This is a genomic window from Pseudomonas sp. CJQ_9 (genome assembly GCF_043106615.1).
Classification (GTDB): domain Bacteria; phylum Pseudomonadota; class Gammaproteobacteria; order Pseudomonadales; family Pseudomonadaceae; genus Aquipseudomonas; species Aquipseudomonas juntendi.
In genome coordinates this window covers 1-56,183 of record NZ_JBICMS010000053.1, presented here as the reverse complement: position 1 = coordinate 56,183, position 56,183 = coordinate 1, and the positions used below count along the sequence as shown (strand labels likewise).

General features: G+C 64.0%; 51 protein-coding genes (1 of these 51 running past the window's edge). 31 read left to right on the top strand and 20 right to left on the bottom strand.

Annotated elements, in window-relative coordinates:
* The 5 genes from ACF8SD_RS09165 to ACF8SD_RS09145 form a co-directional block, all read left to right on the top strand.
* A protein-coding gene (locus ACF8SD_RS09165; RefSeq protein WP_173890192.1) for a PaaI family thioesterase crosses the window boundary here: on the top strand, positions 1–9 show its final stretch. 489 nt of this gene lie to the left of the window's left edge; 9 of the gene's 498 nt are visible here — the last part of the coding sequence; the start codon falls outside the window, past its left edge; it ends in the stop codon at positions 7–9.
* A gap of 228 nt (positions 10–237) precedes the next feature.
* Complete coding sequence (locus tag ACF8SD_RS09160) at positions 238–720, top strand: formate dehydrogenase subunit gamma (RefSeq protein WP_173890190.1); 483 nt, start codon at positions 238–240, stop codon at positions 718–720.
* Complete coding sequence (locus ACF8SD_RS09155) at positions 714–2,273, top strand: NADH-quinone oxidoreductase subunit NuoF (RefSeq protein WP_173890188.1); 1,560 nt, start codon at positions 714–716, stop codon at positions 2,271–2,273. Before ACF8SD_RS09160 ends, ACF8SD_RS09155 begins: the two co-directional genes overlap by 7 nt.
* Positions 2,270–5,140, top strand: coding sequence for a formate dehydrogenase subunit alpha (fdhF, locus tag ACF8SD_RS09150; RefSeq protein ID WP_173890186.1), 2,871 nt, complete (start codon positions 2,270–2,272; stop codon positions 5,138–5,140). Before ACF8SD_RS09155 ends, fdhF begins: the two co-directional genes overlap by 4 nt.
* A complete protein-coding gene (locus tag ACF8SD_RS09145) occupies positions 5,137–5,340 on the top strand; it encodes a formate dehydrogenase subunit delta (protein ID WP_009684206.1) in 204 nt (67 codons plus the stop codon). Before fdhF ends, ACF8SD_RS09145 begins: the two co-directional genes overlap by 4 nt.
* A 53-nt stretch (positions 5,341–5,393) precedes the next feature.
* On the opposite strand, the gene ACF8SD_RS09140 is transcribed toward ACF8SD_RS09145, so the two are convergent.
* On the bottom strand, positions 5,394–6,257 hold the full coding sequence (locus tag ACF8SD_RS09140; RefSeq protein WP_173890184.1) for a universal stress protein: 864 nt from the start codon (positions 6,255–6,257) through the stop codon (positions 5,394–5,396).
* A gap of 154 nt (positions 6,258–6,411) precedes the next feature.
* Here ACF8SD_RS09140 and ACF8SD_RS09135 point away from each other — a divergent pair, with 154 nt between their 5' ends.
* Positions 6,412–7,029 (top strand): tRNA-(ms[2]io[6]A)-hydroxylase, encoded by a 618-nt coding sequence (locus ACF8SD_RS09135; protein WP_173890182.1) that lies wholly within the window; start codon positions 6,412–6,414, stop codon positions 7,027–7,029.
* Between the two features lie 26 nt (positions 7,030–7,055).
* Here ACF8SD_RS09135 and ACF8SD_RS09130 read toward each other — a convergent pair whose 3' ends face one another.
* Positions 7,056–7,376, bottom strand: a complete 321-nt coding sequence (locus ACF8SD_RS09130) for a YqjD family protein (protein ID WP_392484282.1) — start codon at positions 7,374–7,376, stop codon at positions 7,056–7,058.
* A gap of 122 nt (positions 7,377–7,498) precedes the next feature.
* Between ACF8SD_RS09130 and ACF8SD_RS09125 the strand changes: the two genes are divergently transcribed.
* Positions 7,499–7,762 carry a hypothetical protein gene (locus ACF8SD_RS09125; RefSeq protein WP_009684201.1) on the top strand — a complete coding sequence of 88 codons (264 nt, stop codon included), beginning with the start codon at positions 7,499–7,501 and terminating at the stop codon, positions 7,760–7,762.
* An 11-nt stretch (positions 7,763–7,773) separates the two neighbouring features.
* Here the strand turns inward: ACF8SD_RS09125 and ACF8SD_RS09120 are convergent, their stop codons facing one another.
* Positions 7,774–8,256 carry an LEA type 2 family protein gene (locus ACF8SD_RS09120; RefSeq protein WP_392484281.1) on the bottom strand — a complete coding sequence of 161 codons (483 nt, stop codon included), beginning with the start codon at positions 8,254–8,256 and terminating at the stop codon, positions 7,774–7,776.
* A gap of 134 nt (positions 8,257–8,390) precedes the next feature.
* On the opposite strand from ACF8SD_RS09120, the gene ACF8SD_RS09115 reads away from it, so the two are divergent.
* Together ACF8SD_RS09115 and ACF8SD_RS09110 are read left to right on the top strand one after the other, a co-directional pair.
* Entirely contained in the window at positions 8,391–9,515 is a 1,125-nt protein-coding gene (locus tag ACF8SD_RS09115) for a sigma-70 family RNA polymerase sigma factor (RefSeq protein ID WP_173890174.1), read from the top strand.
* A gap of 124 nt (positions 9,516–9,639) precedes the next feature.
* A complete protein-coding gene (locus ACF8SD_RS09110) occupies positions 9,640–12,066 on the top strand; it encodes a TonB-dependent receptor (protein ID WP_392484286.1) in 2,427 nt (808 codons plus the stop codon).
* A gap of 121 nt (positions 12,067–12,187) precedes the next feature.
* Here the strand turns inward: ACF8SD_RS09110 and ACF8SD_RS09105 are convergent, their stop codons facing one another.
* On the bottom strand, positions 12,188–13,078 hold the full coding sequence (locus ACF8SD_RS09105; RefSeq protein ID WP_173890172.1) for a LysR family transcriptional regulator: 891 nt from the start codon (positions 13,076–13,078) through the stop codon (positions 12,188–12,190).
* Between the two features lie 102 nt (positions 13,079–13,180).
* Here ACF8SD_RS09105 and ACF8SD_RS09100 point away from each other — a divergent pair, with 102 nt between their 5' ends.
* The 5 genes from ACF8SD_RS09100 (at position 13,181) to zapE (ending at position 18,024) form a co-directional block, all read left to right on the top strand.
* Positions 13,181–14,260 carry an extracellular solute-binding protein gene (locus ACF8SD_RS09100; protein WP_173890170.1) on the top strand — a complete coding sequence of 360 codons (1,080 nt, stop codon included), beginning with the start codon at positions 13,181–13,183 and terminating at the stop codon, positions 14,258–14,260.
* 24 nt (positions 14,261–14,284) lie between these two features.
* Entirely contained in the window at positions 14,285–15,250 is a 966-nt protein-coding gene (gene speB, locus ACF8SD_RS09095; protein WP_392484280.1) for an agmatinase, read from the top strand.
* Between the two features lie 142 nt (positions 15,251–15,392).
* Complete coding sequence (locus ACF8SD_RS09090; protein ID WP_173890166.1) at positions 15,393–15,710, top strand: hypothetical protein; 318 nt, start codon at positions 15,393–15,395, stop codon at positions 15,708–15,710.
* A gap of 22 nt (positions 15,711–15,732) precedes the next feature.
* Positions 15,733–16,884, top strand: coding sequence for a PQQ-dependent sugar dehydrogenase (locus ACF8SD_RS09085; RefSeq protein WP_173890165.1), 1,152 nt, complete (start codon positions 15,733–15,735; stop codon positions 16,882–16,884).
* 33 nt (positions 16,885–16,917) lie between these two features.
* On the top strand, positions 16,918–18,024 hold the full coding sequence (gene zapE, locus ACF8SD_RS09080) for a cell division protein ZapE (RefSeq protein WP_392484279.1): 1,107 nt from the start codon (positions 16,918–16,920) through the stop codon (positions 18,022–18,024).
* A gap of 23 nt (positions 18,025–18,047) precedes the next feature.
* Here zapE and ACF8SD_RS09075 read toward each other — a convergent pair whose 3' ends face one another.
* The 4 genes from ACF8SD_RS09075 to yegQ all read right to left on the bottom strand — a co-directional run bounded on the left by ACF8SD_RS09075 (position 18,048) and on the right by yegQ (position 21,366).
* Positions 18,048–19,046, bottom strand: a complete 999-nt coding sequence (locus tag ACF8SD_RS09075) for an alpha/beta fold hydrolase (protein WP_173890162.1) — start codon at positions 19,044–19,046, stop codon at positions 18,048–18,050.
* A 74-nt stretch (positions 19,047–19,120) separates the two neighbouring features.
* A complete protein-coding gene (locus ACF8SD_RS09070; RefSeq protein ID WP_173890161.1) occupies positions 19,121–19,558 on the bottom strand; it encodes a YqaA family protein in 438 nt (145 codons plus the stop codon).
* Entirely contained in the window at positions 19,558–19,986 is a 429-nt protein-coding gene (locus ACF8SD_RS09065; RefSeq protein WP_392484278.1) for a DUF411 domain-containing protein, read from the bottom strand. Before ACF8SD_RS09065 ends, ACF8SD_RS09070 begins: the two co-directional genes overlap by 1 nt.
* 45 nt (positions 19,987–20,031) lie before the next feature.
* Entirely contained in the window at positions 20,032–21,366 is a 1,335-nt protein-coding gene (yegQ, locus tag ACF8SD_RS09060; protein WP_392484277.1) for a tRNA 5-hydroxyuridine modification protein YegQ, read from the bottom strand.
* A gap of 135 nt (positions 21,367–21,501) precedes the next feature.
* Between yegQ and ACF8SD_RS09055 the strand changes: the two genes are divergently transcribed.
* The 13 genes from ACF8SD_RS09055 (at position 21,502) to ACF8SD_RS08995 (ending at position 40,631) form a co-directional block, all read left to right on the top strand.
* Positions 21,502–22,566 carry an AI-2E family transporter gene (locus tag ACF8SD_RS09055; RefSeq protein WP_173890155.1) on the top strand — a complete coding sequence of 355 codons (1,065 nt, stop codon included), beginning with the start codon at positions 21,502–21,504 and terminating at the stop codon, positions 22,564–22,566.
* 92 nt (positions 22,567–22,658) lie between these two features.
* Entirely contained in the window at positions 22,659–23,681 is a 1,023-nt protein-coding gene (locus tag ACF8SD_RS09050) for an AraC family transcriptional regulator (RefSeq protein ID WP_392484276.1), read from the top strand.
* 67 nt (positions 23,682–23,748) lie between these two features.
* Positions 23,749–28,248 (top strand): NEL-type E3 ubiquitin ligase domain-containing protein, encoded by a 4,500-nt coding sequence (locus tag ACF8SD_RS09045; RefSeq protein WP_392484275.1) that lies wholly within the window; start codon positions 23,749–23,751, stop codon positions 28,246–28,248.
* A gap of 99 nt (positions 28,249–28,347) precedes the next feature.
* Positions 28,348–32,841 carry an NEL-type E3 ubiquitin ligase domain-containing protein gene (locus ACF8SD_RS09040; RefSeq protein WP_173890149.1) on the top strand — a complete coding sequence of 1,498 codons (4,494 nt, stop codon included), beginning with the start codon at positions 28,348–28,350 and terminating at the stop codon, positions 32,839–32,841.
* Positions 32,842–32,998: 157 nt separating this feature from the next.
* Positions 32,999–34,645 carry an acyl-CoA synthetase gene (locus ACF8SD_RS09035; RefSeq protein WP_392484274.1) on the top strand — a complete coding sequence of 549 codons (1,647 nt, stop codon included), beginning with the start codon at positions 32,999–33,001 and terminating at the stop codon, positions 34,643–34,645.
* Between the two features lie 14 nt (positions 34,646–34,659).
* Positions 34,660–35,427, top strand: coding sequence for an SDR family NAD(P)-dependent oxidoreductase (locus ACF8SD_RS09030; RefSeq protein ID WP_173890146.1), 768 nt, complete (start codon positions 34,660–34,662; stop codon positions 35,425–35,427).
* Between the two features lie 11 nt (positions 35,428–35,438).
* Complete coding sequence (locus ACF8SD_RS09025; RefSeq protein ID WP_392484273.1) at positions 35,439–36,632, top strand: acetyl-CoA C-acyltransferase; 1,194 nt, start codon at positions 35,439–35,441, stop codon at positions 36,630–36,632.
* Between the two features lie 8 nt (positions 36,633–36,640).
* On the top strand, positions 36,641–37,768 hold the full coding sequence (locus ACF8SD_RS09020; protein ID WP_392484272.1) for an acyl-CoA dehydrogenase: 1,128 nt from the start codon (positions 36,641–36,643) through the stop codon (positions 37,766–37,768).
* 13 nt (positions 37,769–37,781) lie between these two features.
* Entirely contained in the window at positions 37,782–38,555 is a 774-nt protein-coding gene (locus ACF8SD_RS09015) for an enoyl-CoA hydratase (protein WP_054911760.1), read from the top strand.
* Positions 38,556–38,837: 282 nt separating this feature from the next.
* Entirely contained in the window at positions 38,838–39,242 is a 405-nt protein-coding gene (locus ACF8SD_RS09010) for a TraR/DksA family transcriptional regulator (RefSeq protein WP_003250099.1), read from the top strand.
* A gap of 178 nt (positions 39,243–39,420) precedes the next feature.
* Positions 39,421–39,615, top strand: coding sequence for a hypothetical protein (locus tag ACF8SD_RS09005; protein ID WP_173890140.1), 195 nt, complete (start codon positions 39,421–39,423; stop codon positions 39,613–39,615).
* A gap of 336 nt (positions 39,616–39,951) precedes the next feature.
* Positions 39,952–40,422 (top strand): hypothetical protein, encoded by a 471-nt coding sequence (locus tag ACF8SD_RS09000; RefSeq protein WP_033744322.1) that lies wholly within the window; start codon positions 39,952–39,954, stop codon positions 40,420–40,422.
* Positions 40,419–40,631 carry a hypothetical protein gene (locus ACF8SD_RS08995; RefSeq protein ID WP_173890138.1) on the top strand — a complete coding sequence of 71 codons (213 nt, stop codon included), beginning with the start codon at positions 40,419–40,421 and terminating at the stop codon, positions 40,629–40,631. The genes ACF8SD_RS09000 and ACF8SD_RS08995 overlap by 4 nt, the downstream gene beginning before the upstream one ends.
* Positions 40,632–40,643: 12 nt before the next feature.
* On the opposite strand, the gene ACF8SD_RS08990 is transcribed toward ACF8SD_RS08995, so the two are convergent.
* From ACF8SD_RS08990 to ACF8SD_RS08960, 7 genes are all read right to left on the bottom strand, one after another.
* Complete coding sequence (locus ACF8SD_RS08990; RefSeq protein WP_173890136.1) at positions 40,644–41,009, bottom strand: Na+/H+ antiporter subunit G; 366 nt, start codon at positions 41,007–41,009, stop codon at positions 40,644–40,646.
* Positions 41,006–41,284, bottom strand: a complete 279-nt coding sequence (locus ACF8SD_RS08985) for a K+/H+ antiporter subunit F (protein ID WP_009684170.1) — start codon at positions 41,282–41,284, stop codon at positions 41,006–41,008. The genes ACF8SD_RS08990 and ACF8SD_RS08985 overlap by 4 nt, the downstream gene beginning before the upstream one ends.
* Positions 41,281–41,769, bottom strand: a complete 489-nt coding sequence (locus ACF8SD_RS08980; protein WP_173890134.1) for a Na+/H+ antiporter subunit E — start codon at positions 41,767–41,769, stop codon at positions 41,281–41,283. Before ACF8SD_RS08980 ends, ACF8SD_RS08985 begins: the two co-directional genes overlap by 4 nt.
* Entirely contained in the window at positions 41,766–43,445 is a 1,680-nt protein-coding gene (locus ACF8SD_RS08975; protein ID WP_173890132.1) for a monovalent cation/H+ antiporter subunit D, read from the bottom strand. Before ACF8SD_RS08975 ends, ACF8SD_RS08980 begins: the two co-directional genes overlap by 4 nt.
* On the bottom strand, positions 43,442–43,786 hold the full coding sequence (locus ACF8SD_RS08970; protein WP_003250128.1) for a Na+/H+ antiporter subunit C: 345 nt from the start codon (positions 43,784–43,786) through the stop codon (positions 43,442–43,444). Before ACF8SD_RS08970 ends, ACF8SD_RS08975 begins: the two co-directional genes overlap by 4 nt.
* A complete protein-coding gene (locus tag ACF8SD_RS08965; RefSeq protein WP_029885260.1) occupies positions 43,786–46,701 on the bottom strand; it encodes a monovalent cation/H+ antiporter subunit A in 2,916 nt (971 codons plus the stop codon). The genes ACF8SD_RS08970 and ACF8SD_RS08965 overlap by 1 nt, the downstream gene beginning before the upstream one ends.
* Positions 46,702–46,850: 149 nt before the next feature.
* Positions 46,851–47,801: a DMT family transporter gene (locus tag ACF8SD_RS08960; RefSeq protein WP_173890130.1), complete on the bottom strand. Its 951-nt coding sequence runs from the start codon at positions 47,799–47,801 to the stop codon at positions 46,851–46,853.
* A gap of 84 nt (positions 47,802–47,885) precedes the next feature.
* On the opposite strand from ACF8SD_RS08960, the gene ACF8SD_RS08955 reads away from it, so the two are divergent.
* Entirely contained in the window at positions 47,886–48,449 is a 564-nt protein-coding gene (locus ACF8SD_RS08955) for a helix-turn-helix domain-containing protein (protein ID WP_173890128.1), read from the top strand.
* Between the two features lie 77 nt (positions 48,450–48,526).
* On the opposite strand, the gene ACF8SD_RS08950 is transcribed toward ACF8SD_RS08955, so the two are convergent.
* Complete coding sequence (locus ACF8SD_RS08950) at positions 48,527–49,081, bottom strand: cysteine hydrolase family protein (RefSeq protein WP_173890126.1); 555 nt, start codon at positions 49,079–49,081, stop codon at positions 48,527–48,529.
* An 82-nt stretch (positions 49,082–49,163) separates the two neighbouring features.
* Here ACF8SD_RS08950 and ACF8SD_RS08945 point away from each other — a divergent pair, with 82 nt between their 5' ends.
* Both ACF8SD_RS08945 and ACF8SD_RS08940 read left to right on the top strand, forming a co-directional pair.
* Positions 49,164–50,147 (top strand): GlxA family transcriptional regulator, encoded by a 984-nt coding sequence (locus ACF8SD_RS08945; RefSeq protein ID WP_392484285.1) that lies wholly within the window; start codon positions 49,164–49,166, stop codon positions 50,145–50,147.
* A 90-nt stretch (positions 50,148–50,237) separates the two neighbouring features.
* Positions 50,238–50,618: an antibiotic biosynthesis monooxygenase gene (locus tag ACF8SD_RS08940; protein ID WP_173890124.1), complete on the top strand. Its 381-nt coding sequence runs from the start codon at positions 50,238–50,240 to the stop codon at positions 50,616–50,618.
* Here ACF8SD_RS08940 and ACF8SD_RS08935 read toward each other — a convergent pair.
* Together ACF8SD_RS08935 and ACF8SD_RS08930 are read right to left on the bottom strand one after the other, a co-directional pair.
* Entirely contained in the window at positions 50,597–51,367 is a 771-nt protein-coding gene (locus ACF8SD_RS08935; protein ID WP_392484267.1) for an alpha/beta hydrolase family protein, read from the bottom strand. The two genes, ACF8SD_RS08940 and ACF8SD_RS08935, sit on opposite strands and share 22 nt — an antisense overlap.
* Complete coding sequence (locus tag ACF8SD_RS08930) at positions 51,351–52,463, bottom strand: DUF3182 family protein (RefSeq protein ID WP_392484265.1); 1,113 nt, start codon at positions 52,461–52,463, stop codon at positions 51,351–51,353. The genes ACF8SD_RS08935 and ACF8SD_RS08930 overlap by 17 nt, the downstream gene beginning before the upstream one ends.
* A gap of 186 nt (positions 52,464–52,649) precedes the next feature.
* Between ACF8SD_RS08930 and ACF8SD_RS08925 the strand changes: the two genes are divergently transcribed.
* On the top strand, positions 52,650–54,458 hold the full coding sequence (locus ACF8SD_RS08925) for an aminopeptidase P family protein (protein ID WP_392484264.1): 1,809 nt from the start codon (positions 52,650–52,652) through the stop codon (positions 54,456–54,458).
* Positions 54,459–54,497: 39 nt separating this feature from the next.
* On the opposite strand, the gene ACF8SD_RS08920 is transcribed toward ACF8SD_RS08925, so the two are convergent.
* Together ACF8SD_RS08920 and rhtA are read right to left on the bottom strand one after the other, a co-directional pair.
* Complete coding sequence (locus ACF8SD_RS08920; protein WP_173890116.1) at positions 54,498–54,779, bottom strand: hypothetical protein; 282 nt, start codon at positions 54,777–54,779, stop codon at positions 54,498–54,500.
* 189 nt (positions 54,780–54,968) lie between these two features.
* Positions 54,969–55,856 (bottom strand): threonine/homoserine exporter RhtA, encoded by an 888-nt coding sequence (rhtA, locus tag ACF8SD_RS08915; RefSeq protein ID WP_173890114.1) that lies wholly within the window; start codon positions 55,854–55,856, stop codon positions 54,969–54,971.
* Between the last annotated feature and the right edge of the window lie 327 nt (positions 55,857–56,183).

Here is a 56,183-nt window from a genome sequence, read left to right as displayed (position 1 = left end):
CAGGGCTGACCAGCGTCGGTTTCAGGATGCGCCTGGTCGCTCGTACGCAACCCTTCGGCGGCATAAGTGCCATGCTTGCAGGATGCCGTCGGACCAGCGCACGCAGATGCGCGGCCGTCAGCGAGGAGGCCGCCGCCATCGCGCAACCGTGACGTTGCCGGCGTGCCGCAGCAGAACACGCTGGATACCTGCCATTACAAGAAAACAGGCAGGGTCCGTGATGCCGAGGTCCGCTGTATGCCTGATGAATTGCTCCAACTGCCCGTTATCCAGCGCATTCTGGCGCGCGACAAAGACACCCCGGGCGCCCTGTTGCCGATGCTGCATGCTATCCAGCATGACCTGGGCTACATCCCCGATGCCGCCGTTCCCGAACTGGCCCATGCCCTCAACCTCAGCCTGGCCGAGGTGCGTGGGGTAATCAGTTTCTATCATGATTTCCGCACTGCGCCGCCGGCACGCCATACCTTGCGCCTGTGCCGCGCCGAGTCGTGCCAGAGCCGTGGCGCCGAAGCACTCGCGGCGCAGCTGCGTGAACAGCTGGCACTCGACGACCATGGCACCAGCGCAGACGGCGCCATCAGCCTGCGCCCGGTGTACTGCCTGGGCGCCTGCGCCTGCTCTCCCGCGTTGGAACTCGACGGCCAGGTGCACGCACGGCTCACCCCCGAGCGCTTGCGCGCCTTGGTCAATGCCTGCCAGGAGGATGCAGCATGCTGACGCTGTTCATTGCCTGTGATTCGGTCGCCCGCGCCGTGGGCGCCGACCAGGTCGCCGAGGCCTTCCAGCGCGAAGCCGAGCGGCGCCAGTTGCCGCTGGAAATCCAGCGCACCAGCTCGCGTGGGCTGTACTGGCTGGAGCCGCTGGTCGAGTGCGACAGTGCGCAAGGCCGCCTCGGCTTTGGCCCGGTTACCGCACAAGACGTGCCGGCGCTGCTCGATGCCCTGGCCGGTGAGCCCGCCGAGCACCCGCTGGCGCTTGGGCCGGTCGAGGCCATCCCCTACCTCAAGACCCAGCAACGGCTGCTGTTTGCCCGCGCCGGCATTACCCGCCCGTTGTCGCTGGACGACTACCGGGCGCACGGCGGTTTCGCCGGCCTTGAAGCCGCGGTAGCGCTGGACGGCGCCGAAGTGGTCGCTGCCGTGCTGGACTCCGGCTTGCGCGGCCGCGGGGGGGCGGCCTTCCCGGCGGGTATCAAGTGGCGCACCGTGCGGGACGCTGGCGCAGGCCAGAAGTACGTGGTGTGCAATGCCGACGAGGGCGACTCCGGCACCTTTGCCGACCGCATGCTGATGGAGGGCGACCCGTTCCTGCTGATCGAAGGCATGATCATTGCCGGCCTCGCCGTGGGCGCCGACATGGGCTACATCTACGTGCGCTCGGAATACCCCGACGCCATCCGTGTGCTCGAGCAGGCGTTTGCCGTCGCCCGCGCGGCCGGTTACCTGGGGGCCAACGTGGCCGGTAGCGGCCGGGCCTTCGAGCTGCAGGTACGGGTGGGGGCCGGCGCCTACATCTGTGGTGAAGAAACCGCACTGCTCGAATCGATCGAGGGCAAGCGCGGCATCGTCCGCGCCAAGCCGCCACTGCCCGCGCTGCAAGGCCTGTTCGGCTTGCCGACATTGGTGCACAACGTGCTCACCCTGGCCTCGGTGCCGATCATCCTGGCCAAGGGCGCGGCGTTCTACCGAGACTTCGGCATGGGCCGCTCACTGGGGACCATGCCGTTCCAGCTGGCCGGCAATGTGCGCCACGGTGGCCTGGTGGAGCGGGCTTTTGGCCTGACCCTGCGCGAGCTGGTAGAGGGCTACGGGGGCGGCACGGCCAGTGGCCGGCCGCTGAAAGCTGCGCAGGTCGGGGGCCCGCTTGGCGCCTGGGTGCCGCCCAGCCACTTCGACACGCCGCTGGACTATGAAGCCTTCGCCGCCATGGGCGCGATGCTCGGCCATGGCGGTGTGGTGGTCGCCGACGACACCCTGAACATGGCCAGCATGGCGCGTTTTGCCTTGCAGTTCTGCGCCGAGGAGTCGTGCGGCAAGTGCACCCCGTGCCGCATCGGCTCGACACGGGGCATGGAGGTGGTCGACCGCTTGATCGCCAGCAGCGAGACGGGCGAGCGCCATGACCACGCCCTGTTGCTGCGCGACCTGTGCGACACCATGCAGTACGGTTCGCTGTGCGCCATGGGTGGCATGACCGCCTACCCGGTCGCCAGCGCCCTCAAGTACTTCCCCGCCGATTTCGGGCTGACCACCACGGAGGCCGCACAGTGATCAACTTCTTCGACCCGCAAACCGACCTGGGCACCCCGGCTCGCGACAGCGACGTGCAGGTCAGCCTGAGCATCGATGGCCGTGCCATCAGCGTGCCGGCCGGCACCTCGGTGATGCGCGCCGCGGCCATGCTCGGCACCAGCATCCCCAAACTGTGTGCCACCGACAGCCTTGAAGCCTTTGGCTCGTGCCGCATGTGCATGGTGGAAATCGAAGGCATGCGCGGCTACCCGGCGTCGTGCACCACGCCGGTCAGCGAAGGCATGGTGGTGCGCACCGAAACCCCGCGCCTGGCCGGCTTGCGCCGCAACGTGATGGAGCTGTATATCTCCGACCACCCGCTGGACTGCCTGACCTGTTCGGCCAACGGCAACTGCGAACTGCAAACCGTGGCTGGCCAGGTTGGCCTGCGCGAGGTGCGCTACGGCTACGAAGGCGCCAACCACCTGGCGGAGAAAAAGGACGTTTCCAACCCGTATTTCGACTATGAACCGAGCAAGTGCATTGTCTGCAGCCGCTGCGTGCGCGCCTGCGAGGACATCCAGGGCACCTTCGCCCTGACCATCACCGGGCGTGGTTTCGAGTCGCGGGTGGCGGCGGCCGGCGGGGACAATTTCCTGGCTTCGGAGTGCGTGTCGTGCGGCGCCTGTGTGCAGGCCTGCCCAACGGCGACCCTGACCGAAAAAAGCCTGGTGCAACTGGGCCAGCCCGAGCGTTCGGTGGTCACCACCTGTGCCTACTGCGGTGTGGGCTGCTCGTTCCGCGCAGAAATGAAAGGGGACCAGCTGGTGCGCATGGTCCCGGACAAGAACGGCGGCGCCAACCATGGCCACGCCTGTGTCAAAGGGCGTTTCGCCTGGGGCTACGCGACCCACCCGGACCGCATCACCAAACCGATGATCCGCAAGCGCCTGGAGGACCCGTGGCAAGAGGTCAGCTGGGACGAGGCGGTGAACTACGCCGCCAGCGAATTGCGCCGTATCCAGCTCAAGTATGGGCGTGACTCCATTGGCGGCATTACCTCCAGCCGCTGCACCAACGAAGAGGCGTACCTGGTGCAGAAGCTGGTGCGTACGGCGTTCGGCAACAACAACGTCGACACCTGTGCGCGGGTCTGCCATTCACCGACCGGTTATGGCCTGAAGCAGACCCTCGGCGAGTCGGCAGGTACGCAAAGCTTCGACTCGGTGATGCAGGCCGACGTGATACTGGTGATCGGTGCCAACCCTACCGACGCCCACCCGGTGTTCGGCTCGCAGCTAAAGCGCCGCCTGCGCCAGGGCGCGCGGCTGATCGTGATCGACCCACGGCGCATCGACCTGGTCGACGCGCCGCACGCCCGTGCCGAGCTGCACTTGCAACTGCGCCCTGGCACCAACGTGGCCATGCTCAACGCCTTGGCCCATGTGATCGTCACCGAGGGCCTGCTGGCCCAGGGCTTCATCGATGCCCGCTGCGAAACCGAAGACTTTGCCCGCTGGCGCGACTTCGTCAGCCGTGCCGAGAACGCCCCGCAAGTGCTTGGCCCGGTGTGTGGCGTAGCGCCAGAGCAGATCCGCGCCGCCGCCCGGCTGTACGCCACCGGCGGTAATGCGGCCATCTATTACGGCCTTGGGGTGACCGAGCACAGCCAGGGCAGCACCGCGGTGATGGCCATCGCCAACCTGGCCATGGCCACCGGCAACATCGGCCGTGAAGGGGTAGGGGTCAACCCACTGCGCGGCCAGAACAACGTGCAGGGTTCGTGCGACATGGGTTCGTTCCCCCATGAGTTGCCCGGTTACCGGCATATCTCCAACCAAGCGGTGCGTGAAGAGTTCGAGCAGGCCTGGGGCGTGACCTTGCAGCCCGACCCGGGCCTGCGTATTCCCAACATGTTCGAGGCAGCGCTGGACGGCAGCTTCAAGGCGCTGTACTGCCAGGGTGAAGACATTGCCCAAAGTGACCCCAACACCCAGCACGTCACGGCCGCCTTGCTCGCGATGGAGTGCGTGGTGGTACAGGACATCTTCCTCAACGAAACCGCCAAGTTCGCCCATGTGTTTTTGCCAGGCAGTTCGTTCCTGGAAAAAGACGGCACCTTCACCAACGCCGAGCGGCGTATTTCACGGGTGCGCAAGGTCATGGAACCGCTTGCCGGCAAGGCTGACTGGGAAGCTACCATCGCCCTGGCCGACGCCCTGGGCTACCCGATGCACTACCGCCACCCGTCCGAGATCATGGATGAAATCGCCCGCCTGACCCCGACCTTCCGCCGGGTCAGTTACGCCGAAATCGAACGTCATGGCAGCCTGCAATGGCCCTGCAACGAGGCGGCGCCGGATGGCACGCCAACCATGCACATCGACCAGTTCGTGCGGGGCAAGGGCCGCTTCATGCTTACCGGCTATGTGCCAACCGACGAAAAGGTCAACAGCCGCTACCCGTTGTTGCTGACCACCGGGCGCATCCTCAGCCAGTACAACGTCGGCGCGCAGACGCGGCGCACCGGCAACGTGGCCTGGCACGACGCCGACCGCCTGGAAATCCACCCTACCGATGCCGAAAGCCGGGGTATCCAGGATGGCGACTGGGTTGGCATTGGCAGCCGTGCCGGGCAGACGGTGCTGCGCGCCAAGGTCAGTGCGCGAGTGGCCGCGGGGGTGGTGTACACCACGTTCCACTTCCCCGAGTCGGGGGCCAACGTGATCACCACCGACAACTCCGACTGGGCCACCAACTGCCCCGAGTACAAGGTCACGGCGGTGGAGGTGGTCAAAGTGTTCCAGCCCTCGCAATGGCAGCAGCGCTATCAGGACTTCAGTGACGAACAGCGGCGCCTGCTGCAGGAGCGCCGCACAGCGGAGAAAGCCGAGGTACGCCAATGAGCAGCGCCAGCCTGGTCAAGATGGCTAACCAGATTGCCCATTATTTCGATAGCGAGCCTAACCGAGCGCTGGCCGTGCAGGGGGTACGCCAGCATCTGCAAAGCTTCTGGACGCCGGCCATGCGCAGGCAGCTGCTGGAGTGGATTGCAGCCAACGACGGGGAGGGGCTGGACCCGAAGGTGCGTGAAGCATTGGGCTGACGGGTACCTGCGCCCGTGTGCAGGCTCGCCCCCGTGGCGCGCCTGCAGGGGCGTCAACCCCGGACCCGTTCGGCCAGATTGGCGCTGGTTTCCTCGAGCTTGAGCACCAGCACGTCGCCCTTCAGCTTATCGAGTACCACCTCTGCAGTATTGCCAATCAACGCCCCGATAATCCCTGTGCGGCACACCGTACCGATCACGGTCACCACCGCATCCAACCCCTGCTCGGTGTGGGGGATGAGTACATCTGCCGGCCCTTCGGCCACGTGCAGGCATTGGTCGCTGATGGCGTACTCGGCCTGGAACGCCTTGCACGCTTCACGGTAGCGTTCCTCGATGGTTTCGCTCAACTGGTAGACCGGGTCGGCCGCCGACAGCATGGGCGACGGGTGTGCGCTGATGACATGCAGTTCGCCCTTGGCCAGCGCGGCGATGTCATGGCCATGGTCAATGATGCTGGCGTGCAGGCGGCGGTGATCCTCGTCCTGGTTGCCCACATCCACCGCGGCCAGAATCCTGCCGCCAGTCCATGGCCGCTCGCTCTTGACCATCAGCACGGCACACGGGCATTGACGCAGCAGTTTCCAGTCACCGGGGGTGAGCAGGGCCTTTTTCAGCGGGTTGTCGGGGCGGTGTTCCTTGATTACCAGCTCACAGCCTTCGGCCTGCTGCACGTCGATGATGGTGTCGTGCAGGTTATCGCGCCAGGCTTCTTCGTGGGAGACATTGTCATAACCGTCGTCGTGCAGTTGGCGGCTCAGCACACTCAACAGCGCGCTGTGGTCATGCCGTTTGTCGCACATCAGCAGGTGCAGGCGCGCGCCGGTGACGCCTGCAATCAGCTTGGCCCGGGTCAGTGCCCGGCTGTGGGCGTGTTCGGGGTCGAGCACCACCAGAATGCTGCGGATGGCTTGCATGGGCGTTAACTCCAGTCAAAGGGGGCGACCAATGCCTGACTATAGTCCCCGCTGCCCGGTCGGGTGCTTGATACACATCAAGCATAGCCACTGGCGCCGACCGCCGCCGCCGGTATAATCGCCAGCCCTGCCTGTTCCGTGTGGTTGCATGCTCATGTCCCTGACCCCCGAAATCGATGCCTTCCTGGGCTGCCCGACGCCAGACGCCTGGATCGAAGCAGCGCTGGCCGACCAGGAAACCTTGCTGATCGACCACAAGAACTGCGAATTCAAGGCCGCCAGCACTGCCCTGAGCCTGATCGCCAAGTACAACACCCACCTTGACCTGATCAACATGATGTCGCGCCTGGCGCGCGAGGAGCTGGTGCACCACGAGCAGGTGCTGCGCCTTATGAAACGCCGTGGTGTACCGCTGCGGCCGGTGTCGGCGGGGCGCTACGCATCGGGGCTGCGCCGGCTGGTGCGCGCCCATGAGCCGGTCAAGCTGGTGGATACACTAGTGGTCGGGGCGTTCATCGAAGCGCGCAGCTGCGAGCGCTTTGCCGCGTTGGTGCCGCACTTGGATGAAGAATTGGGCCGTTTCTACCACGGCCTGCTGAAAAGCGAGGCGCGCCATTACCAGGGTTACCTGAAACTGGCGCACCACTATGGTGAGGTGGCGGACATTGCCCGCCGCATTGAACTGGTGCGTGCGGCGGAAGCGGAGCTTATCCAGTCACCGGACCAGGAGTTGCGCTTCCACAGCGGGATTCCGCTGGCGCAGGCCGCCTGATTCGTGCCGCCGGCGCGGCCGCTCGGTCAGTTGCGCCGGCCCAGTAGCAGGCCCACCACCAGGCCGAGGCCGGCGGAAATGGCCACGGTTTGCCATGGGTGGCCACCGATGTAGTCCTGTGTGGCATTGACCATGGGCTGCGCTTTGTCACGCACGTTTGCGGCGGCTTGGCGTGCCTGTTTCAGCTTCAGGCTGACCTGCGCGCGCAGGCTGTCGGCTTCTTCGCCAACCAGGGCAGCGCTGTCGTTGAGCAGTTTCTCCGATTCTTCGATCAGCGCCTGCAATTCGCTGAAGACCTGGTCCTTGATTTGGTCGCTGTCGGCCAGCGTGGCTTTTTTCCGGGCCATGAAAGTGTCCTCGTCGATGGGTGGTTTGAACAATGGATACTTGCGCGCCGGAAAAGTTGCTTCGGCGTGAGGTTGGCGCGTTGGTGTAAGATAGCCGCCATTTACGGTCTAGCAGGTGATGCATGAGTTTCAATCTGGCCAACATGAGCTTCGAGGAACGGGCGCAGATCGAGGCAGAGAAGGCCCGGCTGTTCGAAATGTGGCAGACCAACCTGGGCAAGGCCAAGGGCGAAGCCGCCCGGCTGATCGCCGAGAAGCCACGGCGCAAGGGCAAATGGGCCGAGTGGGTACGCGCTGAGCTGGAGGGCATGTCGCCGCCCGAATACGCCAGCATGGTCCGCAGCGAAGTCAACAAGCTGATGGCAGCAGCCAGCGCCAACCGCTAAGCGCCCGCTGTTTACCAGTTGGTCCCTTTGGGCAGGTCCAGCTTGCCCTCGTCGGTGAAGCGCACGGTGCCCAATGGCCCGCTGGCCAGCTTGCCGCGCAGCTTGTAGGGCAGGCCCTGCAGGGTACCCACCTGGCCCAGCCCGTAGGCCTGGCGCAGGAAAGAGAACGCCGTGATGCTCACCGGCACCACGATCACCGCCTCGTCGTAGCGGCCAATGTGCCCCTGCTGGTCACTGACCCCGGCAGCCAGTGGCTGGCCGTTAACCGCCAGGTCGAGGGCGATGCCGTTGTAGTCGATTGCCTCTTCGTTGGGGTTCTGCACCCGCATTTTCACGGCCATGCGCAACTCCAGTTCCTGCCCGGGCAGCGGTTCTATGCCGATCACGCTGATGTTCAGCGGGTCGCGTGGCTGCAAGAGCGCGCAGGCCGCCAGGCTGCTGGTCAGGCACAGGGCGATGAGCAGGCGGGTGTAGCGGTGCAGTCGGGCAACCATGGGTACGACCTTGCCTAAGTGAACGAGCCGTCAGTGTGGCAAATGCGCGCCGGCGTTGAAAGTGTTGGCCTAGATGAAAGATACTGTTTCTCATTAACAGCCGATAACTTCTCTTACTGGTCGTTCCCAAACCCATGCTGACTTCACCTGTGTCGGGCCTTCTGGCGAGTTTCCAGGAGCACTACGACGACTTGCTGCAGTTCCTGACCCGGCGCATGAGCGACCGCCAGCGTGCCGCCGACGTCGCGCAGGAAACCTACCTCAAGCTGGTGCACATCGACGAGCAGGCTTTGCCGGTGCTGCACGCGCGCAGTTTCATCTTCCGCGTGGCGGGTAACCTGGCGATCGACGCCCTGCGCCGCGAGCAACGCATTGCGGCCAGCCACGATGATTGCGACGGGGCAGGCGAGCTAGCCTGCCCAGCGCCAGAGCCCGAGGCGGTGTTGCTGGCGCGTGAGCGCCTGCAACTGCTCGATCAGGCGCTGTTGCAGTTGCCCTGCAAGGCCCGCCAGGCGTTGTTGCTGAACCGCGTAGACGGCCTGACCCAGAAGCAGGTCGCGCAACGCCTTGGCGTGTCGCAAAGCATGGTGGCCAAGTACATTGGCCAGGCCCTGCGCCATTGCCGCCGGTGGCTGCAGCAGGCGGGCGTAGCGGCCTGCGGGGTGTTGCTGATTACCGCCTTGGTCGCCTGGCAGCAGGCGCCGATGTTGCTGGCCGATTACCACACTGGCGTGGGTGAGCGGCAAGTCGTGACGTTGGCCGATGGCACGCGGGTCACCCTGAACAGTGCCAGCGCCTTGCGCGTGGTATTCAGCGAGCATGAGCGGCGCGTGGTGCTGGCTGCAGGGGAGGCGCTGTTCGAAGTGGCGAATGATGCCCGGCCGTTCGTGGTGGACACGGCCGGTGCAGCGGTGCAGGGGCGTGCCGCCACCTTCAGCGTGCGCCGTGATGGGCACGTGGTACTGGCACGTGGCGAGGCCAAGGTCGGCGAGCAGCCGTTGGCAGTAGCGGCGGATGCCGGTGCCCAGTTGGCCTGGCAGCGGGGCAAGCTGATCTTCAATGGCAAGCCGTTGGGGCAGGTGCTGCAAGAGCTGGAGCGTTACCGGCACGGGCGCATCGTGCTGTCCGACAGCAAGCTGGCGGCGTTGGAGGTGAGTGGGGTCTTCGACCTGGATGAGCCGCAGGCGCTGTTGCGCAGCCTGGAGCAGCGTTATGGGCTGAAGGTGACCTACCTGCCTTGGTTGGCCGTGGTGCATTGAGCGGCCAGCGCAGAAAAAATTTGCAGTGGGCACTGCAAGTTCCTGCAAGCCAGATCGTCGTAGTGAGACTGATCAGCAACTCATTCTCATTTACGACTTGTCAGGAAGCGCCTACGTGTCTCTGATGCCCAAGCCTTTGCCCCGCCGCCGCGGTTCACTTCACCATGCCCTGTTGTCTTGCAGTGCCCTGGCCATGCTGAGCGGCCCGCTGCATGCGGCCGCTTCGACTACCACCGAAAACGCCCAACTGCAGGCCCGGCAGGTTCAGCTTGACCTGCCTGCCCAGCCGCTGGACCAGGCCCTGACCGCGTTTGCCGACCAGGCTGGCCTGCACTTGCTGTACACCACGAGCGATGTCGCCGGCCTGGCCGGCCCGGCCCTGCGCGGCAGCTACAGTGTCGAGCAGGCGCTGCAACAATTGCTGGCCGGTAGTGGCATGGGCTGGCAATTCAGCGATGCCCGCACAGTTACCCTGCGCAAGGCCGAGGCTGCGCCGCAGGCGGTCAACCTCAAGCCGATCGAAGTCAGTGTGGCTTCGCGCACCAGCACGGCAATCAGCGAAATCCCCGGGACCGTGTGGGTGGTCGACCAACAGCAACTGCGCGAACAGATCGACAGTGGCGTCAGCCTGAAGGAAGCCATCGGCAAGCTGGTGCCGGGCCTGGACCTGGCACCGGAAGGGCGCACCAACTACGGCCAGAACATGCGTGGGCGCAATGTGCTGGTGATGATCGACGGGGTCAGCCAGAACAGTTCAAGGGGGCTGTCACGCCAGTTCGACAGTATTTCGCCGTTCAATGTCGAGCGCGTCGAAGTGCTGTCTGGTGCCAGCGCCATCTACGGCGGGGGCGCCACCGGCGGTATCATCAACATTGTCACCAAGAAGGGCGAACCCGGGCCGGCCCGTTTCGAGACCCAGTTAGGTGCCAGCAGCGGCTTCAACAACAGCGACGACCTGGCCACCCGCTTTGCCCAGTCGATCAGCGGCGGCAACGAGCGGATCAATGCCCGCCTGGGTATCTCCGGCGAGCAGAACGAAGCGTTCTACGACGGATCGGGCGAGCAGATCTTCATCGACAACACCCAGACCGACCTGCAGTACAACCGCACGATCGATGTGCTCGGCAGCTTGGGCATGCAGTTGAACGAGCAGCAGAGCCTTGACCTGCTGGCCCAGTATTACGACTCGGGCAACCACGGCAGTACCGGTATCTACTTCCCCAACCTGAACTACAACGCGCCCTCCGACCTGGAAGATGCCGAGCTGCGCAGCGGCTATTCAGCCGGCCTGGAGCCGCGCACCCGGCGCCTGCTGCTCAATGCCAACTACCACCACAGCGACGTGCTCGGCCAGGACTTCTACCTGCAAGCGTCGTACCGCAAGGAAGACGACAACTTCTACCCGTTCCCGTACTACAACCGGGCCACCCCTACGGGCTCACGCGGGGTGTACTTTGCTGCCTCGCAGCAGAACTTCGAGGTTTCCAGCCTCAAGGGGTTGTTCGCCAAGCAATGGGACACGCTCAAGCTGACCTATGGCGTTGACCTGGACCGCGAGCGCTTCAGTGCCGAGCAGACCACCTTCAACGCACAGACCTCGTCCGAATCCGGTGGCCTGGACCTGGAGAAGGAGAGCAAGGCCGCACGTTACCCGAGCTATCGGGTGGACGGCGTTTCGCTGTATGGGCAGCTGGACTGGCGCGCCACTGACAACCTGACCTTGTCTGGCGGCGCCCGGCGCCAGCAGATGGACGTGGATGTCAGCGACTTCAAGGGCGTGCCCGGCGGCAGCAACGATTACCAGGTCAACCTGTTCAACGTCGGCGCCATTTACGACTTCAAGAATGGCCATCAGGTGTGGACCAACTACGGCGAAGGCTTCGACCTGCCAGACCCGGCCAAGTACTACGGCAAGCCGGGCCTGAGCGTGGCAGACAACCCCCTGGCCGGGATCAAGAGCCGTCAGGTGGAACTGGGCTGGCGCTATGCCGACCTGGACTGGGACGCCCAGGCAGCGCTGTACTACATCTGGTCGGACAAGATCATCAACGTCGACTCGCAAACGCTCACCATCAATGTCGAAGAGCAGAAGAGCCGTGACTTCGGCTTTGAAGGGGCATTGACCCGCCACTTCCAGAGCGGTTGGGAAGCGGGCGGCACGCTGCACCTGACCCGCTCCGAGGAAGAGGCTGTCGACGGCGGCTGGATCAAGCGCGATGCCCGCTATGCCTCGCTGTCGAAGGCCACCGGCTTCGTTGGCTGGAAGGGAGACGGCCGCAGCGCGCGGCTGCAGGCCAACCACGCGTTCAGCCTGAAGGACGACGCCGACCATGAGATCGACGGCTACACCACCTTCGACCTGCTGGCCAGCCAGGACACCGGTTTCGGCACTTTCAGCGCGGGTATCCAGAACCTGCTGGACAAGCAGTACAGTACGGTCTGGGGGCAGCGCGCGACGCTGTTCTATTCGCCGACTTACGGGCCGGCGTACCTGTACGACTACCAGGGGCGTGGGCGCACCTACACCCTGACCTGGAGCATGGCTTACTGAGCCTGTACACGGGGCAGGGGGTGCCTGGGGCCCTCTGGGTTGAGCGCTGAGTATTGTTGCCGGGGCCGCTTTGCGGCCCTTCGCGACGCAAGGCCGCTCCTACAGGCACCGTGCTTGGCTTTCAGGCGAAGGCCGCCAATACATCTTCGGCAAACGCCTGCTGTGCCTCGCCGGCCACCTGGCCCCGGTGCCGGGCAAGGGTAAACGGCACGACAAAATCCAGCCCCGGGTCCAGCGCCCACAGCTGCCCTTCGGCCTCCCACGCCAGAGCGGTGTGACATGGCAGATAACCAATGTGCCTGCCCGATAGAATGAACGTCAGCACGCTCTCGATCTGTTCTGCCACCGCCATGCCGTGCCTGCTCTGGAACGGCTCGTCGCCTTCGATGAAACGGTACGGGTGGCGCACCTGGTCCTGCTCCAGCAAACGCTGGTGCGGCACCTGCGGCACGCCGAACAAGGGATGCCCTTTGCCGCAATACAGCCGCTGCCGTTCCTCGAACACGGGCTGGTAGTCGAACGCTGCCTGTTTACCGGAAAAATAGCTGATGGCGTAGTCCAGCCGCTGCTCCAGCAACAACCGCTCCAGCTCCGCCGGTGGCGCACTGATCAGTTCCAGTTGCACCGACTCGTCACGGCGGCGAAATGCCGTGATCGCCGCCGCCAGCTTGAGGCTCACTTGCTTGTCCTGGTTTTCCGCCAGGCCGATGCGCACGGTGCCCAGCAGTCGCCCGGCAACACCGTTGGCCTGCTGGCGAAACTGCTCGATGTTCAGCAGCAGCGCGCGCGTGGCTTCCAACAGCATCCGGCCTTTCTCGGTCAGCCGGAAACCACCCTTGCCCCGGCTGCACAGGCGGTAGCCCAGGCGTGTTTCCAGCTGGGCCATGCGTTGGCTGATGGTGGGCTGGCTCAAGCCCAGCAGCCCCTGTGCAGCGCTGAAGCCACCGGCCTCGGCTACAGTGACGAACAGCCGCAGCAGGTGCAGGTCGGGGTCATGCACTTGTCCGAGCATTGCATTGGTCCTGGTGAATGTCAGCTTTGCAAACTTGCCATTTCTTCAATGTAACCCGGCTGACATGCTCGCGGCATCCACCCATTTGCCGAGGTGTCTGTCATGCGTTCATCGTTGTGCCTGTTGTCGCTGGTACTGGCCTTGCCGCTGCAAGCCGAAGAGAAAGTCGTGAACCTTTACAGCTGGGCCGACTATGTCGCCCCGCAGACCCTCCAGCGCTTCGAGCAGGAGACCGGCTACAAGGTCCGCTACGACACCTTCGATACCACCGAGGTGCTGGAAACCAAACTGCTTACCGGGGGCAGCGGTTACGACGTTGTCGTGCCGTCCGCCACGGTGCTGGCGCGGGCGCTGAAGGCCAATGCCCTGCAGCCGTTGCAGGCCCAGGCCATGCCCGGCTACGCCAACCTCGACCGCGACCTGCTGGCCAAGCTCGCCGCGGCCGACCCCGGCAACCGTTACGCAGTGCCTTACACCTGGGGCACGCTGGGCCTGGGGGTGAACGTACAGGCGGTGCGCCAGCGCCTGGGCGAGGTACCGCTGGACAGCCTCGACCTGCTGTTCAAGCCTGAGTACGCCAGCCGCCTGAAAGACTGCGGGATCGCCATGCCCGACTCGCCGCAAGAGGTGATCGGCGTGGCCTTGCACTACCTGGGCAAGGACCCGTACAGCCAGAACAAGGACGACCTTGCAGCAGCTCAGAAGCTGCTGGGCCAATTGCAGCCGTCGATCAGCTACGTTGCCAATGGCCGGCAGATCAGCGACCTGGCCAACGGCAGCGTGTGCCTGGCGCTGACCTACAACGGCGATGCCGCCATGGCCGCCGACCAGGCCCGGCGTGCCGGCAAGCCGTTCGAGCTGATCTACCGCATCCCCCGCGAGGGCACGCTGGTGTGGCAAGACAACCTGGCCATCCCCAAGGATGCACCTCACCCGGAGGCGGCGCGGGCGTTCATCGCCTTCATGCTCAAGCCCGAGTCGGTGGCGGCGCTGACCAACACGCTGTTTTTCGCCAACGCCAACCAGGCCGCCACGCCGCTGGTGGATGAAGCCGTGCGCACCGACCCGGATATCTACCCGCCGGCCGAAGTCCGTCAGCGGCTGTTCGCCGACCGCAGCATGGCCCTGGCCGACCTGCGCCAGCGCAACCGCCTGTGGACTGCCTTTCGCAGCCGGCAATAATCCTGCAGACCGAGGAGCCCGACCGTGGAGCAAGCCTTGAACAACGACCAGGCCATTACCCGCGACAGCCTGTATGGCACTGCCGCCGAAAGTACCTATGCCGGCATCACCAGTTTTTCACGCCGCCGCTACAGCCGCGACCTGCGTGGGGTGGATGTGGTGGTCAGCGGCGTACCGTTCGATACCGCCACCAGCAACCGGCCCGGCGCACGCTTCGGCCCCAGGGCCATTCGTGCCGCCTCGGTGCAGCAGGCGTGGGCCCGCCACTGGCCGTGGGCGTTCGACCCCTTCGATCACCTGGCGGTGATCGACTATGGTGACTGCGCCTTCGACAGCGGCACGCCGCAGTCGGTACCCAATAGCATCGAAGCCCATGCCGAACACATTCTGCAAGCCGGCTGCGCGATGCTCACCCTGGGCGGCGACCATTTCATCAGCTACCCACTGTTGAAGGCCCATGCCCGCCACCATGGCCCGCTGGCGCTGGTGCATTTCGATGCGCACAGCGACACCTGGCCGGACGAGGAGGGCAAACGCATCGACCATGGCACCATGTTCTGGCATGCCGCCCGTGAAGGCCTGGTCGACCCCGCCCACTCGGTGCAGATCGGCCTGCGGACCACCAACGACGACAGCCAGGGCTTCGCCATCCTGGACGCCCGGCAGGTGCACCGGCAGGGCACCGAGGCGGTCATTGCGGCCATTCGCCAGCGCGTGGGCGAGCGCCCGGTGTACCTGACCTTCGATATCGACTGCCTGGACCCGGCCTATGCGCCTGGCACCGGCACGCCGGTGTGTGGTGGCTTGAGCACGGTGCAGGCACTGGAGATTCTCGGCGGGCTGCGTGGCATTAACCTGGTAGGCATGGACTTGGTGGAAGTGGCACCGGCTTACGACCATGCCGACATCACCGCCCTGGCCGGGGCAACCCTGGCGATGGAGATGCTGTGCCTGTATGCCGCCCGGCACAAGGTCGATACCGGCCAATGAGGGGGGGCGCCAGCGGCCTCCGCTGCGCCTGCTGAAACATCAGGATGCAACTCCACCTGCTTTCACACATCTGGCCGCGAACCCCTGGCGCCTCAGGCTATCAAAGCCAGCAGGCGCCGCGTTTTCGTACAGGAGGTGAAGCATGAGTCCGACATTGCCCACGCTGGCCCTTGGCCTGGCCTTGTGCCTGCCCGTGCAAGCGGCTTCGCAGCCGCCGTTGCAGCTCGCTGCCGACTACCGCAACCCGTACAACAGCCCGATTCAGCGCGCCAACCCCAATAGCCGCCAGGGCAGCCTGCCGGCCACCCCGCCGGTGCGCGGCCCGTCTACCGAGCCGCAACAGCGTGTGCCCACGCTGGACAACCGCGGCATCGGCAACGGCGACAACCTGCGTCGCCAGCAGCAAACCCCGAACCTGGAACCGTCCCGGCCAGCGCGCGACAACCCGCGTGCGCCATAAGCCCACTTGAAAGGAATTGTGCATGCTCCGAGCACCCTGGCTAGCCACCCTGACCGCCGCTGCGCTGCTGCCCCTGCTGGCCCAGGCCGCGTCCGAACAGCAGTTTCCCAGTGAAGAAGGCAGCCTGACCGTCAGCACCGTGGCCGATGGCCTGCGCAACCCATGGGCACTGGCGTTCCTGCCGGGTGGCAAGGACATGCTGGTCACCGAGCGTGCCGGCAACCTGCGCCTGGTCAACGCCGAGGGCAAGGTCGGGCCGCCCATCAATGGCGTGCCGAAAGTGTGGGCCGAGGGCCAGGGTGGCCTGCTGGATGTGGCGTTGTCGCCAGACTTCGCCAAAGACCGCACGGTCTACCTGTCCTTCGCCGAGGAGGGCAGTGACGGCAAGGCCGGCACGGCGGTCGGCCGAGGGCAATTGTCCGAAGACCGCGCCCGGCTGGAGAACTTCAACGTGATCTTCCGCCAGCAGCCCAAGTTGTCGGTGGGTAACCATTTCGGCTCGCGGCTTGTGTTCGACCGTGATGGCTACCTGTTCATCGCCCTGGGCGAGAACAACCAGCGCGCCACCGCGCAGGACCTGGACAAACTGCAGGGCAAGGTCGTGCGAATCTGGCCGGATGGCAAAGTGCCCAAGGACAACCCGTTTGTCGGCAGGGACAATGTGCGGCCGGAAATCTGGTCGTATGGCCACCGCAACCAGCAAGGCGCCGCGCTCAACCCCTGGACTGGCAGGCTGTGGACCCACGAACACGGCCCGCGCGGTGGTGATGAAATCAACATTCCCGAGGCCGGCAAGAACTACGGTTGGCCGGTCGCCACCCATGGCATCAATTATTCACTGTTGCCGATTCCCGAGGCCAAGGGCAAGCATGTCAAGGGTATGGTCGACCCGCACCATGTCTGGGAGAAGTCGCCGGGCATCAGCGGGATGGCGTTCTACGACAGCCCCACCTTCAAGGCGTGGGACCACAACCTGTTCATTGGTGCGCTGGCCACGCAGGAACTGATCCGCTTGCAATTGAAGGGTGACAAGGTGGTGCATGAAGAGCGCCTGCTTGGTGATCTGAAAGCGCGCATCCGCGATGTACGGGTGGGGCCGGATGGGTATTTGTACGTACTCACCGATGACAAGGATGGGGCGCTGCTCAAGGTCGGCCTGAGCAAGGAGCCCTGAACCTGACGCGGCCTTGGCCGTGTAGAATGCGGCATGGCCATGACCCCGCAATCCTTTTACCAGCAAGCCTTGGCTACCCAGGGCTATATCGCCGACCCTGCCCAGGCGCGGGCCGTTGACGCCTTGCAGGGCTGTTTTCAGGCCGTTGAACAGGGCCGCCCGGCCCAGGGTATCTACCTGTGGGGGCCGGTCGGCCGTGGCAAGACCTGGCTGATGGACCAGTTCCATCGCTGCCTGACCGTGCCCAGCCGACGCCAGCATTTCCACCATTTCATGGCTTGGGTGCACCAGCGCCTGTTCCAGCTCAATGGCACTGCCGACCCATTGCAAGCGCTGGCCAGGGAGCTCGCCGGCCAGATTCGGGTATTGTGCTTCGACGAACTCTTCGTCAGTGACATTGGCGATGCGATCATTCTTGGCCGGCTGTTCCAGGTGCTGTTCGACGGGGGGGTAGTGGTTGTCGCCACGTCCAATCAGCCACCCGAGCACCTGTACCGCGACGGTTTCAACCGCCAGCGCTTCCTGCCGGCTATCGCCGCAATCCAGCGGCACATGCAGGTGCTGCCGGTGGCTGGCGGCCAGGATCACCGCCTGCACCCCGGCGCAGCGCGGCAACGTTACTGGGTGGTGGAGGCGGGGCAGCCCAGCCGGCTGGGCGAGGTGTTCCGCCAGCTTGGCCCGGACGATAGCGGCACCGACCGGCCGTTGTTGATCGGCGCCCGGCAGATCCAGGTGGTGCGCCGCAATGATCACGCCATCTGGTGCCGTTTTGCCGACCTGTGCGAGCAACCCCTGGCAGCCGTGGACTTCATGGCTTTGTGCGACCGTTTTGCAGCCATTCTGGTATCGGCAGTGCCGGCACTGGGCGGTGAACAGCGGGCGGGGCGCATTGCCCGTGGCACCGAGGATGCGGCGCTGCGGGTAGCGGCGGGCGATCGCCAGCTGCCCGCCTTGTCGCCCAACGACGACGCGGTGCGCCGGTTCATTGCCCTGGTCGACGAATGTTATGACCGCCGGGTGGCGTTGTACCTGGAGGCGCACGTACCGCTCGATGCGCTCTACACCCAGGGGTACCTGGCGTTCCCTTATCAACGCACCCTGAGCCGGCTACGGGAGATGCAATTGCAGCGGTTTGGATGACGGGGGCCAGGCCCGACAGCCGCTCACCGCCCCAACCATTCGATCAGCGTGCGGTTGAACCTGACCGGCTCTTCGATCTGCGGCGCGTGCCCCATGCCTTCGAAGGTGATCAGCTCACCCTTGGGGATCAGCTTGGTCACCTGCGGCCCCAGTTCGGCATACTTGCCCAACCTGGCCTTGACCTCCGGCGGCGCGATATCACTGCCGATCGCCGTGCTGTCCTTGTCGCCGATCAACAGCAAGGTGGGCATCTGCAGGTCCTTGAACTCGTGGTACACCGGCTGGGTGAAGATCATGTCGTAGATCAGTGCCGAGTTCCACGCTACCGCTTCATGCCCGGGGCCCTGGTTGAGCCCCACCAGCATCTGCACCCAGCGCTCGTATTCCGGCTTCCAGCGGCCCGCGTAATACGTTTTGCGCTCATATTCGCGTACACCTTCGGCATTGAGCTTCAGCTCGCGGGCATACCACTGGTCCACGGTGCGGTAGGGCACGCCGAGCGCCTTCCAGTCCTCCAGGCCGATCGGGTTGACCATCGCCAGCCGCTCGACCTGTTGCGGATACATCAGCGCGTAACGGGTGGCGAGCATGCCCCCGGTGGAGTGGCCGAGCACGCTGGCACGCTTGATTCCCAGGCGCTCCAGCAGGGCATGGGTATTCTCTGCCAGCTGCTGGAAGCTGTACTGATAGTGCGCCGGTTTGCTGGACGTGCAGAAGCCGACCTGGTCGACGGCGATCACTCGGTAGCCGGCCTTGCTCAGCGCCTCGATGGTGGTTTCCCAAGTGGCGGCGCAGAAGTTCTTGCCGTGCATCAACACCACGCTGTGGCCGTTGGCCTGGCCTTGTGCAGGCACGTCCATGTAGCCCATCTGCAGGGCCTGGCCCTGGGACTTGAAGTCGAAATGCTGGAGCGGATGCGGGTAGCGGAAACCTTCGAGCTGGGGGCCGAAGGTGGGCGATTCGGCAGCGAAGGCCGAACCGCCGGCCAGGCACGCCAAGGCCAGAGCTGTTGCGCGCAACATGGGGGAACTCCCTGTAGAACCTTGTAGGAAAAAGCACTGTAACAGCCCCTGGACCAGGGGGCGGGTGAAAGGTGTTACCGAGCGTGAAACCAGCCCAGGGTGATCATGGTGAGCAGCGCATAGCGCCCTGCTTTGGCAACGCTCACCAGCAGCAGGAAACGCCAGAACGGTTCGCGCATGATCCCGGCGATCAGCGTCAAAGGGTCGCCAATCACCGGCATCCAGCTGAGCAGCAGCGACCATTGGCCCCAGCGCTGGTAGCGCTGCTGCGCACGTGCCAACTGCGCGGTGCTGAAGGGGAACCAGCGCTTGTCGCGCAGGTGCTCGATGGCCCGGCCTAACAGCCAGTTCACCACCGAACCAAGCACGTTGCCCAAGGTGGCGACCAGCAGCAGGGTGGCCCAGGCCTCGGGCTGGCCCAGCAACAGCCCGACCAGCACGGCTTCCGATTGCAGCGGCAGCAGGGTGGCGGCGCCAAAGGCACTGAAAAACAGCGCCCACAGGCCGAGCATCAGTAGTTGGCGACCACGGTGTCCTGGCCGCCCTGGGTTACCCCGATCACCTGGTAGGCATCCTTGTGGTCGCCCATTTCCATGCCCGGTGAGCCCATCGGCATGCCCGGCACGGCCAGGCCCTTGAGGTCGTTGCGCTGGCTCAACAGGCGTACCTGTTCGGCCGGCACGTGGCCTTCGACGAACTTGCCGTCGATCACCCCGGTATGGCACGAAGCCAGGCGTGGGGCCACGCCCAGGCGCTGCTTGACCGCGCTCATGTTCGGTTCGATATGGTCGTTGACGGTGAAACCGTTCTCGCGCAGGTGGCTGATCCAGGCTTTGCAGCAGCCGCAGTTGGGGTCGCGGTACACGTCGATGGTGTCGCCAGCCTGGGCCAGGCCGCTCATGGCCAGCAGGCCCAGGGTCAACAGATGTTTACGCAGCATGTCGCACCACTCCTTCAGAGCAAACCGCTCCATAGTACAGGATTCTCAGTGGGTGGCTTCTTCGGGGGTAAGGTCACGCATCAGCAACGCGTGGTCGAGGGCGACCTGCTCCGGAATCGGTAGGTAGACCACGTGACCATCGCCCGGCGCTACCTCGATGGCCTGCCGCTGCACATTGCACAGGCGCTGCAAGTCGAAATGGTAGTTGCCACGTGGGGTCATCAGCTCGAGGTGGTCGCCCACCCTGAAGCGGTTCTTCACCTTGACCTCGGCCAGGCCGTCGACGCGCACCCCGGTCAGCTCGCCAACGAACTGCTGGCGCTCGGACACCGAGTTGCCACGCTGGTAGTTCTGATACTCGTCGTGCACGTGGCGGCGCAGGAAACCTTCGGTGTAGCCCCGTTGTGCCAGCGATTCCAGGTTGTCCATCAGCGCGTGGTCGAAGGGGCGCCCGGCCACTGCGTCATCGATCGCCTGGCGGTACGCCTGCACGGCGCGGGCGCAGTAGAAATGCGACTTGGTGCGGCCCTCGATCTTCAGCGAATGCACGCCCATGCCGACCAGGCGTTCCACGTGTTGAATGGCGCGCAAGTCCTTGGCGTTCATGATGTAGGTACCGTGCTCATCTTCGAACGCCGGCATTTCGGTACCGGGCCGGTTGCTTTCCTGCAGCAGGAACACCTGGTCGGTAGGGGCGCCCAGGCCCAGGGTGGGCTGCACTTCGCGAACGATGTCGCCCACGGCGTTCTCGGTGGCGGGCGTGGCTTCGTACTTCCAGCGGCAGGCATTGGTGCAGGTGCCCTGGTTGGCATCACGCTTGTTGAGGTAGCCCGACAGCAGGCAGCGGCCGGAGTAGGCCATGCACAGGGCGCCATGCACGAACACTTCCAGCTCCATGCCCGGCACCTGTTGGCGGATTTCGCCGATTTCTTCCAGCGACAACTCGCGTGACAGGATCACCCGAGCAAGGCCCATGCCTTGCCAGAACTGCACGCTGGCCCAGTTTACCGTGTTGGCCTGTACCGACAGGTGCACCGGCATGTCCGGAAAGTGCTGGCGCACCAGCATGATCAGGCCGGGGTCGGACATGATCAGCGCGTCCGGCGCCATGGCGATCACCGGTGCCAGGTCCTTGAGGAATGTCTTCAGCTTGGCGTTGTGCGGGGCGATGTTGACCACGACGTAGAAGCGCTTGCCCAGCGCGTGGGCCTGGGCAATGCCCAGCGCCAGGTTGGCGTGGTCGAACTCGTTGTTGCGCACCCGCAAGCTGTAGCGCGGCTGGCCGGCATAGACCGCGTCGGCGCCATAGGCAAAGGCATAGCGCATGGTCTTGAGGGTGCCGGCAGGGGCCAGGAGTTCGGGCTTGCTGATCAGGGTCATGGTGCGCACCGGGGCAAAGGGCGCGGATGCTAAGGCACGCGGCCGGTGCAGGTTTTGATATATATCAACGGATGTAGCGGCACTTTTGGCCAAGCGGCGCGAACTAATATCGCACACGCCATTCGAGGACCTGCAATGAACGAAACTGCCCTACAGAACAAAGCCCTTGCGGTGCTCCTGGCGCTGGTGACCATTGCCTTCGTGTGGATCCTGCTGCCGTACTACGGCGCGATATTCTGGGCGGTTGTGCTGGCTATCCTGTTTGCCCCGCTGCAGCGCAACCTGGTGATGCGTTTTGGTCGCCGGCGCAACCTGGCAGCGATCACCACGACCATGATCTGCCTGCTGGTGGCGGTGCTGCCGGTGATCATCACCAGCCTGCTGCTGGTGCAGGAAGGCGCGACCCTGTACCAACGTATCGAAAGCGGGCAACTGGACATTGCCGGTTACGTCGAACGGGGCAAGGAGATGCTGCCGGCGTTCGCGCAAAACGGGCTGGACCACCTGGGCGTGGGCAACCTCGATGGTTTGCGCGACAAGATCACCAAGTGGGCGACCCAGGGCAGCCAGGTGCTGGCCAGCCAGGCCTTCAGCTTTGGCCAGGGTACGTTCGAGTTCCTGATCGGCTTCGGCATCATGATGTACCTGCTGTTCTTCTTCCTGCGTGAAGGCGCCGATGTGGCCCGCCGTGTGCGCCTGGCCGTGCCGCTGCCCGAGCACCAGAAACGCCGCTTGCAACTGAAGTTCAACCGCGTGGTTCGGGCCACGGTCAAGGGCAATGTGCTGGTGGCCGTGACCCAAGGTGCATTGGGGGGCTTCATTTTTTGGGTGCTGGATATTCCCAGTGCCCTGGTCTGGGGGGTGCTGATGGCGTTGCTGTCGCTGCTGCCGGCGGTTGGCGCGGGCATTGTCTGGGCACCCGTGGCCGTCTACTTCCTGCTGACCGGGGCGATATTGCCGGGCATTATCCTGACCGCGTTCGGGGTGCTGGTCATCGGCCTGGTGGATAACCTGCTCCGGCCGATTTTGGTAGGCAAGGACACGCGCATGCCGGACTACCTGATCCTGGTATCCACATTGGGTGGGTTGACGGTGTTCGGGCTCAACGGCTTCGTCATCGGGCCGTTGATTGCGGCGCTGTTCATGTCCAGCTGGTCGATCTTCGCCGAGGCCAAGCCACAGGTGCAATTGCCGCAGTGACGGCCTGCCATGGCAGTTGCGCGGTGTGCCCAAGGGCTGGTGTTTTCGCGCCAGCGGCCTAAGATGGCCGGTGAATGGGCCCGGAACAACCGATGAGCACGAAAGACACGATTTCCATGCAACTGGTGCGTGAGGCGTTGATGCAGACCTGCCCAACGAGCGAAGCCAATGCCGCCCTGCTGGCGCGTGCCGGCATCGATGCCAGTTGCCTTGAGCTGCCCGAGGCGCGCGTTGCCGCGCAATCCTATGCGCGCCTGTGGCGCTTGCTGGCCCGGCGCTGCAATGACGAGTTCTTTGCCATGGACCCTCGCGGGCTGCGCACGGGTAGCCTGGCGTTCATGTGCCGTGCGAGCATGGCTCAGCCAACCCTGGGGCAGGGCTTGGAAACGGCCCTGGGCTTTCTGGCACTGATGCTCGAAGACCTGCAGCCGTGCCTGGTGCGCCAACCGGGTCTGGCCGAGATCGTTATCAACGAACCGCGCGCGGAGCCGCGCCGTGCCTTCACCTACTTCACCTTCTGGATGATCGTGCATGGCGTGGCCTGCTGGCTGGCCGGGCGGCGCATCCCCATCCTGGCGATCGACCTGCGCTGCGCCGAGCCACCATTCTGTGATGATTACCGGGTGATGTTTTCCGAAAGCCTGCAGTTCGGGCGCCCGCGTACGCGCATGATCATCCCCGCCGATTGCCTTGGCCTGGCGGTGCGGCGCAGCGAGCAGGAATTGCAGCGTTTTCTTGCCGAAGCGCCCGCCAACATCCTGGTGCGTTACCGCGACCCGTCCAGCCTGGCGCGGCGCATTCGTACCGATCTGCTGCGCCAGGCACCTGCACAATGGCCAGCGCTGGAGCACCTGGCGCAAACGCTGTGCCTGTCTGCTTCTACGCTGCGCAGGCGCCTGGCCGAAGAGGGGCAGACCTACCAGGGGCTCAAGGACAGTGTGCGGCGCGAGCTAGCCACCACTTGGCTGGTTGGCGCCGAGCCAGCCATGAGCGAGATCGCCGAACGGCTGGGTTTTGCCGATGCCAGTTCGTTCTACAAGGCTTTTCGCAAGTGGTTCGGCTGCAACCCGGGCCAATACCGCGCGGTGATCCAGGCGCGCCACGCTGGCAACTGATTCCGTCTGCTGCACACAGTGCCAATGCTTCAGCGTCGGGGGTTTCCAGCCAAAGGAGTGCCCCTTCATGCCACAGGTGCCACTGCACCCCAAGCTCGAACGCGCGACGGATGATTTCATCAGCCAGATTCTGCCTGATTGGTTGAGGCGGGCCAGCGCCTCACAAATCATGGCGCTGCGCGATGCCTATAGCGCCTACCTCGCAAGCCAGGCTGAAATGTCGGCTGTACTCCGCCAGTTGGAGCCGATCGATGCCTTTGCCCGCCGCTTGCTGACCCAGGGCCTTTACCGGGAAGGCGGCACGCTGCTGGATCTCGACCGCTTGGAATGGCGCGAGCAGCGGCGCAGGTTCAAGGTCGAGCCAGGAAAATTGCCCACGGATGAGTCTTACTTCGTGAGGGTGCCGGCGTTGCAGAGGTTGATGCAAAACTTTGCCAGCGGCGACTCCTTTTATCTGGAGACGGCACTGGTATACCCCGCAAACCCCGCTTCCGATGTGCCGGAACAGGTGGCCTTCGATGATGCGGCACGACTTGTCCAGGCCTGCCGCAGTACCGATGTGGGCGCACGTTATCAGGAACACCTGGCCCGGCTGTTCACCCCTGCCTTTGAGCGAACACTGGCCACCAGCCTGCGCCGAACCCTGGCCTTGCAACTGGAGATAGCCGCCACCCGCGGGCTTCTGCCGGCAGAGGAAGTACAGATAGTGCGCGATATCGTGGCGGGCCGCAAAACTGCCCTTTCGAGGGGACGTACTGTGCGCTGTGGCCCATTGCAGGTGCTCGGCTGCACGGTGCATGGGGCACTGGTGGTGGAGGTTGGCAACGACAACCAGGGATATGCTGGCAGCGTCATGTTGGTGCTGTCGGACGATGCCCCCGCTGCCCTCCGGCATCTGGTCACCTGGCGTGCGATCAACTTCGAGCTGGTCGAGATGTTCAAACATCCCGCGCGGTCTGCGGCGCTGGTGGAACGTATTGCTTTGCACGAGCGGGCCGGGTTCGTGGCTACGCTGGCCAAGCGGCTGGCCGATGAAGATCCTGACCTGGAACCGACGTTCGCCAACCTGCCGCAGGGGCAGTTCGAGGGCTTGGCGTTACAGCAGTTGCAGCGGATCCGCGAGGATGCGCGGTTCCTGGCCGTACCCACCGCTGATGCCGATTCCAGCCAGACGCTGGCACGTGAGCAAGCGTTGGCGTCGGCAGGGTTGGCACTGCTGAACCTGGCGGGGTTGTTCGTGCCGACGGTTGGCGCATTGTTGCTTGCGGACATGGTCGTGCAGACCTTGGCGGAGGTTTACGAAGGGGTCAGGCACTGGAGCCTGGGCCATCAGCATGAGGCCATCGAGCATTTGCTGGGGGTGGCGGAGAACCTGGCGGTAACGGCCGCGGTTGCCGGCGGTGCCACGGTGGTGGCGCGTGGCTTCGTGCGCAGTACTTTTGTCGATGGCCTGGAGCCCGTCACCAACGATGCAGGGCAGCAACGGCTTTGGTCGAACGACCTGACGCGTTACCAGAGCGGGCGGCCGAGCGGAACGCTGCGCGAACTGGACAATGGCCTGCGGACCGATGGGGTTGGGCACTGGTGGTACCACGACGGTAGCTACTGGCGGGTACGGGCGCAGGGTGAGCATGGCCCTTGGCGCTTGCAGGACGTCACCGATGACAAGGCCTTCGGCCCTTCCCTGGAGTGGAACGCTGAAGCGTCATGGCAACTGGCCGGCGAACGGCCGCTGGAATGGCAAGGCGCCCAGATGCTGCTGCAGCGTCTGTGGCCTGCATCATCATCGTTGGGCCCGGCGCGCGTTGCGCAGGTGCTCAGGGTTGCCGACGTTTCAGAGGAACATTTGCGCGGCTTGCTGGTGGAGATGCGACCGTTGCCGGTCGCGTTACGTGACACGTTGGAGCGCTTTGCTGCAGGTGAAAGAATCGAGCGTTTCTTTGCCCAGGTCGGCAGTGCGGACGGTCAGCTGTGGCAATGGTGCCTGGACGCCCTTGGCCTGCAAGCGCTGCCGCGGGATGAGCAGGTGGCACAGGTTACCCGGCATGCGGCCAGCCTGCGCCCCCAGCTGCTGGACTACCTGGGCGGCCGCTATCTGGTGACAGACGCCCAGGCCTGGCTCATACGGCGGGATTTTCCGGGCTTGCCAGACGCCTACGTGTTGGAGGTTCTGCGGCATGTCTCGACCGAACAGCGGGTCATCCTGCGCACCCAGGCGCGCCTGCCGTTGGCGGTGGCGCAGGAGGCCCGCGAGCTGTTGCAGGTGGCCAGGCTGACGCGCATGTGTGAAGGGCTGTATCTGGCTGGCAGCCACCACCCCGGCCTGGACGAGTTGGTGTTCTGCCTGTTGCGCGAGCATGCCAAGTGGCCGGCAACAGCGCAGGTGGAGCTGCGTGAGGGGTCGCTTGCGGGGCGTCGGCTGGCGCAGCTGCCTGGGCCGGAACAAACCGCCGCCAACGTGGTGATGGTCCGGCAGGAGGGCCACTACCGCCTGTATGACGTGGCCGGTACCGAGCTACAGGCCAGCGCGCAGCGGCCGCTTGAATTCTACGAAGCGCTGCTGGCGTGCCTGCCCACGGCAGACAGGCAACGCCTGGGTTGGCAGGGCGACCAGGCGCGCAGTGCACTGCGCCTGGCCCTGCAACGCTGGCTACCGCAGGGGCGTGGTGCGCTGTTGAAATTACTGGGTGCCAGTGACGTCGGCATGCCGCCAAACCCTGTTCGGCGCCTGCCCGATGGCCGGGTTGGCTACGTGCTCAGCGGCAGGGGCGCAGCGGGTAACTTCAGCCAGCGCGTGTTGCGTGCCCGCATTCGAAGCCTCTATCCAGGTTTCAATGAAGAAGAAGTGGAGACCTTTCTGGAGCTGCTGCTGGAGCGGCCAGGTTCGGCGTTCTGCAATCTGTTGCGGCAGGAACAGCAGTACCGCAGGTTCAGCGACGCGTTGGCACGTTGGGTGGAGGGTACCCGCAACAGTGCCAGCCAGGCGGCGCGCCTCTCTGTTGCCGGCGAACTGCGACGCAGCTGGCGCCTGATCGGCGAGCGGATCGTCGACCAGCACGGGACGTTCCATGGCATGCGCCTGAACCTGACGGGCATACCCTTGCGCAGCCTACCGGAGCTGCCGCCCGGCACCGACTTCAACCATATCGCTGAACTGATACTCAGCAACCTGGCGGTGGAACATGTGCCGGCCAGCTTTTTACGCTGTTTTGCTCAGCTGCGCTGGTTGAACCTGAGTGGCAATCGCCTGAGCGAGGTGCCCGCCGACCTCGGGCATTTGTCGCACTTGACCAACCTCAGCCTGGCTGGCAACCACATCCGCATGACCGCGGCGGGTGTTGCAACCCTTGGCAGCCTGACACGCCTGCGTATGCTCGATCTGAATCACAACCCTTTGGGCGCCATTACACTGCAGTTGGACACGTTGGGCCGCCTGCGCGAACTGCACATGCGCGGTGCCAACTTGCTGACGGTGCCTGCACAGTTGCACCGTTGTCGGTTGCTGGAGCTCGCGGATTTGCGCGACAACCATATCGGTGCTCTGCCAGAACCGCTGCTGCAAGCGCCTGAGGCCTTGCGGCTGGCGGTGCAGTTATCTGGCAATCCGTTGTCCTTGGCCGTCAGGCGGCGCATGCTTGCCCTGGGCGCAGCCGAGGCTGCGGTGGATGCACCTTTGCTGGCCATCGCCAGCGCACGCGAACGCTGGCTGGCGTTGGTCGCGGCACCGCAGCGTGGTTTGAGTGAAGCCCGATGGGATGGCGTACAGCGTGAGGAGGGCAGCAGCGCGTTCTTCCGGTTGCTGGCGGAGCTGACCGAGACGCGTGATTACCAGGTCATTCCCGAGGATCTGGGGCGGCGTGTGTGGCGCATGCTGGAGGCGATGCAGAACGACACGGTATTGCGCGAAGAACTGTTCAACCTGGCTGCCGACCCGCGGACCTGCGCCGACAGCGTCGCGAGCTGTTTCAGTGCCTTGGAAGTGCGATTGTATCTGCGCCAGTCATTGCAACAGGCTGAACCCGTGGCCGCACGGCTCACCCGCTTGCGTGTGGCCAGGCAGTTGTTTCGTCTGGAACAGGTGGAGCGCCTGGCCCGAGAGGATGTGAAGGCGCGCTTGGCGCAAGGGCAGCATGTGGATGAAGTCGAGGTCAGCCTGGCGTATCGCACCGGCCTGGCTGAAGAGCTGGACCTGCCAGGGCAGCCGAGAACGATGCAGTTCGAGACCATCGCCGCGGTCAGCCGGCAGCAACTGGCTGCAGCGGCTGCAACGGTGCGTGAAGCGGAGGCTACCGAGCAGTTGCCCCGCTTCATCGCGCAACGTGATTTCTGGCAGGAGTACCTGCGGCGCGAACAACCTGCAGCGTTCAACGCCGTGGAAGCGCCTTTCTGGGGCCGCATGGAGGGGCTGAGTGCGGAGGCGGCCAATGAAGGCGCCTACCTGCGCGATTTCGATACGCTGGCGCAAGAGCGCAAGGCGGCGATCGAGGCGTTGCTGTTGCGTTTGACCCGCGAGGCGATGGACCTGTCCACGGGGTCGGGCAGCAGGACTGAGCGCGCTTCAGGATGACTGCCGGGCATTGGCGGCTGGCGATCGTTTCCTGCTGCCACCGCCGCTGGGGGAGGCGGCACAGTCGGGGATCATGATCCCCGTCAAGGAACACTGACCATGCCCTCGCAACCTGCAAAACCTTGGCTCCAAAACCCGGTAGAGCGCTTCATTGCCAACCGCTTGCCTGACTGGCTAAGCAAGGCCAGCCCTGCGGGCCTTGCTGCGCTGCAGTCTGCACTGGATGCGCACCTTGCCAGCCAGCGCACACTCAGCAGCGCTACCGCACACCTGCAGCCATTGATGGCGTTTGCCGAGGCGCGTCTGAACGGCGCCCTGGGCCTTGCTGTACCGCTTGATCGGCTGACCTGGCGTGAGGAGCGCCGGCGCCTGCGCGTGGACCTTGGCGGCATCCGTCAGTTCGAATCGTACTTCGTCAGGGTGCCTGCGCTGGAAAAGCTGTTGCAGAACTTCAAGGCCAGGGAGTCGTTCTTCGAGCAGACCGCACTGGTACGGCCGCCTGTCGCGCCTGAACGTGACGAACAGGTCCTGGCTGCGAATATCGACGCGGTCGTGGCCGCTTGCCGAGAAGCCGATGTCGGCAAGGCGTACCAGGTGCATCTGGCGGCGGTCATGAACGCTGCCTTCGAACGCGACCTGGCCGTGGACAAGCGCCTTGAACTGGCGCTCGCCACAGAGATTGCCACCCTCAAGGGGCAGCTCAAGATCAATGAGGCACGGATGCTGCGCCAACTGGGTCGTGGCGCTACCCCTACGCATCCTGCTAGTCATTTTGTACGGGTGGGTGGTCTGCAGGTGCTGGGTTGCCGGGTGGACGGCGCCCTGGCCATCGAGTTGCAGGATTCGTGGTCACCTGGGGTCGGTGGGGTGGGTAGGTTACTGCTGCTAAAAGGGGTGCTGTTGTACCTGCCGGATGATCAGGCTCGGCCACTGCAGTATTACCCTGACTGGCCCAGCGCCAACCGGGCTTTGGTCGCGGCAATGGCCGCTCCCCAGTACCGCGGCGCGTTTGCGCGGCGAATTGCGCTCAGCGAGCGTGCTGGCTACCAGGCGTTGCTCGCCACACGCCTGCAAGATGATGAACCTGATCTGCAACCGCGCGGGCTCGCGACGGCAGCGCCGATTTTCGAGCAAATGGCCGCCTGGCATATTCAGCGACTCAAGGCGGATGCCCGATACCTGGCGGTACCTACCGAGCAAGCCGATAGCAATGCGGCTGCTGAGCGATTGCGGGCCCTGGAGGGCGTCGGCGAGGTGTTGCTGAACCTGGCCGGGTTGTTCGTGCCGGTGGTTGGCACGCTGTTGATGGCCGACATGGCAAGGCAGCTGCTGGGGCAGGTGTTCGAAGGTTTCTGTGACTGGAGCCAGGGCCATCAGCACGAAGCCTTGCAGCACGTGATGCAGGTTGCCACCTCGCTGGCGGTCAACGGCGCTGTGCTTGGCGGGGCCTATGCCTTGCACAGCGCCTTTGTCGGGCAACTGCACCCGGTGACCAACGAGGCGGGCCAGGCACGCTTGTGGCACGATGATCTGGCCCCTTACCGCCAGGCGCTGCCAGCAGCGCCATTGACCACGCTGGAGAACGGTCTGTTGACCGATGGCAGCGGCCATTGGTGGCGTTGCGATGAGGCATTGTACAGCGTGCGCGAGGATCGCAACGGTACCTGGCGGTTGTTGCACCGAGAGGGTCCCGATGTTTACGGACCAGCCCTGCGAACCAATGGCGAGCGCGCCTGGCGCCTGGTGACCGAGCGGCCATTGGAATGGCAGGGCACGGCACGTTTGTTGGCGCGGTTATGGCCGGCCGCGCAATCGCTTGCCCCAGAGCGGTTGGCGCAAATATTGAAAGTAACGGAGGTGGACGAGGCTTTTCTGCGCGGTTTGCTGGTCGAGGAGCGGCCGCTTCCGGTTCAGCTGCGCGACACCCTCGAGCGCTTTGCGGTGGATGCCAGGATCGCGACGTTTTTCCAGCAGCTCGATACCGCCGTGAGCGATACCGAGCTGTTGCAGTGGTGCGTGCATGAGCTGGATATCGAGGCGGATACGCTGCCAGCCCAGCTCGCGCTGATTGAGCTGCATGCGCAGCGCCTGCGCGAACGGATGTTCGAGTACTTCTCGTGTTGCTACCTCGGTGAAGATGCTCTGCAAAGCCTGCTGGTGCGGGACTATCCCGGCTTGCCGCACGCCTATGCGCTGGACGTGCTGAGCCACGCCAGCGATGCCATGCGGGCGCAGATGGAAAGCACAGGCCGGGTACCCCTTGGCCTGGCGCAACGGGCCCGTGCCTCGTTGCAGCAGGCCCGGCTGACCAGGGCGCGCGAATCGTTCTACCTGCGCAGCAGCTGCCACCCCGATGCGGTGGCACTGGCTTTTGCCCTGCTGCGTCGGCAAGGGTTTGCGCAAAGCATGCTGAACCTCGAGTTGCGGGACGGTTCAGTGTTCGGGCCGTTACAGGAGCGGTTGCTGCCCCAAGCGGGTGGCCAGCGAACGCTGGTGATGGTCTGGCGCGAAGGGGCCTTTACCCTGTATGACCAGCAGGGCCTGCCTGCCGACCTGCAGGTGGCAGAACCCGCCGGGCTGTTCGAGGTACTGGCGACGTGCATGCCGAGCGCGTCTCGCCAGCGCCTGGGCAATACGGGTGGGTCTGCTGCCGAAAGCTTGCGCCTGGCCCTGCAAGGCGCGATACCCGCGCGTTGCTCGGAGCTGATGAAGCTGCTTGGGTGGCGTGAGGCTCGAGCACTGGGCGCCTCGATGCGACGGTTACCTGACGGTCGCCTGGGTTACCTGCTCGGTGGTGGCGTCAGCAGGCTACCATCGGCCTCGTCGATCGAGCAGATGTTGCGCAACCGCCTGCGTGGCCTTTATCCGTCGTTGAGCGATGACGATGTCGATCGCTACCTGGGGATCATGGCGGAAATCGACGGCTCGGCCTTCGACAGCCTGTTGCGGCAGGAGCAGGAATTCCGGCGCCTCGACGAAGCGCTGCAGCGCTGGATGTTGCGCGTGATGGGCCCGGCCCGGCATGCGCGCCGCCGGTTGGCCTCTGCCCTGCTCCGCGCCTGGCGACTGGAAGGTGAACGGGTGTTCGATGCGCAAAACAACCCGGTCGGCCTAAGGCTGCGTGTGACTGACATGGCTGTGGAGGCGTTGCCGACGTTGCCGCAGGGGACCAGCTTTGGCCATGTAGCGGAACTGACATTGACAGGTTTGCACGTTCCAGCGCTGCCCACGGGTTTTTTGGGCTGCTTCCGGCACCTGCGCACGCTAGACCTGAGCGACAATGCCTTGCGTGAGCTACCCGAGGGCATCGAGGAGATGCCGGAGCTGAATCAGCTGATACTGCGCAACAACCGCATCCGCCCCAGTGCCGGGCAAGTGGCTGTGTTGTTGCGCTGCGTCAATTTGCGCCGGCTGGACCTGAACGACAACCCGCTGGGCGCTCTGCAGCTGGATGTATCGGGGCTGCACCGGCTGCAGCGGCTGCGCTTGCGGCGTACCGGGCTGACGAGCATGCCTTCAGGCCTGCAATGGTGTGCGCGCCTGGAGTATGCCGATCTGCGCGACAACCAGATTGCCGAGCTGCCCCAGGCATTGCTCGACGCCCCGGTCGCGGTGAGGCAAGTCGTGGACCTGGAAGGCAACGCGCTGCCCACTGCGTTGCGCGAGCAACTGTATGCACCTGAAATCGTGCCCGTCCCGCTCATGCTTGGCGAAGGTGCAGAAGCGCAGGCCATGCACGCATGGCTGGGCACGCGCGCAGAGGCTGACCAGGCCCGCGGCCGCGAGCAGTGGCAGGCCTTGCGCAGCGAACCGAGCAGTGATGCATTCTTCGAACTGTTGGTGGGGATGACCCAAAGTGCCGAGTTTCGCCTTGCGCCTGAACAATTGGGCGCCAGGGTGTGGACCCTGGTCGAGGCGCTGTCGTGGGACCGCGACCTGCGCGAAGCCTTGTTCGCGCTGGCCGACGAACCACGTGCCTGCGCCGACAATCTCGCCAATTGCTTCAGCAACCTGGAGGTCCGGTACCAGGTACTCCACGCCACCCAGGGCGGTGAGCCTGTGGCTACCGGTGATGCGCGGCTGTTGCTGGCACGGCGCCTGTACCGCCTTGACACCGTACTGGCACTGGCCAGGGCGGACATCGACAGCCGCTACGCGGATGGCCGTTGGCAGCGCGGCGATCATGCCGAAGAGGAAGTCGAGGTCAGCCTGGCCTACCGAACAGGACTGGCTGAACGCTTGAACCTGATCGGCCAGCCACGCTACATGCTGTTCGGTGCGTTGGCCGAGGTCTCTGAAGCCGACCTCGAGCGTGCCTGCGATGCAGTGCTGGCCGGGGAGGCGAGTGAAGACATCACGCGCTACATCAGCCAGCGGGACTTCTGGATTGACGTGTTGCGCGCCGAACACCCACAGGACTTCGCCCTGATCCAGCAGCAATTCGAGCAGGCCATGGAGGCGCTGGAAGAGCGTATGCAGCAGTTGGGCAGTGGTGCCTACGACGCCCAGGCCCGAACGCTGATGCGCGACCGCCAGGAGGCACTGGAAGCCTTGGCCCTGCGCTTGACCCGGGAACGTCTGAACAGGGCTTGACCCGTCGCAGGGTAGCGCACGAGCGCATTGCACGGCCTGCGCACGGCCAAACCGGTCACCCAGATTGACAGCTTTGGCCATTGCCGCGGGTGACGCGCGGCGCGAACATCGTCGGACCGATGGTTAACTCCAAAAACAACAAACCAGGAGTCCGACGATGCGTGATTACGCCGAGGCTGTTCGCCTGTTCGAGCTTGGCAACACCGTAGCTGGGGCACTGCACGGCAACCTCGAAACCCTTAACGCGTGTGTCGAGTGCTGTGACCGCCACGTAGGCGGTGGCAAGGTGGCACTGCTGCATGTTGATCGCGATGGCCACACTGCCCGCTACAGCTTCGAGCAATTGCACATGCTGGCCGCCCGGTTCGCCAATGTGCTCAAGGCGCAAGGCGTGCAGGCGGGCGACAGGGTGGCGGGGCTGTTGCCACGCACCCCCGAGTTGCTGGTCAGCATCCTGGCCACCTGGCGCCTCGGGGCGGTTTACCAGCCCTTGTTTACCGCCTTCGGGCCCAAGGCCATCGAGCACCGTCTCGAACAGTCTCGCGCCCGTGTCGTGGTCACTGATAGCGTCAACCGGGGCAAGCTGGACGATGTGCACGCCTGCCCGACGCTCATCACGGTGAACGCCCGCACTGGCGAGCTGGATTTCCACCAGTGCCTGGCCGGCGCCGCGCCTGAATGCGAGCCTGTGATGCGCTCGGGCAACGACCCGTTCCTGCTGATGTTCACGTCCGGTACCACCGGCCCGGCCAAGCCGCTGGAAGTACCGTTGCGCGCCATCGTCGCCTTCCAGGGCTACATGCGCGATGCCATCGACCTGCGCCGCGATGACAACTTCTGGAACCTGGCCGACCCCGGCTGGGCCTATGGCCTGTACTACGCCGTCACCGGGCCGTTGGCGATGGGCCATGCCACTACCTTCTACGATGGCCCGTTCAGTGTCGAAAGCTGTGTGCGGGTGATCGAAACGCTGGGCATCACCAACCTGGCCGGGTCGCCCACCGCTTACCGTTTGCTGATCGCGGCCGGCAATGCCTTCGCGGCGCCGATCAAGGGCCGCCTGCGTGTTGTCAGCAGTGCCGGTGAGCCGCTGAACCCGGAAGTGATTCGCTGGTTTGCCGACGAATTGGGGGTGACCATCCACGACCACTACGGGCAGACGGAACTGGGCATGGTGCTGTGCAACCATCATGGCCTGCAGCACCCGGTGCATCCGGGTTCGGCCGGCTTCGCCATTCCAGGCCATCGGATCGTGGTGCTGGACGAGCAGGGGCGCGAGCTGCCGGCCGGCGAGCCGGGCATTCTCGCGGTCGACCGCGAGCGGTCGCCGCTATGCTGGTTCGCTGGCTACCAGGGTTTGCCGACCAAGGCCTTCGTCGGCAAGTACTACCTGAGCGGCGATACCGTCGAGTTGAACCGCAACGGCAGCATCAGCTTCGTCGGGCGTAGTGACGATGTGATCACCACCTCTGGTTACCGTGTTGGCCCTTTCGACGTGGAAAGCGCGTTGATCGAACACCCGGCAGTGATCGAGGCTGCGGTGATCGGCAAGCCGGATCCGGAGCGCACCGAGTTGATCAAGGCGTTCGTGGTGTTGGCCAGCGGCTATCACGGCACCCCCGAACTTGAAGAGGCATTGCGTCAGCATGTGCGTCAGCGCCTGTACGCGCACGCCTACCCCCGCGAAATCGAATTCGTCAGCGACCTGCCCAAGACCCCGAGCGGCAAGCTGCAACGCTTCATCCTGCGCAACCAGGAAGTCGCCAAACAACAAGCGCAGCAGGCCACCCCTGCCAGCGCCTGAAAGGAAAACCGACCATGCAAATAGCGAACAAACACTTCATCGTCAGCGGCGCGGCATCCGGGCTGGGCGCTGCCACTGCGCAGATGCTGGTGGAAGCGGGTGCCAAGGTCATGCTGGTTGACCTCAATGCCCAGGCCGTTGAGGCCAAGGCGCGTGAACTGGGCGAGCATGCCCGTTTCGCGGTGGCTGACATCAGCGACGAGCAGGCTGCTCAGGCAGCAGTCGATGCAACCGTAAGTGCCTTCGGTAGCCTCCACGGGCTGATCAACTGCGCCGGTATCGTGGGCGCCGAGAAGGTGCTGGGCAAACAGGGACCGCATGGCCTGGCCAGCTTCGCCAAGGTGATCAACGTCAACCTGGTCGGCAGCTTCAACCTGCTGCGCCTGGCTGCCGCCGCCATGGCTGAAGGCGTTGCCGGCGAGGATGGCGAGCGTGGCGTGATCATCAACACCGCCTCCATCGCGGCGTATGATGGCCAGATCGGCCAAGCGGCCTATGCCGCGTCCAAGGGCGCCATTGCCAGCCTGACCTTGCCGGCAGCCCGCGAACTGGCCCGCTTCGGTATCCGTGTGATGACGATCGCCCCGGGCATCTTCGAAACACCGATGATGGCCGGCATGAGCGAAGACGTACGCGCTTCCCTCGCCGCTGGGGTGCCGTTCCCGCCACGCCTGGGCCGCCCGCAGGAGTATGCCGCGCTGGCGCGGCACATCATCGAGAACAGCATGCTCAACGGTGAGGTGATCCGCCTCGACGGTGCGTTGCGCATGGCTGCCAAATAAGGAGGATGACCATGACCCTCAGCAATGACCCGATTGTGATCGTCAGCGCCGTGCGCACGCCCATGGGCGGCCTGCAAGGCGACCTCAAGAGCCTGACCGCGCCGCAACTGGGCAGTGCCGCCATCCGCGGTGCAGTCGAGCGCGCCGGCATCGATGCCGCCAGTGTCGAGCAGGTGCTGTTCGGCTGCGTCCTGCCGGCCGGCCAGGGCCAGGCCCCGGCGCGTCAGGCGGCGCTGGGTGCCGGGTTGGACAAGCACACCACCTGCACCACCCTGAACAAGATGTGCGGTTCGGGCATGCAGGCCGCGATCATGGCCCATGACCTGCTGCTGGCCGGCACCGCCGAGGTGGTGGTGGCCGGTGGTATGGAAAGCATGACCAACGCCCCCTACCTGCTGGACAAGGCCCGCGGTGGTTACCGCATGGGCCACGGCAAGATCATGGACCACATGTTCATGGACGGCCTGGAAGATGCTTACGACAAAGGCCGCCTGATGGGCACCTTTGCCGAAGACTGTGCCCAGGCCAACGGCTTCAGCCGTGAGGCCCAGGACCAGTTTGCCATTGCCTCGCTGACCCGCGCCCAGGACGCGACCAAGAGTGGCCGTTTTGCCGCCGAGATCATTCCGGTGGAGGTCACCGAGGGTAAGCAAACGCGGATCATCAAGGACGACGAACAGCCGCCAAAGGCGCGGCTGGACAAGATTGCACAGCTCAAACCGGCCTTCCGTGAAGGCGGTACGGTGACCGCGGCCAACGCCAGCTCGATCTCCGATGGGGCTGCGGCACTGGTGCTGATGCGCCGCTCCCAAGCCGAAAAGCAGGGGCTCAAGCCTTTGGCGGTGATTCACGGCCATTCGGCCTTCGCCGATACCCCGGCCTTGTTCCCCACTGCGCCCATCGGCGCTATCGACAAGCTGCTTGTGCGCACGGGCTGGAAACTGGCCGAGGTCGACCTGTTCGAGATCAACGAAGCCTTTGCCGTGGTCACCCTGGCTGCCATGAAACACCTCGACCTGCCCCATGACAAGGTCAACATCCACGGTGGCGCCTGTGCCCTCGGCCACCCGATCGGGGCATCCGGGGCACGCATCCTGGTGACCTTGCTGTCGGCCCTGCGCCAGAACAACCTGCGCCGGGGTATAGCGGCCATCTGCATCGGTGGTGGCGAAGCCACGGCCATGGCGGTCGAATGCCTGTACTGAGGTGAACCATGCTGGTAACTGACGAGCAACAACAGATTTGCGACGCGGTCCGTGCTTTCGCCCAGGAGCGCCTCAAGCCGTTTGCAGAACAGTGGGACAAGGCGCACCGCTTCCCCAGGGAGGCGATCGACGAAATGGCCGCGCTGGGCCTGTTCGGCATGCTGGTGCCGGAAGCCTGGGGTGGCAGCGACACCGGCTACGTGGCCTATGCCATGGCCCTGGAGGAGATTGCTGCAGGTGATGGCGCATGCTCGACCATCATGAGCGTACACAACTCGGTGGGCTGCGTGCCGATCCTGCACTTTGGCAGCGAGCAACAGAAAGCGCAGTTCCTGACGCCGCTGGCCAGCGGCGCGATGCTCGGTGCCTTTGCCCTGACCGAACCGCAGGCGGGTTCTGACGCCAGCAGCCTGAAGACCCGCGCCCGTCTGGATGGCGACCATTACGTGCTCAATGGCAGCAAGCAATTCATCACTTCCGGCCAGAACGCCGGGGTAGTGATCGTGTTTGCTGTAACCGACCCGGATGCCGGCAAGCGCGGCATCAGCGCCTTCATCGTGCCCACCGATTCACCCGGCTACCAGGTGGCACGGGTAGAGGACAAACTCGGCCAGCACGCTTCCGACACCTGCCAGATCGTCTTCGACAATGTGCGGGTGCCGGTGGCCAACAGGCTGGGTGCGGAGGGTGAGGGCTACAAGATCGCCCTGGCCAACCTTGAGGGTGGCCGTATCGGCATTGCTTCCCAGGCGGTGGGCATGGCCCGGGCGGCGTTTGAAGTGGCGCGTGACTACGCCAACGAGCGGCAAAGCTTCGGCAAGGCGTTGGTCGAACATCAGGCGGTGGCGTTCCGCCTGGCTGATATGGCGACCCAGATCGCGGTGGCCCGGCAGATGGTGTTGCACGCCGCTGCGCTACGCGATGCCGGGCGCCCAGCCCTGGTGGAAGCATCGATGGCCAAGCTGTTCGCCTCGGAAATGGCCGAAAAGGTCTGTTCGCACGCCTTGCAGACCCTGGGCGGTTATGGCTATCTGAGCGACTTCCCGCTGGAGCGGATTTACCGCGACGTTCGGGTTTGCCAGATTTACGAAGGCACCAGCGACATTCAGCGCATGGTCATTGCGCGCAACCTTTGAAGGAGCAGATTGCATGGCATTCGAAACCATCCTGTTGGATATCCACGGCAAGGTCGGCCTGATCACCCTCAACCGCCCGCAGGCGCTGAACGCGCTGAACGCGCAGATCGTCGGCGAAATCAACCAGGCCCTCGACCAGCTGGAGCGCGATGCGAATATCGGCTGTGTGGTGCTGACCGGCTCGGCGAAGGCGTTCGCCGCGGGTGCCGACATCAAGGAAATGGCCGAGCTGCAATACCCGCAGATCTACGTCGATGACCTGTTCAGCGATGCCGACCGTATCGCCAACCGCCGCAAACCGATCATTGCTGCGGTGTCCGGCTTTGCCTTGGGCGGCGGCTGTGAGCTGGCGATGATGTGCGATTTCATCCTCGCCGCCGACAATGCCAAATTTGGCCAACCGGAAATCAACCTTGGCGTACTGCCGGGCATGGGCGGTACCCAGCGCCTGACCCGGGCGGTCGGCAAGGCCAAGGCGATGGAGCTGTGCCTGACCGGTCGCCTGATGGGCGCTGAAGAGGCGGAGCGGGCCGGGCTGGTGGCGCGGATCGTGCCGCAGGCCGAGCTGGTGGAGGAGGCACTGAAAGTTGCGGCGACCATCGCCAGCAAGTCGATTCCGGTGAGCATGATGGTGAAGGAAAGCGTTAACCGCGCGTTTGAAGTCACCCTCAGCGAGGGTGTTCGGTTTGAACGCCGTGTGTTCCATGCGGCATTCGCCACCGAAGACCAGAAAGAAGGCATGGCCGCTTTCATTGCCAAGCGTGAGGCACAGTTCAACGACCGTTGATTGAAGTGTGTGACCAACTGTTCGCGCCTGGGCGGCTCCGATCCGCTCGGCGCGCAACCCATCTGGGCGCTGGCCCCAGCTGCCAGCTCGACACCGACCAGCGGATTCTGGTGCCGGAAAGCAAATTCGCAGCCTTTTGCAGTTGCTCCACGCGACGTGGCGCCTTAGACTGCCGCCCCCTGTAAAAGAGTGCCGATTGGCGCTTGAAGAATTCCGTTGCCGATGCCGAGGCGTCGGCGGCACCTGAATCGCCCAAATGCACATTTTTTCATAGAGAAATCGATGACCAAGGAACAGTTGCTGGCCATGTCGGCCGATGACTACATGAACGCCGACCAGCTCGCCTTCTTCACTGAGCTGCTGCAGGCGATGAAAGTCGAAACCCATGAACGCATCGAGCTCAGCCGCACCACCATCGAAGGCCTGGACACGCCGTCGGACCCAGCCGACGTGGCTTCGGTCGAAGAAGAGCGCAGCTGGCTGGTAAACGCCATCGACCGCGACCAGCGCCTGCTGCCTCAGCTGGAAATGGCCCTGGACCGTATTGCCGACGAAAGCTTCGGCTGGTGCGACGACAGCGGTGAGCCCATCGGCCTGAAGCGTCTGCTGATCAGCCCGACCACCAAGTACTGCATCGAAGCCCAAGAGCGCCACGAGCAGCTCGACCGCCACCAGCGCCAGGTCTAAGCCCGCGCACGGTGCCAAGCCCCACGGAGCGATCCCTGGGGCTTTTTGCGTTTGTTGTCGCCCCGTTTTTTGTTGCTGCAGGCGTAACACAGCTGTACCGGGCGGCGCTGTTTCATCCTTGGGCGCAGGCGTATCATGGCTATATCGTTAGGGTGCTACTTAAATCCCGGAGGGAATCATGCATAGCCGAGTCGATGTGGCCGTGATGATCGGTTCAGGTGTGCCCGCCACAATGCAGGCACTGGGCAAGCGTGTCTGCTGGGTGGTGCTGGTCAACGGTGAGCGGCGCGGTACCGCTTTTGCCACGCGCGAGGAAGCGTTGGAGTGCCAGGCTGCCTGGCAGCAACAAATGAAAAGAGGGCTCGCCGCCTGAAAATGTTGTTTGCCTCTCGACGGGTTTCAGTGTTTTCGGGCATATTTGTCCTACAGTAATGCGCACCAGGGCCTACCTTCTTGCAGGCTCACGCCCTGGTCGTGTTTTCTGGCGAGTGATCTCAGGCATCACGTTTCCCGTGCCGGGAATGGGCCAAACGCCTTCGGTTGAAGGCGAATCTGGCAAACCAGAGTAAAGTTTCCTGCGCGCCGCATCGTCGGCGGGCACAGACATTTCGTATATCGCTTTATTACTCTTTTCGCCTATCGATAAGACATGGCCGTGCCTCCCCGAGCTTGGGTGAGGGCGGGTTGTAACCGGTTGAGGATTACTTCATTGGCAGTCAGCACACTTGATACCCATGCGTTGTTCGCCCTCGGCGACTTGCGCGGTAAATTGGCCCAACTGTTCCAGGGCCGCTTCATCTATGTAACCGAACAGAATCCCGAAGGCCTTTACATGGCCGAAATCGACACTGAAAGTGCCTTGGTCGTCGACGATAAACAGCGCTTGGAACTGAAAGTTGGCGACCATTTCCGCGCTGCCGTATTGCCCAGCCGCGAAGGCGGCAAGTTGGAAATGCGCTTCCGGGAAATCAAGTTGAATGTCTATGGCGTGGGTGATTACGCCTTCGTTTCCGTACCGGAAGGCGAAGGCATCGTATTTCGCGAAGGCCAAGGGGTAATGTTGGTGTTCGCCGCGCAGCAGCAGATACAGGAAGGCCTGGGCAAGTTGCTCAAGGCGGTAACCGGCAAGGTTGCCAAATGGCGCAAGGGCGAGCTGACCACGTTCAAGGCCAGTGAATGACTGCAGCTGATGAGGCGCCCGTCAGCCGGGCGGAGTTTCATCGGCAGCACCACGCAGCTGCCGTAGCCGAGGCGCAGCGTATGCTGGCCCGGCGCGAGACACTGCAAGGGGCCTGGTTGAACTGGGTGGCGGCAGAGCTGTACAGGCTCGGCCCGCCCCCTTACGCCGCCATGGTGCGCCGCGAGTTGCAGCGCCTGAGCCAGGTGTGAGGCGGCAGACCTTCAGTTGCCACTGTCGCAGCCGCTGCTGACCTCTTCAGGCACTGGCTCTTTGGCCACACGCTTGCGGAACAGCGCTGCCCGGGCGAGCAGCAGCGTGGTCACCGGCACAGTGATCGACAGCAGTACGGGAATCAGCCAGGCGTGCAGCACCGCCGCGTCCTTCAACCACGAAAAATAGATGATCGAGGCCAGTGCCACGCACCAGGCGCCAATGGTCGAGGCCAGTGCCGGTGGGTGCATGCGTTGGAAGTAGTCTTTCAGGCGTACCAGGCCCACTGCACCGACCAGGGCGAACAGGCTGCCTGTGATCAGCAGCGCGGCGGTGATCAGTTCCAGCCAGAATGGCAGTACCAGGGTTTCAGTCATTCGATCACCTCACCGCGCAGCAGGAACTTGGCCAGGGCAAACGAGCCCACGAAGCCGAACAGCGCAATCAACAGGGCGCCTTCGAAGTAGGTGTCACTGGCATAACGGATACCCAGCACCAGCATGGTCAGCATGGCCAGAATGTACAGGTAGTCCAGCGCCAGGACCCGGTCCTGGGCAGACGGGCCACGGAATAGCCTGAACAGCGCCAAGGCCATGGCCAGGGCGAAAATGAACAGGCTGGCGAGGACAGCGTTGGCGAGCAGGCCTGTCATTGGAAAATCTCCATCAGTGGGCGTTCATACGTGTCCTTGAAGTGCTGGACGAAGGCCGCTTCATCGTCCAGGTCGAACACATGCAGCAGCAATACGCTGCGGTCCAGAGCCAGTTCCGACCAGATCGTGCCAGGCACCACCGTGGTGATCATCGCCAGTGCCGCCAGGCCGTGCGGGTCGCGCAGGGCCAGTGGTATATGCACGAACGCCGAGCGTGGCGGCTGCTTGCCGGCCCGCAGCACGCCGCGGGCAACCAGCAGGTTGGACATGATGACATCGACGCCGACCCGGCCGATAAGCCGGGCCACGGCCAGCGGCCGTTTGACGTGTGCGTGCTGCGGCCGCAAGGGAGCCATCAGCAGTGGCGCCAGCACGCCCAGGGCAGCGCCCAGCAGCAGGTTACCGGGGCTGAGCGAGAGGTTAAGCAGCAGCCACAGACCGAACAGCGAGACCGAGAGGAGCGGGGCGGGGAACATGCGGCTCATGGCAGCACCTCGGCGCCGGGCGAAGTCGGGCCAGGGATCGGCCGGGCGGCCATTACGGCATCGATATAGGCATCTGGCGCCTGCAGGCTGGCGGCGGTGTCCTGGGTGTAGCGCAGCAATGGCTCGGCCTTGAGGCTGAGGAAGATGCACAGGCCGAGCAAGATGACGATCGGCAGGCATTCGAACCGGCGCAGTACCGGCGACGGGCGCTCTTCGGGCTTCCAGAAGCGTTGAATGCCAACCCGGCCGAAGGCGATCAGCGAAGCCATGCCCGAGAGTATCAGCAACGCTACCAGCCCCCAGCCGGCGGCACTCAGGGGCTGCTCGACCGGGCCGCCCAGGCCGTGTGGGTTGAACAACGCGCTGATCAGGTTGAGCTTGCCGACGAAGCCCGAGAGGGGCGGCATGCCGATGATCAGCAAGGCGCAGGCGATGAAACTCAGGCCCAGGAAAGCCATGGTCCAAGGGATGATCTGGCCGATCACCGCCTTTTGCTCGTCATCGAGGTTGATCCCTTTGGGTGGGTGCAGCGACTCCAGCGGGGGCGGCATTACATCTTCTTCTTCGTCCAGCGGCGCTTCGTTGGCCGAGCGCGAGCGTTCGACCAGTTCGGCGAGCAGGAACAGTGCGCACAGGGCCAGGGTCGAGTTGACCAGGTAAAACAGCGCCGCCCCGGTCAGCGCAGGCTGCGCAAAGCCGACCGCGCCGAGCAGGGTGCCGGCCGAGACCAGGATGCTCAGGGCTGCCATGCGTTCCAGGCGCTGCGCTGCGAGAATGCACACTGCGGCCACCGCCAGGGTCACCAGGCCACCGTACACCAGCCATTGACCGCCGAAATGGGCCGAAGCCCCCGCCTGGCCGGAGAACAGCAGCGTCCACAGGCGCAACAAGGCGTACAGGCCGACCTTGGTCATGATGGCGAACAGCGCCGCCACGGGGGCACTGGCCGACGCATAGGCCGGTACCAACCAGAAGTTCAACGGCCAGATGCCGGCCTTGACCAGGAAGGCCATGGCCAGGATGGCTGCACCGGCGTGCAGCAGGCCACGGTCAGCTTCTGGCACCAGCGGAATCTTCAGGGCCAGGTCAGCCATGTTCAGGGTGCCGGTCACGCCGTACAGCATTGCTGCGCCAATCAGGAAGAGCGACGAGGCAAACAGGTTGATGGCGATGTAGTGCAGGCCGGCACGCACTCGCGCGCGTCCCGAACCGTGCAGCAACAGGCCGTAGGAAGCGGCCAGCAGCACTTCAAAGAACACGAACAGGTTGAACAGGTCGGCGGTCAGGAACGCGCCGTACAGGCCCATCAGCTGGATCTGGAACAGTGCGTGAAAACTGGCCCCGGCACCGTCCCAGCGGGCGCGGGCAAACAACAAGGCACTGAAGCCGATGACCCCGGTCAGGGTCAGCAGCAGCGCAGACAAGTGGTCCAGCACCAGCACGATACCGAATGGCGCTGGCCAGTTACCCGGCAGGTACACGCCGATCGACTCCGCCTGGCCTTGGGTACGTACCCATAGCAGCAGGCTGACGGCGATGGCCAGGCCGGTGAGGGTCGACAGCAGGTTCAGACGGGCTTTGATGCGGCGGTGTTTTTCGCCCAGCAGCAGCATCATGGCCGCCGTGACCAGCGGTAGCAGGATGGGCGCGACGATCAGTTGACTCATGTCGCTCATTCGTCACGCTCCCGGCCATCGACGTGGTCGGTCCCGGTCAGGCCCCGCGAGGCCAGCAGCACCACCAGGAACAGCGCGGTCATGGCAAAGCTGATCACGATGGCGGTCAGCACCAGGGCTTGCGGCAGCGGGTCGGTGTAATGCAGCAAGTCTTGGGTCACGCCGTCCTTGATGATCGGCTCTTTGCCGATGAACAGGCTGCCCATGCTGAAGATGAACAGGTTGACGCCGTACGACAGCAGGCACAGGCCCATGATGACCTGGTAGGTACGCGGGCGCAGGATCAGCCACACGCCCGAGGCGGCCAGCACTCCGATGGCGACTGCAATGACTTCTTCCATCAGGCGGCTCCTGCTTGGTTGGTTTTCGCCGGGTTACCCGGGCGGTAGGCACGCACCGACTGGTGCGCCAGCGCAGTGAGGATCAACAGGGTCGAACCGACCACTACGGTGTACACGCCGACATCGAAGAACAGCGCACTGGCCACGTGCACGTCGCCCAGCAAGGGCAAGTGCAGGTGGGCGGTATGGGTGGTCAGGAACGGGTAGCCGAGCAACATGGCGCCGCCACCGGTGAGGGTTGCGCAAAGCAGGCCGGTACCCATCCAGCGCAGCGGCCGCAGGCTCATCTGCGCCTCGACCCATTGGGTGCCCGCCACCATGTACTGCAGGATGAACGCCACCGACATTACCAGGCCAGCGACAAAACCGCCCCCTGGCTGGTTGTGCCCGCGCATGAACAGGTACATCGAGACCAGCAGGGCGATGGGCAGCAGCAGGCGCACCAGCACCGCTGGCACCATCATGAAGCCCAGTGCGGTATCGGTGGCATGCCGCGGGTTGATCAGGTCGGTGACCACGTCAGGCGCCAGTTGGCGCTGCTGGGCCGGCAACTGCATGCTCTCCTTGGGTGGGCGGAAGCGCCGCAGCAAGGCGAATACGGTCAGCGCCACGGCCACCAGCACGGTGATTTCACCGAGGGTGTCGAAACCGCGGAAGTCGACCAGCATGACGTTGACCACATTGGTGCCACCGCCCTGCGGCAGTGCGCGGCTGAGGTAGAACGAGGAGATGTCATTGGGTGTCGGCCGGGTCAGCATGGCATATGACAACAAGGCCATACCGCCACCAACCAGTACCGCCAGCAGCAGGTCGCGCAAGCGACGTATGCGCGCACGCTCCAGGCTGCCGGGCGATGGCGAGACGCCTTCGATACGCCGAGGCAACCAGCGCAAGCCGAGCAGGATAAGCACGGTGGTGACGACTTCCACCACCAACTGGGTCAGGGCAAGATCGGGTGCGGAGAACCAGACGAAGGTAATGCAGGTCATCAGGCCGCAGACGCTGACCATGGTCAAGGCTGCCAGGCGATGGTACTTGGCCTGGTAGGCAGCGCCAATGGCGCAGGCGATTGCGATCAGCCACAGCGCGACGAATACCCCTGACCCGGGAATTTTCGGCCGCTCGCCCCAGCTCAGGCCGCTGTAGAGCATGGGCGTGAGGCCGGCCAAGAATGCGGCGACCACCAGCATGAATAGCTGCGACTGCAAGCGCCGGCTGGTGAGCAGGCGCTCGATGCGCCGGGCAAGCAGCATCAACTGCACCTGGCCGTATTCGAACAGGCGCTTGCCGTTGAACCGCTCGATCACCGGCGGGGAAGGGAAGCGGCCCCGGCGCAGCTGTTTGCGCAACATGAGGTACAAAACGATACCGCCGCTCATGGCGAGCAGGCTCATGATCAGCGGCGCATTCCAGCCATGCCAGATCGCCAGGCTGTATTCCGGCAGGGTGCCGCCAACCACCGGCAGTGCCGCGGCAGCCAGCAGCGGCCCGACCGACTGCGCGGGGAAAATGCCCACGACCAGGCAGGTGAGTACCAGTAACTCCACCGGTGCACGCATCCAGCGCGGCGGTTCATGCGGGGTGTGCGGCAGGTCTTGGGCCGTCGGGCCGAAGAATACATCGACGGTAAAGCGCAGCGCATACGCCACGCTGAACGTGCCGGCGAGAGTGGCGACCACCGGCAGCGCGGCTTCGACCCAGGCGGTGGAGCTGATGAACACCGTTTCGGCGAAGAACATTTCCTTCGACAGGAAGCCGTTCATCAAGGGCACGCCAGCCATCGAGGCACTGGCCACCATGGCCAGGGTGGCGGTGTAGGGCACCAGGCGGATCAGGCCACTGAGGCGGCGTATGTCGCGGGTGCCGCTTTCGTGGTCGATGATGCCGGCGGCCATGAACAGCGAAGCTTTGAAGGTGGCATGGTTGAGGATGTGGAACACCGCGGCGACCGCGGCCAGCGGGCTGTTCAGGCCGAGCAGCAGGGTAATCAGGCCGAGATGGCTGATGGTCGAGTAGGCCAGAAGGCCCTTCAGGTCATTCTGGAACATCGCGGCGAAGGCGCCGAGCAACAGGGTGATGGCGCCGGCGCCGCCGACGATCCAGAACCACTCCTCGCTGCCGGAGAGCACTGGCCACAGGCGGGCCAGCAGGAATACCCCGGCCTTGACCATGGTCGCGGAGTGCAGGTAGGCCGATACCGGCGTTGGCGCTGCCATGGCGTGTGGCAGCCAGAATTGGAAGGGGAACTGGGCGCTCTTGCTCAGAGCGCCGATCAGGATGAGGGGCAGCAGCACCGGATACAGCGCGTGCTGGCGGATGGTGTCGCCGGCAGCCAGGACCTTGTCCAGGTCGTAACTGCCGACCACATGGCCGAGCAGCAGCGCCCCCACCAGCAGGCATAGGCCGCCTGCGCCCGTTACCATCAGTGCCATGTAGGCGCCGCGGCGGGCGTCTGCACGGTGGTGCCAGTAGCCGATCAGCAGGAAAGAGAACAGGCTGGTGAGCTCCCAGAAGAACACCAGCTGGATCAGGTTGCCGGAGATCACCAGCCCCAGCATTGCGCCCATGAACGCCAGGAAAAAGGCGAAGAAGCGCGGCACCGGGTCTTGGGGTGACATATAGTAGCGCGCGTACAGAGACACCAGCGTGCCGATGCCCAGTACCAGCAGCGAGAACAGCCAGGCGAAGCCGTCCATGCGCAGCACCAGGTTCAGGCCCAGGCTGGGCAGCCACAGGAACTCTTCGCGAATCACCCCGCCGTGGGCTACCTGAGGGTAAAGCAGTGCTACCTGGACGGTACCGACCAGGGCTACGAGCCCGGCAAGGATGGACTCGGCGTTTCGTGCGTTGTGCGGCAGCACGGCTGCCAGGCAACTGCCCACGAACGGCAGAAGCAATAGCACTATCAAAGACATAGCGGCCTATTCTGGAGAAGTTTGCAAGGATCATACGTGCCGGGGGGGGGATCACCAACACGCAAGCTGTCGCAGAATCCTACAAATAGACTGTGACAAGTGATTTTTTTATAACAGTTTTTTACAAAGCATAGCTGCAGTTGGCTGCTTCATAGGCCTGCCTGCCCCTCACCCGATACCTGTTCGCCATCCGCTGTGGCGCTTTCGCTGCGCCGCCGTACCTTGAGTTCACTGACCACCACCGCGATCACGATCAGCAGGCCGCCCAGCAGCGCCACGCCGGGGAGCCGTTCGCCGGCGATACGCCCGACGATACCAGCCCACACCGGCTCACCGGCATAGATAAGCGTTGCCCGGGTGGGCGAGACCGACTTCTGCGCCCAGTTCATCGCCACCTGGATTACCGCACTCATCGCGCCCAGGCCTACGGCGCTTGCCAGCAGCAGCCAGGAAAAGTCGGGGATGCGCTCCTGGGTCGGGACGATCATCAAAAACGCCAACACTGACGCGGTCGCCAACTGGACAACGGTGACCCGACGCACATCGACCTGTCCGGCGTAGCGGCTGATCAGGATGATCTCGCCGGCGATCGCCACAGCGCTGACCAAGGTCACCATTTCGCCTTCACTGAAATGCAGGCTGCCGCCTTCCGGGCCGGCCAGCAGCATCAGGCCGGCGAACGCCAGGCAAATGCCGATGCTGGGCATCAGGCCTGGCCGGCGGCCGAGTACCAGCCACTGCAACAGGGGCACGAACGGTACATACAGCGCAGTGATGAACGCCGACTGGCTGCTGCTGATGGTTTGCAGGCCCATGGTCTGCAAACCATAGCCGAGCATGATCGTGACACCGATCAGCATGCCGGCCTTGAGCTCGGTGAAGGTCAGCCCAGGCAGCGCTCGCGCTGACACCACGCCCACGAACAACGCCGCTGCCGCAAAGCGCAGGCCGACGAAGAACATCGGGCCGCTGACACTCATCACGTTATGGACGAGCAAAAAGGTGCCACCCCACAGCATGGTAATGAACACCAGCACGACTTCTGCCTTGCTCAGGCGAAAGGTAACGGTAGGGGTTGGCTTGCTGCTGGGCTGGATCATGGTCTTGCACACTCGGCGTCAGGCGGCGCACAATCGCCGCAAAGTGGGCAGTATACTGCGCAATACAGAACGGTGAGCAATATAGTGCACAAAGATTCCGCGCACCGTGCTTCGGTGCTGCAACACGTCAGCCTCAATGTTCGCAGCCTGCGCAACGCCGCCGGAATGAGCCAGGCGGTGCTGGCTGAACGCTCGGGTGTCAGCCGGCGCATGCTGGTGGCCATCGAGGCGGGGGAAAAGAACGTCAGCCTGACCACCCTGGATTTGATCGCCGAGGCGTTGGGGGTAGCCTTCAGTACGCTGATCCAGGCGCCGGACCGGCGTGATCCAGGGCGTATCGAAGAGCTGGCCTGGGCGGGCGAGCACCCGCAGAGCCGGGCCGTTTTGCTGGGCACCAGTTCGGCGCGGCGCGAGGTCGAGCTGTGGGAGTGGACCCTGGCGCCAGGCGAGCGTTATGCCAGCGAGGCCGATGCCGAGGGTTGGAGTGAGCAGATCTATGTGTGCGCAGGGCAACTTACCCTGATCATCGAGGGGATGGAACATCGCCTGCAGGTGGGGCAGTTCCAGGTATTCCCCAGCAATTGCCGGTACGCCTACCGGAACGATGGCGCCGTGCCGGTGCGGTTTGTGCGCAATGTGGTGATCTGAGGCCGCGCAAGTTCGCCGCCCCGTGGTGGTTTGCAAGTGATCTGCCGGCGGGGTGGGCGCAAAGCGCCCCGAGCACTTCATGCCTGGCCGGGCACCCATTCGCTCGTCTTCACGACTTTGGCGTAGGCGAAGGCCAGCGCTGCCATGGTCGCATCTTGCACCTGGGCCGCTGGCACCTGGTTGCCGTCGAACGCCAGTGCCAGGGTCGCGCAGGCATCGTCCACCACGGTCACTTCAAAACCCAGGTCGGCGGCTGCCCGGGTAGCGGCATCAATGCACATGTGGCTCATGCTGCCAACGATGGTCACGGCTTCGATGCCATGCGTTCGGAGCGTTTGTTCAAGGCCAGTTTCGAGAAAGGCGTTGACCTTGTGCTTGAGTATCACCGGCTCGCCTGCAGCCGGCTGGACCTTGCTGTAGAAGGCGGCGCCCGGCGAACCCGGGGCAAAGAATGGCGCATCGGCGCTGGTGAACTCATGCCGCACGTGCACCACCAGGTCGCCGCGCGTGCGGGCCGCGGCCAGCACGCGGGCCGCGTTTTCGGCCGCTGCCTCAGCCCCATCGAGGGGCCTCTTGCCGCCTGGGAAGTAGTCGTTCTGGATGTCGATGATAATCAGCGCGTGCTTGTTCATGCTGCCTCCTGTGGCAGTAGTCGTGGGTTGGCGTTAGTTATAGGCTGTGGGGCCCGACCTGAGGATTGGCGTGAACGACACTATGCGGGTGAAAACTGACAACACGGCCAGGCTGGACATCGGCTTGCTGCTTTACCCTGGTGTACAGCAGGCTGCCCTGTATGGCCTGCGCGACCTCTTTACCGTGGCCAATCGGGTCGCAGCCGAACTGGGTGCTGTCGCGTTGCCGCAGGTGCGTATCAGCTGCTGGCAGGCCGACGTCGCCGGTCACTTGCAGCTGGCCCCTGGCAGCCCGGCTGTCGACCTGGCAGGTGTGCGTGTCCTGATCATCCCGCCAAGCCTGGAATCGACCCCGCATGGCGACTTGCTGGAACAGCATCGGTCGTGCCTGTGCCTGTTGCACGGGCGTGGCGCGGTGCTGGCGTCGGTGTGTATCGGCGTGTTTTTCATCGCCGCCAGTGGCTTGCTGGATGGTCGCCCGGCCTGTACCCACTGGAACTACGTGCAGGCGCTGGCGCAGCGGTTCCCCAACGTGCGCGTGCAGACCCAGCAGCCGGTACTGGACGACGGCGACATTGTCACCTCGGCGGGGTTGATGGCCTGGACCGACCTGGGGGTGCGGCTGCTCGAACGTTTTCTGGGGGCGACGGTAGCGCGGGAAACTGCCCGCTATCTGGCAGTCGAACCTGTCACCGCGGCATTGCCCGGGGCGTTGTTCAACCCTCGGCTGGACCATGGCGACGAAGCCATCCTGAAAGTGCAGCATTGGCTGCAGGGCAGTGATGGGCAGCATGCAGACCTGGCTGCAATGGCGGCCTGCGCGGGCTTGGAAGCGCGCACGTTCCTGCGGCGTTTTCGAGCCGCCACCGGGTTGCGCCCCACCGAATACTGTCAACAGGTGCGCGTAGGGCGCGCGTGCCGGTTGCTGGAGTTCACCCGGCGCAATGTCGAGCAGATCGCCTGGGGGGTTGGCTATCAGGATCCGGGAGCGTTTCGCAAAGTCTTTCAGCGCATCACCGGGTTGACGCCGAGTGAGTACCGGCGACGCTTTGCGGTAACGGCGTAGCGCGTGCACAAACTGCTTGACCTTGACTTAACTTGAGGTTTTACCCTGCTCGGCATCGCGCTGCATGCGCCCGTAGCCAGGAGACTGTCGATGTCGGCAAACCCTCAAGCCCTGTGGTTCACCCAGATGATCGAATACGAAGTGCCAAGCCCGTGCCAGCAGGCGCTGGCTCAAGCGCTGGTGGCGCGCAGCGAAGTGTTGGCGGTGCGCTGCGAAGGCCTGCAAGGCGTCAGTATTCAGGCAAGCGACGATGGCAGCCGGGTGCTGCAGTACCTGCAATGGCAGTCACGCCAGGCCTGGTCGGCGGCGGCCGAGTATTTCAACGAGGAACCCTTCCTCGAGTTGTTGCGCCGCCACCAGGCACGGGGTGTCAATTTTGCAGCCTACCAGACCCTGCGCAGCCTGGCGCGCAGCGCCGATGGCGGCCTGCATTGCCAAGTGGGGGAGGGTCAGGCGTACCACGGTGCGTAGTGTGGGTAGCGGTCCAGGCGGGCACCGATGACCATTTCGCTGATCCATGCCGCCAGAATCGAGCTGTAGGCTTTCTGGCTTTCTTCACTGGATAACGCGTGGTCGGCGCCGTCGACCATGCGGTGGGTCAGTGAGTGGGCGCTGACGAATGCCGAGCGGTAGCTCATCAAGGTGCTGTGCGGTACATAGTCGTCGTGTTCGGACTCCACCAGCAGCACATCACCGACGAACTCGGCGCAGGCGGCCAGGGCGCGGTTGTCGGCCGGGCCCAGCGGGCGCTGGCGGTAGGCGTTCAAGCGCTGACGATCAAGGGCTTGCTTGGGACTGTCCCATTCTTCGTCCCAGTACATGGCCGGTACCCGCAGGGCCAGCCATTTCACCGGGCGTTCGCGGGTCAGCAAGGTGGCCAGGTAGCCGCCATAGCTGCTGCCGATGATGGCGATGGCGTCGCTGTCGACCGCCGGGTGGCTGATCAGGCGGTCGTAAGCCACCAGCAGGTCTTGCAGATTCTGCTCACGGGTAACGGTCAGGCGCTGGCTTTGGGTCTTTTCATGGCCGCGCAGGTCGAAGGTCATGCACACGCAGCCCAGGCCGGTGATATGCCGGGCGCGAGCCAGGTCACGTTGCTGGCTGCCACCCCAGCCGTGGACGAAGAGAATACCTGGCATCTTGCTGCCGGGGCTGACCAAGGTCCCGGCAATGCGGTCCTTCTCCACCTGCAGCTCAACGGTTTCACTCTGAATGGCCATGCTCGCGAATCCGCGCAAATTTGCTGAGTTGTCCGAGTTCACTGTCGTTTCCTTGATAGAAAAGGGTGGCATCGGCGGGCAGGTCGGCGCCGCCGAACACTTCATGGGTGGATGCACGTACCTGCTGCAGTGCCGGGTCGTCGGCAAACGCCTGCAAGGCCAGCAGCTCGGCGCTGCTGGCACCGCCCATGCGCCAGGATTGTTCGAGCACCCCGCTGCATAGCTGGCCTGAGGCAGTGGTGCCGCGGGCGATATCGTAGTTGCGCCGCGACGCCACAAAGCCCGGAAAATGCCGTTCGGCAGCCTGCTCATAGGCCATGGCCTGGTTCACGGCCAGCCGCAGGTGATCTTCAAGGGGGCGTTGCAACAGGGCCTGATAGTCACCACGGACTACTATCAGGTCAGACCCCCCGTACACTTCGCAGCCCTGATGGTCACGGGTGAGTTGTTGGATGCCATGGTAACTGCAGATGAGGCCGGCCACCCGTACCTGGCCAACGCTGAACGTCTGAACTTGGCTCAGGTCTTCTTCCAGCACCAGCCCCCATACCGCCAACTGCTGGTCGTCCATAGGGCTCAGTAAAGGCGTCAGCTGTTCCAGTGCGGTGATCACCTGTTGACCGCGGCCTGCGCTGGCCCGTACCGGCTTGATGCGCACAGGGCCAGCGCGCAGCAGCAAGGCTGCAGCATGGTGGGCATCGGTTTTGCTGAACACCGTAAAACCGCGCAGCAAAGCGCCGCCCGCCTGGCGGGCGAAGCCATCGGTCCAGCCCACTGGGCCGCAGGCTCCCGCAGGCAGCGGGTGGGAAATGGCTTTGGTGGCCATGTAGGGGCAGGGTACCAAGCCGCCGAATAGATCGGACTCACTGACAATGCCCAGGCTGGCAGCCTGCTCGGTGTCGGTCAGGGTTTCGGTCGGGATGCAATAGTAGTTGTCGGTGGCGACAGGCAGCCGCGCGGGCTGCACATGGGGGCAGCCCAGCAAGCGCGCCAGGCCCTCGGCGAGCTTCAGGTGCACAGCCCGCTCATGCTCGGGTGTATGTTCCCGAGTGTCGAGCAGCACGACTGCAGTTTTAGCGGGGCAGGCACTGGGCATGGTCTGCTGCCTGTGTGTGGCGAATGTACAGTGTGTGAAGCCATGACCTTGCGGAAGTTCAGCAATACTGGATCGGTGGTCCTGGTGTAGGACGGTTCCGGTTCACGCCTGGGCGATTGCAGGGCTTTGGCGCCTGCTCCATTATCCGCCTATTGGATAAACCCTGATGTAGCCGCAGGAGAGCGCATGAACGTGCATACCCCCTTTGAACAAAGCGTGCCACAGCGCCTGGTGCGGGTGCGCCAAGCCATGGCCGCAAGGCACATCGATGCCCTGCTGGTGCCTTCGGCCGACCCGCACCTCTCCGAATACCTGCCCGGCTATTGGCAAGGGCGCCAGTGGCTGTCGGGGTTTCATGGCTCGGTGGGTACGCTGGTGGTCACCTCGGCGTTTGCCGGGCTATGGGTCGATAGCCGCTACTGGGAACAGGCCGAGCACGAATTGGCCGGCAGTGGCATTGAGCTGATGAAGCTGTCGCCGGGTAAGCCTGGCGCGCTGGAGTGGCTGGGCGAGCACGCCGAGCCCAACGGCACCGTTGCAGTCGATGGTGCCGTCATGGCATTGGCCTCGGCGCGGCAATTGGCAGAGCGCCTGAAGGCGCGCGGGGCGCGGCTGGTAACCGACCAGGACCTGCTAGGCGAGGTGTGGGACGGGCGTCCGGCGCTGCCTGGCAATCCGGTCTATCAGCATTTGCAGCCGCACGCCACGACGAGCCGGGCGCAAAAGCTCGCGCAGTTGCGCCAGGCCATGCAGGCCAAGGGGGCCGACTGGCACTTCATTGCCACCCTCGATGACATTGCCTGGCTGTTCAATCTGCGCGGTAGCGACGTCTCATACAACCCGGTGTTTCTGGCCTTCACCTTGGTCAGCCAGCAGCAGGCCATGCTGTTCGTTGGCCAAGGCAAGGTGGATGCGCACCTGCGCCAGGTACTGGCGAGCGACGGTGTCGAAGTGCGCGACTACAGCGAAGCAGGGCAGGCGCTGGCTGCCGTGGCGGCAGGCAGCCGGCTACTGGTGGACCCGGCACGCGTCACCTGCAGCCTGTTGGCCAACTTGCCGGCGGATGTGGAGCTGGTCGAGGGGCTGAACCCCACCACCCTGAGCAAGGCCTGCAAAGGTGACGCTGATCTTCCCCACATCCGTCAGGTCATGGAGGAAGACGGGGCGGCGTTGTGCGAATTCTTCGCCTGGCTGGAAGCCAACCTTGGCCGAGAGGTCGTCACCGAGCTGACAGTGGACGAGCAATTGAGTGCTGCACGTGCACGGCGGCCGAATTTCGTGTCGCTGAGCTTTTCGACCATTGCAGCCTTCAATGCCAATGGTGCGATGCCGCACTACCGCGCCACCGAGCAGTCGCATGCACGCATCGAAGGCAACGGGCTGTTGCTGATCGATTCGGGTGGGCAGTACCTGGGGGGCACTACTGACATCACTCGCATGGTACCGGTGGGCGTTCCCAGCCACGCGCAGAAGGAAGACTGCACCCGCGTGCTCAAAGGCATGATCGCCCTGTCGCGGGCTACGTTCCCCCGCGGAATCCTGTCGCCGCTGCTCGATGCCATCGCGCGCGCGCCCATCTGGGCTGATCAGGTCGACTACGGGCATGGGACCGGGCACGGGGTGGGCTATTTCCTCAATGTGCATGAGGGGCCGCAAGTGATTGCCTACCAGGCGGCACCGGCGCCCCATACGGCCATGCAGGCAGGTATGATCAGCTCGATCGAGCCGGGCACTTACAGGCCTGGGCAATGGGGGGTACGCATCGAGAATCTGGTGGTCAACCGCGAAGCAGGCACCAGCGCCTTCGGTGACTTCCTGAAATTCGAGACCTTGACACTGTGCCCGATCGACACCCGCTGCCTCCTGCCCGAACGACTGACCCAGGGCGAACTGGAGTGGCTCAATGGCTATCATGCCCACGTGCGCGAGCGTTTGGCCCCGTTGTTGAAAGGGGATGCGCTGGGTTGGCTCAAAGCGCGTACAGCGCCGCTGTAAAGCGCGGCGAAGAGGGCAGCCGATGCGCTGCCCTTGCTACTATTTGCAGATGACGATCATGCTGCGGCTGGTATAGCCCGCTGGATTGATGCCGAACAAATAGTCACCTTCTTCTTCGTCGCTGTCACCAGACCGCGCGACCACTCGGTAACCGCGGGTGCTGCAAGCGCTTGCAGCCTTGCTGTAGCACTTGTCCCACGAGGATGAAAGGCCGGAGCAATTGATATGCAGGCCCTTTTTGCCCTTTTTGACCTCGGTCTTGGCCGTGGCGGCACATCCAGCAATAGCCAAGATGGCCAGGATGAGAAAAATACGTTTCATTCCTGTCCTTATATGCAGGGCGAATCCAATGTCAGACCCTGTCGTTATCGCTTCGGTTCTTCCTGAATGTCCTCAGCGTCGGTGTTCGCTTCAGTAAATAGCATAAAAATTATGATGCTGTGACAGCTTAATCAGCGGGGCCGATCGCGACAATCACTAATACGCTCTCAAATGGAAATATTTCTCATATCAATCGGCGGCGATGGGTGGGCTGGTTTCCTTGCGCATAGACAGCGTGGTGCCCACAGAGGCCGCAATGATCGCCAGGATCGCCAGCCACTGTGTAGTTGTCAGCACTTCACCAAGGAATACAAGGCCCGATAACGCCCCGAATGCAGGCTCGATGCTCATGAGGGTGCCGAAAGTACGCGCCGGAATGCGCGTTAGGGCAACCATTTCCAGGCTGTAGGGCAAGGCGGTGGACAGCACTGCAACGGCCAGTGCTACGGGAATCAGCGCCGGTGTGAGCAATGCGCTGCCGGCATGGGCGATGCCGATAGGTGCGACGAACAGGGCGGCTACTACAACGCCCAAGGCGGCACTCTGGATGCCGTGCTCGGCCCCGGCGCGTTGCCCGAACAGGATATACAGTGCCCAACAAACTCCCGCGCCCAGGGCATAGGCTGCACCCACAGGGTCAAGTGCTTGTCCGCCATGGCCGGCTGGCAGCAAGAGCAGCAAGCCAATAATGGCCAATGCGATCCAGAGGAAGTCAGTGGGTCGACGCGACGATAGCAGTGCCACGGCTAGCGGACCGGTGAACTCAAGGGCCACGGCAATGCCGATGGGCACCGTTTGCAGTGCCATATAAAAGAGGAAATTCATGCCGCCCAGGGCCATGCCATAGATGATGACGTTGCGCAGGGTTTTGGCGGTCAGGCGAACCCGCCAGGGGCGCAGTATCAGCAGCATGATGATGCTGGCGAAGATCAGCCGCAGGGTGGTGGTGCCCTGTGCGCCAACGATGGGGAACATGCTTTTGGCCAAGGAAGCGCCTGACTGGATAGATGCCATGGCAATCAGCAGCAAGCCTATCGGAAAGAGGGTGGCGGCCAGGCTGCGGGGCTGGGTGTTCATTTAAGGGCGGCATTCCTTGGAAGGGGGGGGTGAGCAATATAGTGCGCAATTAGCAGGGTAGTGGGCAAGGTGCCCTGCAGAGGTTTTGTAGCGCTGACTAGCGTGCAGGGCAGGGTGCAGGGCGAGCACGCTGTTGCTCGGCTGCCGGGATTCTGCGGAAAACCTAAATTATTGAAATTAAAGGTTGACCTACAAAATCGCCGCCCTATAATGCGCACCATTCCAACGCGGTAGCAGGCACTGCCAGCCACTGTGTTGAGTCAAGTGTTTGAAGCTAAACGAGTTTCTCGCAAAAAACTTCAAAATAAACGCTTGACAGTAAATGAG

Excerpts from the sequence above, each read along its gene's own strand:
- ACF8SD_RS09160 (WP_173890190.1), top strand. The coding sequence starts at position 238 with ATGCCTGATGAATTGCTCCAACTGCCCGTTATCCAGCGCATTCTGGCG.
- ACF8SD_RS09155 (WP_173890188.1), top strand. The coding sequence starts at position 714 with ATGCTGACGCTGTTCATTGCCTGTGATTCGGTCGCCCGCGCCGTGGGC.
- ACF8SD_RS09145 (WP_009684206.1), top strand. The coding sequence starts at position 5,137 with ATGAGCAGCGCCAGCCTGGTCAAGATGGCTAACCAGATTGCCCATTAT.
- ACF8SD_RS09140 (WP_173890184.1), bottom strand. The coding sequence starts at position 6,257 with ATGCAAGCCATCCGCAGCATTCTGGTGGTGCTCGACCCCGAACACGCC.
- ACF8SD_RS09135 (WP_173890182.1), top strand. The coding sequence starts at position 6,412 with ATGTCCCTGACCCCCGAAATCGATGCCTTCCTGGGCTGCCCGACGCCA.
- ACF8SD_RS09130 (WP_392484282.1), bottom strand. The coding sequence starts at position 7,376 with ATGGCCCGGAAAAAAGCCACGCTGGCCGACAGCGACCAAATCAAGGAC.
- ACF8SD_RS09125 (WP_009684201.1), top strand. The coding sequence starts at position 7,499 with ATGAGTTTCAATCTGGCCAACATGAGCTTCGAGGAACGGGCGCAGATC.
- ACF8SD_RS09120 (WP_392484281.1), bottom strand. The coding sequence starts at position 8,256 with ATGGTTGCCCGACTGCACCGCTACACCCGCCTGCTCATCGCCCTGTGC.
- ACF8SD_RS09115 (WP_173890174.1), top strand. The coding sequence starts at position 8,391 with ATGCTGACTTCACCTGTGTCGGGCCTTCTGGCGAGTTTCCAGGAGCAC.
- ACF8SD_RS09110 (WP_392484286.1), top strand. The coding sequence starts at position 9,640 with ATGCCCAAGCCTTTGCCCCGCCGCCGCGGTTCACTTCACCATGCCCTG.
- ACF8SD_RS09105 (WP_173890172.1), bottom strand. The coding sequence starts at position 13,078 with ATGCTCGGACAAGTGCATGACCCCGACCTGCACCTGCTGCGGCTGTTC.
- ACF8SD_RS09100 (WP_173890170.1), top strand. The coding sequence starts at position 13,181 with ATGCGTTCATCGTTGTGCCTGTTGTCGCTGGTACTGGCCTTGCCGCTG.
- ACF8SD_RS09090 (WP_173890166.1), top strand. The coding sequence starts at position 15,393 with ATGAGTCCGACATTGCCCACGCTGGCCCTTGGCCTGGCCTTGTGCCTG.
- ACF8SD_RS09085 (WP_173890165.1), top strand. The coding sequence starts at position 15,733 with ATGCTCCGAGCACCCTGGCTAGCCACCCTGACCGCCGCTGCGCTGCTG.
- zapE (WP_392484279.1), top strand. The coding sequence starts at position 16,918 with ATGGCCATGACCCCGCAATCCTTTTACCAGCAAGCCTTGGCTACCCAG.
- ACF8SD_RS09075 (WP_173890162.1), bottom strand. The coding sequence starts at position 19,046 with ATGTTGCGCGCAACAGCTCTGGCCTTGGCGTGCCTGGCCGGCGGTTCG.
- ACF8SD_RS09070 (WP_173890161.1), bottom strand. The coding sequence starts at position 19,558 with ATGCTCGGCCTGTGGGCGCTGTTTTTCAGTGCCTTTGGCGCCGCCACC.
- ACF8SD_RS09065 (WP_392484278.1), bottom strand. The coding sequence starts at position 19,986 with ATGCTGCGTAAACATCTGTTGACCCTGGGCCTGCTGGCCATGAGCGGC.
- yegQ (WP_392484277.1), bottom strand. The coding sequence starts at position 21,366 with ATGACCCTGATCAGCAAGCCCGAACTCCTGGCCCCTGCCGGCACCCTC.
- ACF8SD_RS09055 (WP_173890155.1), top strand. The coding sequence starts at position 21,502 with ATGAACGAAACTGCCCTACAGAACAAAGCCCTTGCGGTGCTCCTGGCG.
- ACF8SD_RS09050 (WP_392484276.1), top strand. The coding sequence starts at position 22,659 with ATGAGCACGAAAGACACGATTTCCATGCAACTGGTGCGTGAGGCGTTG.
- ACF8SD_RS09045 (WP_392484275.1), top strand. The coding sequence starts at position 23,749 with ATGCCACAGGTGCCACTGCACCCCAAGCTCGAACGCGCGACGGATGAT.
- ACF8SD_RS09040 (WP_173890149.1), top strand. The coding sequence starts at position 28,348 with ATGCCCTCGCAACCTGCAAAACCTTGGCTCCAAAACCCGGTAGAGCGC.
- ACF8SD_RS09035 (WP_392484274.1), top strand. The coding sequence starts at position 32,999 with ATGCGTGATTACGCCGAGGCTGTTCGCCTGTTCGAGCTTGGCAACACC.
- ACF8SD_RS09030 (WP_173890146.1), top strand. The coding sequence starts at position 34,660 with ATGCAAATAGCGAACAAACACTTCATCGTCAGCGGCGCGGCATCCGGG.
- ACF8SD_RS09025 (WP_392484273.1), top strand. The coding sequence starts at position 35,439 with ATGACCCTCAGCAATGACCCGATTGTGATCGTCAGCGCCGTGCGCACG.
- ACF8SD_RS09020 (WP_392484272.1), top strand. The coding sequence starts at position 36,641 with ATGCTGGTAACTGACGAGCAACAACAGATTTGCGACGCGGTCCGTGCT.
- ACF8SD_RS09015 (WP_054911760.1), top strand. The coding sequence starts at position 37,782 with ATGGCATTCGAAACCATCCTGTTGGATATCCACGGCAAGGTCGGCCTG.
- ACF8SD_RS09010 (WP_003250099.1), top strand. The coding sequence starts at position 38,838 with ATGACCAAGGAACAGTTGCTGGCCATGTCGGCCGATGACTACATGAAC.
- ACF8SD_RS09005 (WP_173890140.1), top strand. The coding sequence starts at position 39,421 with ATGCATAGCCGAGTCGATGTGGCCGTGATGATCGGTTCAGGTGTGCCC.
- ACF8SD_RS08995 (WP_173890138.1), top strand. The coding sequence starts at position 40,419 with ATGACTGCAGCTGATGAGGCGCCCGTCAGCCGGGCGGAGTTTCATCGG.
- ACF8SD_RS08990 (WP_173890136.1), bottom strand. The coding sequence starts at position 41,009 with ATGACTGAAACCCTGGTACTGCCATTCTGGCTGGAACTGATCACCGCC.
- ACF8SD_RS08985 (WP_009684170.1), bottom strand. The coding sequence starts at position 41,284 with ATGACAGGCCTGCTCGCCAACGCTGTCCTCGCCAGCCTGTTCATTTTC.
- ACF8SD_RS08980 (WP_173890134.1), bottom strand. The coding sequence starts at position 41,769 with ATGAGCCGCATGTTCCCCGCCCCGCTCCTCTCGGTCTCGCTGTTCGGT.
- ACF8SD_RS08975 (WP_173890132.1), bottom strand. The coding sequence starts at position 43,445 with ATGAGCGACATGAGTCAACTGATCGTCGCGCCCATCCTGCTACCGCTG.
- ACF8SD_RS08970 (WP_003250128.1), bottom strand. The coding sequence starts at position 43,786 with ATGGAAGAAGTCATTGCAGTCGCCATCGGAGTGCTGGCCGCCTCGGGC.
- ACF8SD_RS08965 (WP_029885260.1), bottom strand. The coding sequence starts at position 46,701 with ATGTCTTTGATAGTGCTATTGCTTCTGCCGTTCGTGGGCAGTTGCCTG.
- ACF8SD_RS08960 (WP_173890130.1), bottom strand. The coding sequence starts at position 47,801 with ATGATCCAGCCCAGCAGCAAGCCAACCCCTACCGTTACCTTTCGCCTG.
- ACF8SD_RS08950 (WP_173890126.1), bottom strand. The coding sequence starts at position 49,081 with ATGAACAAGCACGCGCTGATTATCATCGACATCCAGAACGACTACTTC.
- ACF8SD_RS08945 (WP_392484285.1), top strand. The coding sequence starts at position 49,164 with ATGCGGGTGAAAACTGACAACACGGCCAGGCTGGACATCGGCTTGCTG.
- ACF8SD_RS08940 (WP_173890124.1), top strand. The coding sequence starts at position 50,238 with ATGTCGGCAAACCCTCAAGCCCTGTGGTTCACCCAGATGATCGAATAC.
- ACF8SD_RS08935 (WP_392484267.1), bottom strand. The coding sequence starts at position 51,367 with ATGGCCATTCAGAGTGAAACCGTTGAGCTGCAGGTGGAGAAGGACCGC.
- ACF8SD_RS08930 (WP_392484265.1), bottom strand. The coding sequence starts at position 52,463 with ATGCCCAGTGCCTGCCCCGCTAAAACTGCAGTCGTGCTGCTCGACACT.
- ACF8SD_RS08925 (WP_392484264.1), top strand. The coding sequence starts at position 52,650 with ATGAACGTGCATACCCCCTTTGAACAAAGCGTGCCACAGCGCCTGGTG.
- ACF8SD_RS08920 (WP_173890116.1), bottom strand. The coding sequence starts at position 54,779 with ATGAAACGTATTTTTCTCATCCTGGCCATCTTGGCTATTGCTGGATGT.
- rhtA (WP_173890114.1), bottom strand. The coding sequence starts at position 55,856 with ATGAACACCCAGCCCCGCAGCCTGGCCGCCACCCTCTTTCCGATAGGC.